This window comes from Streptomyces sp. NPDC008086 (assembly GCF_042957325.1).
In the GTDB taxonomy this organism is placed as follows: domain Bacteria; phylum Actinomycetota; class Actinomycetes; order Streptomycetales; family Streptomycetaceae; genus Streptomyces.
Genome location: NZ_JBIBIA010000015.1, coordinates 104,405 through 156,480 on the forward strand (window position 1 = coordinate 104,405; position 52,076 = coordinate 156,480).

Here is a 52,076-nt window from a genome sequence, read left to right on the forward strand (position 1 = left end):
CCGGTCTCGGCATCCTCCCCGGGCCTCGGCCTCCGGCTCCGGCCTCGGCATCGTCCCCGGCCCCGAAGTGCGAGTCGCGGAAACCCCGTCGGTCCCTGCCCGGGGCCCTGGTCTCGGCCTCCGGCCCCCGGCTCCGGCCCCGAGCCGCAGGCCGCGGAAAACCCCTCGGCCGGCACCCGGGGCTCGGGAGAGGATGCCAGCATGTCTGCCCGCCCGCTGCCCTCCAGCGACCCCGCCGCCCAGGGCGTCGACGCCTCCGGTGTCCTCGCCTTCCTCGATGCCCTCGACGCCGCACCCGACATCGAGCCGCACAGCCTGATGATCCTGCGGCACGACCGTGTCGTCGCGTCCGGCTGGTGGGCGCCGTACACGCCCGAGCGCCCTCATCTGCTGTACTCGATCAGCAAGAGCTTCACGGCGACCGCCGCCGGGATCGCCGCCGGCGAGGGGCTGATACGGCTCGACGACCCGGTGATCTCGTACTTCCCGGAGCTCGACGCCGACATCACCGATCCGCGCAGCCGCGCGATGCTCGTACGACATGTGGCGTCCATGGCCAGCGGACACGAGAGCGACACCCTCATGGAGGCGTACGGCCGCGATCGCGAGGACCTCGTCCGCGGCTTCCTCCTGATACCGCCGCCCCGCGATCCGGGGACCGTCTTCGCCTACAACCAGTCCGCCACGTTCACCCTGTCGGCGATCGTCCAGCGGGCGAGCGGTCAGTCGCTGACCGACTATCTGCGGCCGCGCCTGCTGGACCCGCTCGGCATCGGCGACATCGCGTGGCTGAGCGACCGCGGGGGCCGGGAGCTCGGCTTCAGCGGGCTGCACGCCACCACCGACGCGATCGCCCGGCTCGGCCTGCTGTATCTGCGCGACGGGGTGTGGGCGGGCGAGCGGCTGCTGCCCGAGTGGTGGGTGGCCGAGGCCACGCGCACCCAGATCCCGAACGTTGGCATCATGGGCGGGGAGGACTGGCAGCGCGGGTACGGCTTCAAGTTCTGGATGTCCCGGCACGGCTACCGCGGTGACGGCGCGTTCGGTCAGTTCTGTGTGGTGCTGCCCGAGCAGGACGCCGTGATCGCGACGACCGCGGACACCTGGAACATGCAGGGCCTGCTGAACCTGGTCTGGGAGCATCTGCTGCCCGCGTTCCGGCCCGCGGCCCTGACCGGCGCCGAGGAGGCGGACGCGGCCCTGGCGGAGCGGCTGACGGGCCTCGCGCTGCCGCCCGCCACCGGAGAGCCCGCACCGCCCGAGGACGCCGGCGCCTGGTCCGCGGCCGCGTTCAGCCCGGACGGCGGCGTCTGCGAGCACCTCCCGAAGCTGACCGCGATCGACCTCGCGCGGGACGAGAACGGCTGGGCCCTGACGCTCACCGAGGACGGGCACCCGCTGCGGCTGCCGCTCGGAGGCACCGGCTGGACCGTGGACGAGGGCCCGGTGCCCACCGCGGTGAGCGGCGGCTGGACCGACGCCGACACCCTCGTCGTGGACGTCGCCTTCCTGGAGACCCCGCACCACCTGGACGTGACCTGCTCGCTCAAGGACCGTACGTTCACGGCGCGTTGGCGCACCGACCCGTTGCACAGCCAGCCGCTGCGGGCGATGTGCGCACCGCGCGCGACGGTGTGATCAGCCCTCGGAGACCTTGAAGGTCCGCAGGACGACGTCGAGGGCCTCGCGGTTGTCGGCGTCGTCCCAGTCATCCGCCGGGGTCGTCCAGCGCAGCGAGTAGCCCCGGTGGTCCGCGATGAGGAAGCCGCGTCCGAAGGTACGCAGTCGGGTGCCGTCCCTCTCGGAGAGCCACTGCATGTCGGCGGCCTTGTACCCCTGGTACGTGGTCGCCTCGATGTCACCGATCCGCTCGAACTCGGCCTGCTCCGCCAGACCGGGCTGGACGTCGTCGCGCCAGACGGCGACGGGGTCCGGACCGAGGGCCTCGCTGTAGGTGACCGCCAGTCGGCGCGGATCGTCGTCGGCGCTGAAAGTCACCCGGTACGCCACGTCCCCGGCCCGCTGGGTGCGCACCGGGGTCCAGCCCTCGGGCAGGGCGACGGAGAAACCGTCCGGTGAGGTGTACGTCGTGTATCCCGGAGGCAGATCCGCCGCGCCCGAAGGCGACGCGGCCGTGCCCGACGGCGACGCGGTGGGCGTCCCCGGCTCCGTCGCCTCCTGGGTGGGGGACGCGCTCGGCGTGGGCGTCGGGGACGGCCCGGTCGGCGACCCCGCGGAGGTGGACGGGCCCGGCGCCGTGTCCGCCGCCGAGGAACCCGAGTCGTCGGGCCGTCCGCTGGTCACCACGAGGACCGCGGCGGCGACCGTGACGACGGCCAGGGCGGTGCCGAGGACCATGGCGCGTCTGCTCCAGCCGGGCGCCACGACGCGCCGGCCCCGCAGCCGGGGCGCCGAGTGGAGCGGGGTCTCGGGGTCCTCGTTGAGGACGCGGACGAACGCGTCCCGGACCACGGGCCGGCTCAGCCGCTCCCGGGAGTCCTTGCGCAGCAGCCCCTGCACGGCCTGGGTGAGCGGCCCGGACCGCACCGGGGCACGCAGTGGAAGCCGGTCCACGCCCTTCAACGTGGCCTCAGGCCGGTCACGTTCACGGTACGGCGGCCGCCCCTCGACCATCGTGTAGAGGATCGCGCCGAGCGCCCACAGGTCGGACGCGGGGCCGATGCGCTCGTCACGGGCCTGTTCCGGCGAGGCGTACGACGGTGCGGCGACCCTCGGGGCGAGGGTCGCGCCGGCCAGCCCGAAGCCGGTGACCACGACCGAGCCCTCGTCACGCACGAACACCTGGCCCGGACTCAGCTCGCCGTGGGTGATGCCCGCGACATGCGCGGCCTCCAGCACGTCGAGCAGTTCGAGGCCGATGCGGGCCGCCCGCACGTAATTGAACGTGCCCTGCTGGGCGAGGAGTTCGCCGAGTGGGACGCCGTCGATCCACTCGGTGACGGTCCACAGGCTCCCGGCCTCCTCGACCGCGTCCACGACCGTGGCGACCGAGCCCGGGCGCAGCAGCCCGATCCGCTCGGACGTGCGCAGGATGCGCGAGGTGGCCCGGCGCCCGTCGTCGGCGCCCGGGTCGTCGGGGAGCCCGATCTGGGTGAGGAGACACGGGCGCTCGGTCTGCGTGTCCTCGCCGTAGTAGCTGACGCGATTCGTCTCGCGATGGACGACATCGACGAGCCGATACCTTCCGGCGACCAACTCGGCTGTGGAGACGCGCGCCTTGACCATGGCCATCCCTCGTTGAACCCCTGGCTCTCATTTCTCACAGGAAGTACGGGAGGCGTGACGGGAAGCGTTCAACGAAATCCCCAACCAAAGGGCGTTTCTTTTCATTTGTTCCTGACGCACGAGTAAGCTGACGAAAAGTTAAGGGAATTGCGCCAGAACGCTTCAGCGGAGATCTTCAGCGGAGACCGAAATCCGCCGCCCAGCGCAGCACGTCCCCGGTCGTCGCGTTGCCCCCGCACACGACAAGGCCGAGCCGGGCACCGCCCCCGACCCGCGCCAGGACCTGCCGGGCCGCGGGCAGCAGACAGCCGGCGGCCGGCTCGGTCCATACCTTGGCGTGCTCGGCGAGATCGAGCACGCCTTGCACCGCCTCCCGGTCCGGCACCACGAGCACCTCGTCGACCAGGGCGGACACATGGTCGTACGTCAGCCGGGACACGGCCGGCGCGCTCAGCGTGGACACGATCGACGACAGCGCCACCGGCACCGGCCCGCCCGCAGCCAGCGCCTCGGACATGGCCTGCGCGCCCTCGGTCTCCACACCCCAGATCCGTACGTCCGGACGGCGGGCCCGCAGGGCGACCGCGACGCCCGCGACGAGCCCGCCGCCCCCGACGCTGACGATCACGTCCGTGAGCTCACCGGCGTCGTCGGCGAGCTCCAGCCCGACGGTGCCCTGCCCGGCGATCACCAAGGGGTCGTCGAAGGGATGGACGAGCGTCAGGCCCTCGTCCCGCAGCCGGGTGACGAGCGAGAACGCCCCGTCCATGTCGTCGGTCAGCCGCACCGACGCCCCGGCGCCCCGGGCGATCTCGACGGCACGGGCCGGCGCCGAACGCGGCATCACCACGGTGGCCTTCACATCGAGGGTGGCGGCCGTCATCGCGAGGGCGATCCCGTGGTTGCCCCCGCTGACCGCGACCACCCCCGCCGCCCGCTGGGCGTCGCTCAGCGACAGCAGCGTGGCCGTCGCGCCGCGCGCCTTGAACGAGCCGGTGCGCTGGAGGAGTTCGAGCTTCGCCGTCACCGGCGCACCGAGCAGTGCCGACAGGCCGGGGCTGGGCACGGTCGGGGTGTGTACGACGTGGCCGGCGATGAGGTCGGCCGCGGCCTCGACGTCCGAGATCCCGATCATGGCAGTCACCTTTCCGGCGTGGGGCGGGGTCCACGCCGTCTGGCACCCTGACTCGGGAGGTCGCCGCGGTCAACTCGGTTTCGCCGAGGGCGCCCGGACGACACGACGGTCACGTCGCCGGCCTGTGAACTGTGCTTTCACAGATCACTTCACAGATCGCGCCGGACCAGGAAGTCGAGCAGTGACCGCAGCTCCTCGATTGGCCCCGCCTCCAACGGCACATGCGCCAGAGCCGCCTCCACGGCGGTCACCTGGCGCCGTGCCTCCGCGAGCGCCGCCGAGCGCCCGCCCGCCTCCTCGACCAGCGCGGCCACCTCGCCGGGATCCGCGGCAGCCGACTCCAGCAACCCGGAGAGGCGACCCCCGGCGGTCGAGTCGAGCGCCGCCAGCACGGGGAACGTCTTCTTGCGCTCGCGCAGATCGCCGTACACCGGTTTCCCGGTGATGTCGGGATCGCCCCAGATCCCCAGCAGATCGTCCACCACCTGGAAGGCGACGCCCAGATGCCGTCCGGCGCGGTCGAGGGCGGTGACGGTCGCGGGCGGCGCTCCGCCGAGCAGGGCGCCCAGCGCGGCGGCGCAGCCCAGCAGGGCGCCCGTCTTGTGCTCGGCCGTCGCCCGGTACTCGTCCGGCCGCACACGCTCCGGGCCCGTCCAGGGCCGGGTGGCGAACAGCAGGTCGTCGGCCTGCCCGCGCACCAGGTCCTGCAGGGCCACGGACAGCAGCCGTACCGCCCGCGCGCCCGCCGGTGCCGTCGCGAGCGTCTCGACGGCCAGCGCGAACAGCGCGTCACCCGCGAGCACGGCCGGCCCCGTGCCGTACGCCTGCCACACGGTGGGGCGGCCGCGCCGGTACGTGTCGCCGTCCATGATGTCGTCGTGCAGTAGGGAGAAGACGTGCACCAGCTCCACCGCGACCGCCCCGGGCACCGCGACCCGCCCGGGCGCACCGGCCGCCTCGGCACCGAGCACGGCGAGGGCCTGCCGGATGCCCTTCCCGCCGGAGGCCACGGCCGGTGCGCCGCCCACCTCGCACCAGCCGAAGGAGTACGCGGCCATCTCACCGACCCACGGATGCGTCCGCCCCACGGCCTCCCGCAGCGCCGGCCGCACCAGGGCGCGGCAGCGGTCGAGGACGTGTCGGGCGTCGGCCGGCGCCTGGACCGCGGAGGGGAACGTCGTCACCGTACGACCACCGCCCCGGCACCCGCGCCGGCTCGCTCGCCGGCGCCTTCCGCGGCAGCGTCCGCGACCCCCGCCACGGCGCCGAACTCCTCCTGCGCCCGCGCCACCATCTCCCGCGCGTGCCGAAGCCCGATCCGCTCCAACACCACGGCCAACTCGGCCAGTTCAGCCGCGGTCTCGGCACGGTCGCGGCCCAGCCGGGCCCGTGACTTGACCAGCCCCAGCCGGGACAGCGCCTCCCCGCGCGGCTCGCTCATGGCACGGAACTCCGCCAGCGCCTGCTCGTACAGACCCCGGGCCTCGGCGTAACGCCCCGCCCGGTACAGGACGTTGCCGCGCATCTTGTGGTTGTAGGCCAGCGCGCTGGACAGCTTCATCGCACGGCAGCCGGCCTCCGCCTCGGACAGCAGCTCCAGCGCCCGCTCCGTGTCGCCGTCGCGTACGGACACGATGTCGGCGAGCCCGCGCAGCGCCCAGGCGTGGCCACGCCGGTCCTCGGCGCGCGCGGCGATCTCGGCCGCCTCCTCGAACAGGGCGTACGCCGTGTCGTACGAGCCGGTGTTGCGATGGATCTGGGCGATACCCTCCAGCGCCCACACGGTATGCCGCGCCTCGCCCCGCCGCCGGGCCTCGGCCAGCAGCTGCTCGTGCAGCCGGTGGACGGCCTCGTAGTCGCCCTGGATGCGGCCGGTCTCGGCGAGACCGGCGAGCGAGTAGCCGCGTACGACGACGTCGCCGCCGCGCTCACCGAGGTCCGCCGCGAGCTGGAGCAGCCGCCTGGCCAGCGGGAACGCGCCGCGCTGTCGGGCCAGCGTACCGCCGCTCCACAGGGCCCAGGCCATCGCCGCGGTGTCGCCGGCCTCCCGGGCGGCGCGGTAGCTCGCCTTCCACGCCCGCTCCGCGTCCCCGACCTGTCCGAGGCGGCGGTGCGCCTCGGCGACCGCGAGCCCCGAACGCGCGGCCTCGCCGTGCTGCCCGGCCCGCTCGGCCGCTCTCAACTGCTCGGTCCCGGCGGCCAGAACGTCCGTCAGCGAGGAGTTCACGGACAGCTTGGTCAGGGAGCCCTGGTACTCCGGGGCGAATGCCTTGCCGTACATCGATGCCTCTCGATCGATATACACGACGTATCTACCCTGTGTGTATAGATGGTGCGTATACATCACGGGTATACATGGCGTGTATAGAGCGTGGGAAACCAGCCCTGGCCGGAAAGGGCGGCCAGGGCTTCACCTGTTGTCGATCAAGACGTCGGCAGGGTGGACAGGGTTGCTCGTGAGGCGCAGATCACCTCACGGGGCGGCATCAGTGCTGCTGGGCCTTCTGTGGCGTCGCCTCGCTCGGCCGTACGACGACATGGCCCTGGCCCTCCAGCTTCAGCTGCACGGCCTCCCCGGAACCGCCGCGCAGCATCGAGCCGAGGGACTGCGAACGGTGCAGCGAGGTGTGCAGACCGGCGGTCCAGCCGACCACCGCGTCCGTGTCGACGTACACCGGGTACTGCGGCGAGACCGGGATGACGAGGGGGTTGCCCTCACACACCAGCCCGAGCTTGCCGTGGCCCGAGAAGACGCTGTTGAACAGGCCGCCGCCGGTGATGCCCGCACCCTTCACCGTCGCTATCCGGTACGACAGCGAGGCGTCGAAACACAGGACGTTGCGGCCGTTGACCGTGAACTCGTCGCCGGGGTCGACGTCGACGACGAAACAGTTCTGCGCCTCGTGCGCGAACCAGGCCTCACCCTGTCCGCGCACCGCCATCAGCGGCAGTCCCTCACCGGTCACGGCCCGCTTGAGCATGCCGCCCACGCCCTGGCCCTTGCGCTCGAACTGGAGGTTGCCGCGGTAGGCGACCATCGCGCCCTGACGGGCGTGCATCTCGCCGTTCACTGCGTACTTGATGCACTTGGCGTTCTCGATCGTCATGCCCGGCGCCGTGGCGGGCTGGACCATGTGCTCGCTGGAAAAGAGGTCACCCTTCATGCAGGCATCCTGTCCCGGACCGTTCCCTTCCGCCTAGAACGCGGCGTGCCGCGGTCCACCGGCGGTCAGCCGCCGAAGAGTTGGGTCCAGTAGGTGCCGGCCGGCCCGCCGCCCGCGAAGCCGATCCCTATGTGGGTGAAGTCGCGCTTGAGGATGTTGGCGCGATGGCCCGGGCTGTTCATCCAGCCCTCCACGACCTCGCCGGGGGAGCGTTGGCCGCACGCGATGTTCTCGCCGATCGCGCGCATCCGGGAGCCCGCGGCGGCGGCCCGGTCCCAGGGCTGGGTGCCCTCGGGCGAGGTGTGGGAGTAGAAGGCGCGGGCCGCCATGTCGGCGCTGTAGGCCTGAGCGGCGGTGGTCAGCGTGTGGTCGACCGACAGGGGACGCAGCCCGGCCCGGGCCCGCTCCCGGTTGGTGAGGTCGACCACCTCGGCCGCGGTGCGCGGCAGGTCGCCCGGCCCGAGCGGTCTGGCCCACAGCGCCGTCCAGTACGTGTCGCCCGAGCGGCCGCCGCTGACGTACGCCACGGCGGCGTGGATGAAGGCCGGGTCGTGCAGGGTGCGGCTGGGCTGGTCGCTGCGCAGGCAGTAGGCGATGAACTCGGCGGGAGTGCGGGGTCCGGAGACCAGGTGTTCGCCGACGGTGAGATACGCGTACCCGGCGCCGGTGACGCGCTGGTACACGGAGACACCGTCACGGCCCTCGACACCGAGCCGGCCTGCCGCGGCCATGGCGGCGACGTGGGCCTGAGCGGCGGAGGCGAGGCGGGCGTCGAGCGTGACGGGCGGTGAACCAGCGGCGGCACGGGCGGAGTTGGCCAGGCCGAGGAAGCCGTCGCGGTCGGGGAGCGGGGGGTGCGGCGCGTGCGGGGCGGTGACGGCGGACAGGGTCTGCACCGAGGGCCGCGCGGTGGGCATCGGCGGGGCGCCGGGCGGGCGGGCGGCAGTGGGTGCGGAGGAACCGGTGGGTGGGGGAGGGGCGGGTGTCCGCCGGGCCGGGGACGGCGTCGCGTCCTCGACGACGTCCACCCCGAAGTCGCGCGCGAGCCCCGCCAGCCCGTCCGCGTACCCCTGCCCGAGGGCCCGCAGCTTCCAGCCGCCGCCACGCCGGTAGAACTCCGCGAGCAGCAGCACCGTCTCCTGCCGTGGGCGCGGCGGGGCGAACCGGGCGACAGGGCGGCCCCCGGAGTCGGTGACCTGGAGCGCGGGGACGGGCAGCCGGCCCAGGGGAGTGCCGGGGTCGGCGGGACTGACGACCACCGTGACCCGCGTCGCTCCCGGGCGCAGGCGGGGCGGGTCGACGGTCAACGTGTCGCCGTGCAACCGGGCGCCCGGCGCGGACGGCTGGTTGTAGAACACGAAGTCGGCGTCGCCGAGGACCTTGCCGCTGTCGTCGGTGACGAGCGCCGACACGTCGAAGGGGCCGGGCACCCGGACGGTCACGCTGCCGCCCGGGAGGGGCAGATTGCCCCCGGGAACCAACTCGCTCATCGGGCCGTCCTGCTGGGTGGTTCGAGATCCGGTGGGGATGTCCGCACAACGCACACCGGATCTCGAGGGTTCCCGGCCGACCCGCTCCCTCAGTCCTCGTCAGGGTCCAGGGAGTCCTCGTCAGCGTCCAGCGGGTTTCCCGGAGCGATGTCCTCGCGCCGACTCGACGGGCGTGGCGGTCCGCCCCGACTTCTTCGCCTGCTTGCCGCAGAACGCCGACTCCAGCGTGGTCAGCATCGTGTTGTGCAGCGCGCCGTTGTTGGAGGCGTTGGCGAGCGCGGACAGAGCGCGCTTGCCGTCCTTCGACGCGAACGCGTACGTGTAGTACCCCTGCACGGCGCCCGTGTGGCCGTACACGGAGACCCCGCACGACAGGTCCCGGCGCCGCAGCCCGAGCCCGTACGCCTGCGTGCCGCCCGCCGGCACCCACCGCTGCATCTGGGCCAGCTGTGCCTTGGAGGTCAGCCGGCCGCCGAGCAGCGCCGACAGGAACGTGTTGAGGTCCCGCGTGCTGGAGATGACGGCACCCGCGCTCTGCGCCCAGGACACCGTCTGCTCGGTGGCGTCGACGAGCGCCGCGCCCGCCGCGTCCGGAGTGAGATAGCCACGGGTGTGCCGGCCGGGGATCTTCTTGCCGGGGTGCACATAGAACGTGTCCGCCAGCTTCAGCGGCTTGATGATCCGGTTCTGGTACTCGGTCCGCACCGAGTGCCCGGTCAGCTTCTCGATGAGCATCCCGGCGACCACGAAATTGGTGTTGGAGTAGGAGTACGCGCCGCCGGGCCCCGTGGTCCGGGGCTTGCTCAGGGAACGGTTCACCAGCTGCCGGTAGGTGAAGACCTTGCCGCGGACCGCCTCGAAGCCGGGAACCGTCCGCGCGAACATGTCGTTGGTGTAGTCGTACAGGCCGCTGCGGTGGCTGAGGACATGCCGCACCGTGATGCGGTCGTCGGGCAGCAGCCCCGGCAGATAGCGGTTGACCGGGGCGTCGAGCCTCAGCTTCTTCTCGTCGGCGAGTTGCAGCAGGACGACGGCCGAGAAGACCTTGGTGACACTGCCGATGCGGAACCGGTCGGCGTTGCTGATGGCGCGCCGCGCCCTGCGATCGGCGACACCGACGGCGGCCCAGTGGACCGAGCCGCGGTCGTCCAGGCGGGCGATGGCGCCGGGCGCGCCCTGCCGCTGCGCCGTGCGCAGGACGTTCCAGACCCCGGTGACGTCCGGGGCGGGCAGGGCACCCGCCTCGGCGGCGGCCTTGGCGGCTCCCCTGGCGTCGATCGCGGCGGCGCCGGGCTTCCCGGCCCCGGACACGGCGTGTGCGGGCACCGCCAGGAGCGACACCAGGGCCGTCGCCATCGCCGTACCCCTGACCACCGTTGCTGAGACCATCCGGCTTCCTCCGGTTCCTGTCGAGGTGTCGCCCATACGAGAACGATCACCTTCGTGCGGGGCAACCTTCTCGCATCCCGTCACATCGCCACAGACGACGCACAGTTGGACGGGCACGGATCACCGGGTAGGAGTCCTGGACCGCCGATCGGAACCCCTGTGAACGAATCCTGCTTCTTTTATTGACGGCGGAAAATAAGAGCCCTAGGTTCCGGGCATGTCCTCGACCCGACGCGCCGAGACGTTCCCGGCGAACACGCCGGCCGCCTCGCAGATCTTCACCACGGTCCTGTCCCACGGGCCGCTGACCCGACTCGAGGTGGCCCGGCGGGCCGGACTGTCCCCGGCCGCCGTCACCAAGGCGGTACGGCCGCTGATCGAGGCCGGCTATCTGGTGGAGGACGCGGACGAACCGGCCCGCCCGGCCCTCGGCCGCCCCGCCAACCCGGTACGGGTCGACGGGGCACGGGCACTGTTCATCGGCGTCAAGGTGACCGGCGACGAGATCATCGGCGTGCTCACCGACCTGTGCTGCCGCATCCGCCTCGCCCGGCACGCCCCGCTCCCGGACCGCGAGCCGAAGCAGGTCCTGGGCTCGGTCGCCGAGCTGACCGGCGAACTGCTCGCCGAGGCGGCCGACTCGGGCGTACCGGTCCTCGGCCTCGGCATCGCCGTCTCCGGTGACGTGGACCGCGGCGCCGGCGTCGTGCGCTACTCACCCTTCCTGGAGTGGCGGGACGTGCCCCTCGCCGAACTCGCGGCCGCGACCACCGGGTTGCCGGTCACCGTCGACAACGACGTACGGGCCCTCACCGTCGCCGAGCAGTGGTTCGGCGCCGGCGTGGGACTGTCCGACTTCGCCGTGGTGACGGTCGGCGCCGGCATCGGCTGCGGGCTGGTGGTGCACGGCCGGGTGGTCGCCGGCGCGCAGGGCGTGGCCGGGGAGATCGGCCATGTGACCGTCGACCCGGCCGGCCCGCCCTGTCACTGCGGCAACCGGGGCTGCGTGGAGGCCATCGCGGGGGACGCGGCGATCCTGCGCCGGATCCGCGAGGCCACGGGCGTGGACGTCGCCGACACCGCCGCCGCCGTGGAGCTGGCCCACCAGGGTGACACCGCTGCCCGCGAGGCCTACGCGCGCGCGGGCGAGGCGATCGGCCGCGGCATCGCCACCGTGGCCAACCTGCTCGGCCCCGAGCGGGTGATCATCTCCGGCGAGGGCCTCGCCGCCTACGACCTGTTCGCCGAACAGATCCGCGACGCGTTCACCGCGGCCGCGTTCGGCTCCGCCGCCCAGTGCGACCTGCGGACCCGCCCGCTGCCCTTCGAGGAGTGGGCGCGCGGGGCCGCGGCCACCGCGATCCAGTCCTTCATCAGAGCCGACCAGCAGCGGTAGAGCCGCTGCACCACACCCTGGAGGCACGGCCCATGCGGTCATCCTCGTACTCCGCCCTGCCCGCACGCACCCTGAGAGCCGTGGTGGTCCTGGCCCTCGCCGCCGGTGTCACCGCCGCCGTCCCCACCGCCCGCGCCGAGACCACCGCGCCCCCGGCCGCCACCTCGGTGGCCGCCAAGCCCTACATGGGGTGGACGAGTTGGACCATGCAGTCGTCGAAGTACCCGGGCCTCAACCCGAGAGGCGACTACAGCTACCTGTCCGAGGCGAACGTCCTCAAGCAGACCGACGCGATGGCCGCCAAGCTGAAGAAGTTCGGCTACGAGTACGTCAACATCGACGCCGGCTGGTGGATGGACTGGTCCTGGAAGCCGCGGTTCGACCGGTACGGCCGGCAGCAGGCCGACCCCGAGCGCTTCCCCAGCGGCATGAAGGCAGTCGCCGACCGCATCCACGCCAAGGGCCTCAAGGCCGGAATCTACCTCCCGGTCGGCCTGGAGAAGGGGGCGTACAACGACGGCAAGAACCCGATCTGGAACGCCGAGGGCTGCACCACCGGCGACATCGTCCATGACGACCTGCGCACCACCAACGGCTGGGACAGCGCCTACAAGATCGACTTCTCCGACCCCTGCGCCCAGAAGTACATCGACTCCCAGGCGCGGATGTTCGCCGACTGGGGCTACGACTTCCTCAAGCTCGACGGCGTCGGCCCCGGCTCGTCCAAGAGCGGCGACAACTACGACAACGTCCCCGACGTCGCCGCCTGGCAGCAGGCCATCAGGACCGCCGGCCGCCCGATCCACCTGGAACTGTCCTGGTCGCTGGAGTACGGGCACGTCGAGGACTGGAAGAAGTACTCCAACGGCTGGCGCATCGACACCGATGTCGAGTGCTACTGCAACACCCTGGTCAGCTGGGAGAACTCGGTCGACGACCGCTGGGACGACGCCCCCGCCTGGACCGACCACGCCGGCCCCGGCGGCTGGAACGACCTCGACTCCCTCAACGTCGGCAACGGCGAGATGGACGGACTCACCAAGGCCGAACGGCAGAGCTACGCCACCCTCTGGGCGATAGCCAAGTCCCCGCTGTTCACCGGCGACGACCTCACCAGGCTCGACTCCTACGGCCTGAAGCTGCTCACCGACCGCGAGGTCATCGCGATCAACCAGAGCAGCGCCCCGCCCGCCGAACCCGTCACCCCCTCCGACCCGCAGCAGGTGTGGGCCGCGAAGAACCCGAACGGCACCTACACCGTCGCCCTGTTCAACCTCTCCGACACGCCGGCCGCCGTGACCGCGCACTGGTCCACCCTAGGCTTCCAGGGCAGGGCCACGGTGCGCGACGTGTGGAACAAGGAGAACCTCGGCAGCCGCGCCGACAGGATCACCGAGGCGCTCCCCGCCCACGGCTCCCGCCTGTTCACCGTCACCCCGCGCGGCACGGCCCTCGCCTGGACCGCCCACGAGGCCGAGGCGGGCACCCTGAGCGGCAACGCCTCCGTCGCCGACTGCTCCGCCTGCTCCGACGACCGCAAGGTCGGCAACCTCTACACCGGCGGCAAGGTCACCATCCACGACGTCGTGGTGCCCAGGGCAGGCACCTACCAGATCAAGGTCGCCTACGTCAGCGGAGACTCCCGGTCGATCCTGGTGTCCGCCAACGGAGGCGGCGCCACCTCGCACAAGTTCGCGTCCACGGGCGACTGGGCCACGGTGAACAGCGTCCACGTGCCGGTCAGGCTGAAGGCCGGGGCCAACACGATCACCTTCGACAGCGGCAGCGGCTACGCGCCCGACATCGACCGGATCGACGTACCGAAGTCGTCCTGAACGCACCCACGGCGCCCGCCCACGACCGCCAGGAGCCCGCCATGGACACCACCCCCACCCCCCGCCTGCCCAGACGCGGCCTGCTCGCCCTCGCCGCCGCGAGCGGAGCCCTCACCGGCCTGCCCGCCTTCACAGCCTCGGCCGCACCGATGCGTCCCGCGAACACGCCCGCCAGTGAAGGGAGTTCACGCCACCTGCTGTGGTGGTCGGCCCCCGCCGACGAGCACTCCATGATCGAGCAGGGCCTGCCCGTCGGCAACGGCCGTCTCGGGGCCCTGGTCGCGGGCGACCCCGGCCGCGAACTCCTGCTGATCACCGACGCCACGATGTGGACCGGCGGCCTCAACGACACGCTCGACGCCGACGGCCAGTTCCCCTACGGCCGCGACGACTTCGGCTCCTTCACACTGCTCGCCCGCCTCACCGTCGACCTCCCCGACCACGACCTGTCCGCCGTCCACGGCTACCGCCGCACCCTCGACCTGGCACAGGGACTGCTGACCACGTCGTACACGCGCTCCGGCGTGAGGTACCGGAGGGAGATCTTCGCCAGCCGGCCCGACGACGTGATCGTCCTGCGCTTCACGCAGAGCGGCGGCGGCCGCCACACCGGCACCGTCGTGCTGGAGGGCACGCACGGGGAGGGTGCCGCGGTGTCGTTCGGCGCGGCCCTGCCGAACGGGCTGCGCTACGGGGCGGCCGTCACCGCGTACGGCTCCGGCGGCCGGGTCACCGTCAGCGGCTCGCGGATCGACTTCGCCGGGTGCCGGGAGCTCACCGTGGTGGTGAGCGGCGGCACGAACTACGCGCCGGTCGCGGCGAGGGACTACCGAGATCCGTCCCTCGACCCGCACCGCCTCGCCCGCACCAAGGTCCGAGACGCCGCCACCCACTCGGCCGGCACCCTTCTGCGCACCCATGTCGCCGACCACCAGGCCCTGTTCGGGCGCATGGACCTCGCGCTCGGCACCTCGTCCGCCGAACAGCGCTCCCTGGACACCTGGGAACGGCTCCGGGCACGCGCCCGGGACGGCGTACCCGACCCCGAACTCGAGGCGGCCTATGTGCACTTCGGCCGCTATCTGATGATCTCCGGGTCGCGCGGCAGCCTGCCCCTCGCCCTGCAAGGGCTGTGGCTCGACGGCAACGATCCCGACTGGATGGGCGACTACCACACCGACATCAACCTCCAGATGAACTACTGGATGGCCGACCGGACCGGTCTGTCCCCGTGCTTCGACGCCCTCACCGACTACTGCCTCGCCCAGCTGCCGTCCTGGACCGACACCACCCGCCGCCTGTTCAACGACCCGCGCAACCGCTACCGCAACTCCACCGGCCGCAACGCCGGCTGGACCGTCGCCATCTCCACCAACCCCCATGGCGGAGGCGGCTGGTGGTGGCATCCGGCGGGCAACGCCTGGCTGTGCGCCACCCTGTGGGAGCACTACGAGTACACCGGCTCGCGCGAGCACCTGGAGAAGATCTATCCGCTCCTGAAGGGCGCCTGCGAGTTCTGGGAGGCCCGGCTGCTCACCACCACCCTCCCCGGCACCTCGAAGGAGGTGCTCATCGCCGACAGCGACTGGTCCCCGGAGCACGGCCCGCTCGACGCCAAGGGCATCACCTACGCTCAGGAACTGGTGTGGGCGCTCTTCGGCAGCTACAGCACCGCGGCGGCCGAGCTGCGGACCGACCCGGGCCACGCGGCCACGATCGCCGCACTGCGCGGAAAGCTGTACCTGCCCAAGGTCAGCGAGACCACCGGCTGGCTGGAGGAGTGGATGTCCCCCGACAACCTGGGCGAGACCACGCACCGGCACCTGTCCCCGCTCGTCGGCCTGTTCCCCGGCGACCGCATCCGCCCCGACGGCTCGACCCCCGCCGACATCGTCGCCGGCGCCACCGCCCTGCTCACCGCCCGCGGCATGGAGAGCTTCGGCTGGGCCAACGCCTGGCGCGGCCTGTGCTGGGCCCGTCTGAAGAACGCGGAGAACGCCTACCGGCTGGTCGTCGACAACCTCCGCCCCTCGACCGGTGGCAGCAACGGGACGGCACCCAACCTCTTCGACATCTACGAGGCCGAACGCGGCCGGGGCATCTTCCAGATCGACGCCAACTTCGGTACCCCGGCCGCGATGATGGAGATGCTCCTGTACTCCCGGCCAGGACACATCGAACTCCTCCCGGCGCTCCCCGACGCCTGGGCCGGCTCGGGCTTCGTCGAGGGGGCCGCCGCGCGCGGCGGCTTCGAGGTCGACCTGCGCTGGCGCGACGGGAAACCGACCGAGGCCCGGATCCGCAGCGTCGGCGGCCGCACCACGACGGTGGCCTACGGCGAGGTGTCCCGCACGGTCACCCTGCGGCCCGGCGCCTCCGTCACGCTGTGGGACCTCGCCCGGTGAGGGCCGCGCTTGCGCCGGTGCTTCCGCTGGCGCTCGTCCTGCCGGCCGTCGTCGCCTGCCAGCCCCAGGCCGCCGAGGCGCCGGCCGAGGCCACCGCCGCGCCGAGCGGTGTCGTCACCTGGGCCGCGAGCGCCGACCGGATGGCCGACGGCGTCGCCGGCCGCAGCTACCGGCTCGTCGTGCACACCAGCGTCGGCGGCACCGGCGTCCGGGTCCGGCTCTCCAACGCCTTCGGGGACCGGCCGCTCACCCTCGACAGCGTCTACGCCGGCATCCAGAAGCAGGGCGCCGAACTGCGGCCCGGCAGCAACCGGCGCCTGACCTTCGGCGGCGCGCGCACGGTCACCGTGCCGGCGGGCCGCACCGTGTGGAGCGACCCGCTGCCCGGCAGGCTGCCCGCCGCCACCGACCTCGTCGTCAGCCTGCACAGCCCCGACGCGAGCGGCCCGTCCAGCGGCCACTGGATGGCACTGCAGTCGTCCTACGCGACCCAGGGCGACCACACCGCCGAGGAGAGCGGCGCCGCCTGGACCATCCCGACCGGCTCCTGGTTCTACCTCGACGCCGTCTCCGTACGCGCCCCCGAGGGCACCGGAGCGGTGGCCGCCCTCGGCGACTCCATCACCGACGGCTGGCAGTCCACCGCCGACCTGAACCGCCGCTGGCCCGACTACCTCGCCCGCCGCCTGCAGCGCACGGACACGGCCGTGAAAGGTGTCGCCAACGAAGGGATCTCCGGCAACAAGGTCCTCGCCGACGGCCCCGGCCAGAGCGCCCTGAACCGGCTGGAGCGCGACGTCCTGACCCAGCCCGGCGTACGGACCGTGTTCCTCTTCCAGGGCGTCAACGACATCAAGGCCCACACGGGCGTCACGGCCGACGAGCTGATCGACGGCTACCGCGAGATCGTCGAACGGGCGCACGCGGCCGGCAAGTGCGTAGTCGGTGCGACCATCGGCCCCTTCAAGGGCTGGCACGAATGGGACCCGGCCGCCGAAGCCGTACGCCAGAACGTCAACACGTTCATCCGCACCGGCGGCCTGTTCGACGCCGTCACCGACTTCGACCGCGTCCTGCGCAGCCCCTACGACCCCGCACGCATGCTCCCCGCCCTCGACGGCGGCGACCACATCCACCCCAACGACAAGGGAATGCAGGCGATGGCCGACGCCGTCGACCTGACCGCCCTCGACTGCGACAGCGACCGCTGAAGCCGCGCGGCCGGAACCTCAGCCGCGCAACGTCTTCGCCCAGTCCGCCGGCACCCGCCCCGCGGGCCCCGGTGCCGGCTGCTCGGCCGGATGGCTCACCGGCGCGGCCAGCTCCGGCCCCGACTCGTACAACTCGTTCGACGCGTAGTCCCAGTACCAGCTCTCACCCGGCTCGAAGCTCTGCACGAACGGATGCCCGGTCTCCCGGAAATGCGCCGTCGCGTGCTTCGCGGGCGAACTGTCACAACACCCCACGTGCCCGCACTGCGCACACCGCCGCAGATGGAACCACCATCCGCCGACCTCGTCGCACTCCACGCACCCGCTGCCGCTCGGCGGCACGCTCGGGTCGATGCCCTTGCCGCCCTGGTCGCTGGTCATGCGGACTCCTCCTCGGCCGACGTGAGCGGAAGCAGCACCTGGAAACGCGTGTCGCCCGGCTCCGACTCCACCTGAATGGTCCCGTGGTGCTTGTTGACGACGATCCGCCACGAGATGTCGAGACCGAGCCCGGTCCCCTCGCCCACCGGCTTCGTCGTGAAGAACGGATCGAAGATCCGCCCCCGGTGCTCCGCCGGAATCCCCACACCCGTGTCCCGGAACTCCACCAGCAGCCGGTCGTGGTCGAGGGCCGTCCGCACGGTCAACGTCCCTTCGCCGCCCGCGCTGCCGATGGCTGAGACCGCGTTGTCGATGAGGTTCGTCCACACCTGGTTGAGCTCCGCCGGGTAGGCCGGGATCTTCGGCAGCGTACGGTCGTACTCCTTGACGACCTTGATCTGCGGGCCGATCTTCGCCGACAGCATCATCAGGGTGCTGTCGAGGAGTTCGTGCACGTCGGCGTTGCGGAAGGGTGCGCGGTCCAGCTGGGAGTACTGCTTGGCGGCGTCCACCAGATGGGAGATGCGGGTCGTCGAGTCGTTGATCTCGTCCATCAACAGCTCGGTCTCCACGGTGTAGTTGAGCCAGCCGATCGCACTCGGCAGGATCTCCTCGTCCACCGCCGCCGCGACCTGGTCCAGCCAGTCCTCGTCGAGACCCGCCTGCACGAAGGTGGGCGCGATTCGCCAGCCTTCCTGGATGTCGTGGTCGTCCAGCCAGTCCGTGACGGCGTCCTCCCGGTCCGAGGCCTCCAGCGGGCTCAACGTCGGCGCCTTCGCGACCCGTTCGGCCGTGCGCTCCTGGATCTCTATCAGGTTGGCCATGACCTCCGGGGAGTACGAACCCTGCGCGATGATCGCCAGCTTGTGCCGCATCTTGCCGACGCGTTCCCGCAGCGTCGCGGTGGCCCGGACGGCCGCCGCCGCGGGGTTGTTGAGCTCGTGCGTCAGCCCCGCGGACAATGAGCCGAGCGCGAGCAGCCGTTCGCGCTGGTTGACGGCCAACTCGGTGCTCTTCTGGCCGAAGAAGAGACCTTCCAGCAGATGCAGGGCCATCGGGAACCACTCGCGGATCACCTCCGCGAACGTCTCGGCGGGCAGCACGAAGAACCGCGTCGGCTCCGTGACCCGCATCGAGCTGTTGTAGACCTGTGGCACCCGGTCCCCGAGATAGGCCTGCCACGCCCCGGAGTACACCCCGCGCTGGGAGGTCCGGTTGACCTCCACGTCGTCGCCGCCGACCCGCCGGGACAGCACGACGGTGCCCTCGACCATCACATAGAAGCAGGTCGCGGGATCACCCTCGGTGTACACCGGACCGGGCTCGAACCGCTCCACCCGCCCCGCGCTGCACAGCCTGCCGAGCTGCTCCGGCGTGAGCTTCTCGAACAGGAACAGCGCCCCGATCTCCTGCGGGTTGCACGGCATCAACTGCCCGCTCATGACTGCTCCAGATACCGGTGTACGAGCATCACGGCCATGGCTCCCTCTCCGACGGCGGACGCGACGCGCTTCGCGGACTCCGCGCGCGCGTCACCCGCCACGAACACCCCGGGCACATTGGTCTCCAGGTGGTACGGCGGCCGGTCCAGCTCCCAGCCGGCCGGCGGCCGCCCGTCGGCGGTCAGGTCGGGCCCGGCCAGGATGAACCCGCGCTCGTCCCGCAGCACCGTCGCGTCCAGCCAGTCGGTCAGCGGGGCCGCGCCGATGAACACGAACATCCACTGGGCGTCGACCAGTTCGGTCCGCCCGCTGTCCACGTCGCGCAGCGTCAGCCGCTCCAGATGGCCGGAGCCGTGCGCGGACTCCACGACCGTGCGGGTGCGCACCGAGATGTTCGGCGCCTCCTCGATCTGCTGGATCAGATAGTGCGACATGGACGCCGCCAGCGACTCGCCGCGCACCAGCAGCGTCACCGACTTCGCGCCCCGCGACAGGTACATCGCCGCCTGCCCCGCCGAGTTGGCACCGCCGACGATGTACACGTCCTGCCCCTGGCAGGCGGGCGCCTCCGTCAGCGCCGACCCGTAGTACACCCCGCAGCCGGTCAGGTCGTCGCAGCCGGGCGCGGCCAGCTGCCGGTAGGACACGCCGGTCGCCAGGATCACGCTGTGCGCGGCGACCGCCGAGCCGTCCGAGAACCGTACGATCCGGGCGGCGCCGCTGACCTCCAGCGCCGTCACCTCCCGCGCGGTGAGGATCTCGGCGCCGAACTTCGCCGCCTGCCGCCGGGCCCGGTCGGTGAGCTGGGCGCCCGAAACGCCGTCCGGGAAGCCGAGGTAGTTCTCGATCCGGGAGCTCTGCCCGGCCTGCCCGCCCGTCGCCGACCGCTCCACCAGCACGGTCCGCAACCCCTCCGACGCCCCGTACACCGCCGCGCCGAGCCCCGCGGGGCCACCGCCGATGACGACGAGGTCGTAGAACTCCGCCGTCGGCGTCGTGGCCAGCCCGACCTGCGCGGCCAGCTCGGGTGCCTCGGGCGCCACCAGGGGCGTGCCGTCCGGCGTGATCACCAGCGGCAGCCGCTCTCCGTCCTGCTCGGCGGCGGCCAGCAGCCGCCGCCCCTCGGGTTCGTCGGCCGAGTACCAGCGGTACGGGACCTGGTTGCGGGCCAGGAACTCCCGCACCTCCGACGACCGCGCCGACCACCGGTGCCCGACCACCTTGGTGCTGGGCACCGGCCGGTAGTCGCTGCGCCGCCACGCCTCCAGGAGATCGTCCAGGACCGGATACAGCTTCTCCTCCGGCGGATCCCACGGCTTGAGCAGGTAATGATCGAGGTCGACGACGTTGATCGCGTCGATCGCCGCGCTCGTGTCCGTGTACGCGGTCAGCAGCACCCGCCGCGCGCCCGGGTAGACGTCCAGGGCCTGTTCCAGGAACTCGATGCCGTTCATCTGCGGCATGCGGTAGTCGGCCAGGATCACCGCCACGAGATCGCCGCGCAGCTTCAGCTCGCGCAGCGCCTCCAGCGCGGACTCGCCGGACTCCGCCCGCACGATCCGGTACGACGCGCCGTAGCGCCGCCGCAGATCGCGGGCGACCGCCCGGGACACGCCCGGGTCGTCGTCCACGGTCAGGATGACGGTCCGCGCTGCGTCGGCGGCCTGTGCCATACGTCTCCCACCCCGGGGTCGGAACCAGGGCACGGCGTCTCCACGGCGCCGCGCCGACTCCGGCCCATCGTATGTTCGATCCGCCCGCTCTGCTCGGGCATGCGGGAGACGACGCTTCTCAGCCGCGCCGCGGGGCGAGCACGCAGAACTCGTTGCCCTCCGGATCCGCCAGCGTCACCCACGGCTCGTCGCCGCTCTGCCCGATGTCGGCGTGGCGTGCGCCGAGCGCGAGAAGGCGGGTGACCTCGGCGTCCTGGTCGTCGGGGCGGAAGTCGAGGTGCAGGCGGTTCTTCACCGTCTTGCCCTCCGGGACCGGCCCGAAGATCAGCCCCGGCATGCGGTCCCGTTCGGGCCGGATCTCGAACTCCTCGGCCGAGTCGTTCAGCACGACCCAGCCCAGCGCCTTCGCCCACCAGCGGCCGAGAGCCGCGGGGTCGGCCGAGTCGACGACCACCTGTTCCCACTCCAGAGCCATGGCCGCAGCGTAGTGAAGACTGGGCCCGGACGACGTGACCACGACACGAGGAGGCAGCCGGAATGACGCGCCCGATCACGGCAGGGGTGGACGGCTCGGAGGAGAGCCTCGCCGCTCTCGGCTGGGCGGCCCGGGAGGCGGTCCGCCGGGGGCTGGCCCTGCGGGTGGTGCACGCCTGGCGGTTCCAGTCCCACGAGGCGATCGACGCGGGGGACCCGGACACCCAGGTCCAGTGGGTGCGGGAGGGCCTGGCGGAGGTCACCCGCTCCGTCACCGAGCGGCACCCGGGCCTGGAGGTGACGACCGACGTCATCGACGACGGCTCCGTGGACACGCTGGTCGCGGCCGGGGCGGACGCCGAGCTGCTGGTGCTGGGCTCGCGGGGCCAGGCCGCGGTCGTCGGGTTCCTGCTGGGCTCCGTCGGACAGCAGGTGATCGCCGGGGCCAAGAGCCCCGTGGTGCTCGTGCGCGCCGGTGACGAGGCCTCCGCGGAGGCCGCCGGACGCGAGATCGTCGTGGGCCAGCACGGGGACGCCGAGGACAGCGCCGCCGCGCTGCGGTTCGCGTTCGAGACGGCGGCGGCACGCGGCGCGACGGTGCGCGCCGTACGGGCCTGGACGCTGCCGCCGCTGTTCGCCTACAGCCCGGCCTCCCTGAAGCTCCTCGACGAGGCCGGCGGGCTGGAGCCGTACGAGAAGCGGTCCCTGGGCGAGGCGCTGCGGCCGTGGCGGGAGCGCTTCCCCGACGTCCCGGTGGTCGAGCACGTCGAGATGGGCAGTGCCGGGCAGGTGCTGCTGTCGGTCGTCGGACGGGCCCAGCTGATGGTCGTCGGGCGCCGCGCCCGCCGTACGGCCGTCGGCGCCCGGATCGGCTCGGTCGCGCACGGCGTCCTGCACCACGCGCCCTGCCCGGTGGCGGTCGTACCGCCCGTCTGATCCCGTGCGGCCGAGCCGGCCCGCCGGCTCAGTCGGCCGTCGGCTGCAGTGTCTCCCGGGCCTTGGGCAGGATGTTCTCGATGTAGTCCTCGACCACCGTGTCCAGGCCGATGTCGTGCTGTGCCCGCTCGGACAGGTACCAGCGGTGTTCGAGCAGCTCGTGGTAGATCTCGGCCGCGTCCATCGAACCGCGCAGCTCCAGCGGCACGGCCCGCACCGTGGGCCGGAAGACGTCCCGCACCCAGCGGTGGGCGAGGACCTCGGGGCGGGCGCCGAGGGGGTCGCCCGGGGCGTAGTCGTCCTGGGTGGCCATCCAGCTCTCCAGGTCGTTCAGCAGCCGTCGGGCCTGGTTCTCCTCGGTGTCCAGGCCCGTCAGGCGCAGCAGTTGACGCTGGTGGTGCCCGGCGTCCACGACCTTGGGCACGAAGGTGACCGTGTCGCCGTTGGTGGCGTGCTCGATCTGCATCTCGGCCACGTCGAACCCGAGGTCGTTCAACCGGCGGATCCGGCGCTCGATGTAGTGGTACTTGCCCGCCGGGTACACCGAGGTGCGGGTCAGCTCCTCCCACAGGCTGCGGTAGCGGGCGCAGATCTCGGTGCCGAACTCGATCGGGTCCACCGAGGGGTGCAGCGCCCCGGACGCCTCCAGGTCCAGCAGCTCGCCGCTGATGTTGACCCGGGCGAGGTCCAGGTCGTAGTCGCGCTGGCCGTTGCTGAGCTGCGGGTGCAGATCGCCCGTCTCGGCGTCCACGAGGTACGCGGCGTAGGCGCCCGCGTCGCGCCGGAACAGCGTGTTGGACAGCGAGCAGTCGCCCCACGCGAACCCGGCGAGGTGGAGGCGGACCAGCAGCACGGCCAGCGCGTCCATCAGCCGGTGCATGGTCGCCGGGCGCATCGTCGTCTCGAACATCGAGCGGTACGGCATGGAGCCGCCCAGGTGCCGGGTCACCAGGACCGACTCCAGCGGGCCGCCGTCGCCGTCGGCGCGTCCGGTGACCACGGCCAGCGGGTCCACCGCCGGGATGCCGATGCGGTCCAGGTCGCGCAGGAGCTCGTACTCGCGCAGTGCCGGGCGCTCGGCGAGCTCCTTGACCGCGATCACCTCGTCGCCGGCCCGCGCGTAGCGCACGACGTGCCGGGATATACCGCGCGGCAGCGGGACGAGGACGTCGTCCGGCCACTGCTCCAGCGGCAGATGCCAGGGCAGCTCCAGCAGGAGCGCGGGGTGCTCCGGGTTCGTCGCGCTGATCTGCAGTGCCATGCGCCGTTCGTCCTCGCCTCGCCGGTGATCGTCACCTCACCCTAAAGCGCTCGCTCCCGCGCCTGAAGAGCAGCTTCCTGCACGGACCCCCGGTGCAGCGGCCCGTGGCCGGGCAGCAGCACCTCGCCCTTGAGTCCTTCGAGGACCTCCAGCGAGGCCACGGCCTGTGCCCGCTCGCGGTGGAACATGTCGGGCAGCAGTTGCGGTCCCTTGATCCGCGAGGTGGGATGCCCGCTCACCAGGGCGTCGCCCGCGATCAGCACGCCGGCGTCGGGCAGGTGGTAGGCGCAGTGCCCGTCGGTGTGACCGGGCGTGTGCACGGGGACGGGGCGGCCGGGCAGGTCCAGCGGGCCCGTCGAAGGGAACGGCTCGGGTGCGGTGACCGGGACGTGCGCGGTGCCGCCGGAGCGGATCGCGTGGATCGCCCAGGGCAGGACGCCGGGCCGCCAGCCGTTCTTCAGCACCGTCCCCACGTTCACCTGGTGGAGGAACTCCCGGCGCGCGTGCGGCACTTCGGCCTCGTGCAGGTATATCGGCGTGCCGTGCGTGGCGTTGAGGTACTCGGCGTTGCCCAGGTGGTCCGTGTGCGCGTGCGTGATCAGCACGGCCGTGACGGCCTCCGGTGAACCGCCCAGCTCGGCGAGCGAGGCGAGGAGCTTCGGTCGGTCCCCGGGGTAGCCGGTGTCGATCAGCGTGAACGCGTCCCCCTCGGTCAGGATCACCCAGTTGGTGTTGCTGCCGTGCACCAGATAGGTGCCGTCGGCGACTTGCTGCACATCTGCCCGCATGATCGTCCCCAGTGGTGAGGTCCCTGCCCGACGGACACAGCAAAGCAGATCAGGAGGGGGGCGTGACCGGCGGGTCGGGACGCATCCCGAACAGCAACCGCGTCAGCCGCGTCCTGCGCACCAGGCACTCGTACAGGACGACTATCACCGCAAGCGAACCGGCCACGATCGCGGCGTACTTGATCACGATCGGCGCAGGCCGGCCGACGACGCCGTACGCGAGAGCGACCACCACCGGCTGGTGCAGCACGTACACGGGCAGGGCGGCGATCCCCAGGTACACCATGGCGCGCGACGGCGGCCGTCCCTCGCCCGGCTGGTCCTTTCGCGCCCGCCCCGCGCGCGGCCGGTCCAGCAACCCCAGGATCGCCACGACCCAGCACCAGCCCGCCGCCCCGAACACCGCTCGCGTCAGCAGACCCTGCGGACTCCCGTCGGTGAACGGGTCGTCCAGTGACATGAACCCGGGCGCGGCCCCCGCGAACAGGACCAGCCCGGCCACGGCCACGGGAACGGCGACCCGGCGCAGCGCGCCTCGGACACGGACGTCGTCGGCGAGGACGTACCCGAAGACGAAGAACACCAGATACGCCCAGCGGTTCCAGCCCGCGAAGCCCTCCTCCATGCCCAGGAACGCGTTGATCGCGGCCAGCGGCACGAGGGGTACGAGGAGCAGGGCAGGCCGCCTCTCCACCACCTGCCCCAGTCGCTCCGACGTGGCCGCGAGCGGCGCCGCGACCGGGGCGAGCAGCAGGCTGAAGGTGAGCAGCAGTACGACGAACCACAGATGGCCGGTCTCGAAGTGCTCCCCGTCCAGGACGAACGGGAAGTCGGCCGGGTCCGGACGGACGGTGAGGAAGCGGAGCCAGAAACGCCCGTACGACTCGTCGTAGGCGGGGTCGGCGGACCGCAGCCGCAGCCACTGGGGGAGCGGGCACAGGACGACGGTCGCGAAGACCAGCGGAACGCCGAGGCGCAGCAGCCGTTCACGGGTGAAGCGGGCGGGGCCGCGGCGGCGGATCGAGTACCGGGAACCCAGCCCGGCGACGAGGAACAGCATCGGCATCGCCCACACCACCCCGAACCCGGCGAGCACGGTGACGGCCTCGGTCGTCTGCGCGTTCTTGACGTAGAAGTCGTCGTCCGGCGAGAAGACCAGGGCGGAGTGGAAGAAGACCAGCCCCAGGACGACGAAGACCCGCAGCGCGTCCAGTTCGCCACGCCGGGGAGCGGTGGCCGATGCCTGCGTCTCGACGCTCACGCCCACAGTCTGTCCGCCCGGCAGGGCTCCGCCCAGAGGAAGGGCTGCCTCCGGCACCGTCCACCGGAGACAGCCCCCTCGCGCGCCCCGAAGCGGCCGCCTCTCCGCCTCAGTGCACGCCGTGCGGGCGGAACTGCACGCTGATGCGCGGTCCCGTGGCGCGTGTGGTCTTCGGGATCGAGTGCTCCCAGGTCCGTTGGCAGGAGCCGCCCATCACGATGAGGTCGCCGTGGCCCAGCGGGCGGCGCACCGTCCCGCCGCCGCCCCGCGCCGGGCGCAGCAGCAGATCCCGGGGCGCGCCCACGGAGAGGATGGCGACCATCGTGTCCTCGCGCGCGCCCCGCCCGATCCGGTCCCCGTGCCAGGCGACACTGTCCCGGCCGTCGCGGTAGTAGCAGAGCCCGGCCGTCGTGAACGGCTCCCCGAGCTCCTCGGCGTAGTACGCGGACAGCGCGTCGCGGGCGTCGGCGAGGACGGGGTGCGGGAGCGCGTCGCCGGACCCGTAGAAGGAGAGCAGTCGAGGTACGTCGACGACGTGGTCGTACATCGTGCGCCGCTCGGCACGCCAGGGCACCTCGGCGGCGAGCTGTTCGAACAGGGCGTCGGCTCCGCTCAGCCAGCCGGGCAGCACGTCGATCCAGGCGCCGTGGGTCAGCCGTGTGCGGCGGACCCCGGCGAGGTCGCCGAGCCGCAGCTCGTCGGTCTGGTCGAACAGGGAGCCCTGGAGGTGCGTGGCCATGGTTCCAGCGTACCCCTGATTCGAAAATCTGTTCCTATTCATTTCTCGACCGGCATCTCGCCGGTTTCCGGCCGGCTCTTTGGATACATTCCTGTATCGGATACATTCACGTATCGAACGGAGGCGGGACATGGCGGTGAAGGAAACGACCGGGCGCGTCACCAAGCGCCGCGTCCGCACCCGTGCCAACCTGCTCGACGCCGCGTTCGCCGTGTTCGCCGCCAAGGGGTTCGGCCGGGTCTCCATCGAGGAGGTCTGCGAGGCCGCCGGCTACAGCAGGGGCGCCTTCTACTCCAACTTCGACAGCCTGGACGAGCTGTTCTTCGCCCTCTACCGGCAGCGCGCCGACCTGATCGCGGAGCAGGTGTCCGGCGCCCTCGCCCTCGACGGACCGGACCTGGACGTGCCCGCCGCCGTGGACCGGGTCACCGAGGTGCTGCTGCTGGACCGGGACTGGCTGCTGGTGAAGACGGACTTCCTGGTGCACGCCGCGCGCGACCCGGCCGTCGCACAGGCCCTGCTGGAACACCGCGCCCGGCTGCGCGGCGCCATCGCGGACCGGCTGGCCAGGGCGCGCGGACACACCGCGCTGCCCGCCGTGCTCGGCGACATCGACGGCGCCGCCCGCGCCGTGGTCGCCGCCTACGACGGCGTCACCACCCAACTGCTGCTGGACCGGGACGGCGAGCACGCCCGGGCCTGGCTGGGGCAACTGCTCACCGCGCTGCTCACCGACGGCAGCGACACCACCCGATGAGGACATGAGGAAGGGACGGTCGCCATGGATGCCGACGTCATCGTCGTCGGAGCGGGACTCGCGGGCCTGGTCGCCGCGAGCGAACTGACCAGCCGGGGCCGCAGGGTCGCACTGGTCGACCAGGAGAACGCGGCCAACCTCGGCGGGCAGGCGTTCTGGTCCTTCGGCGGGCTCTTCCTCGTCGACTCCCCGGAGCAACGGCGCCTGGGCATCAAGGACTCCCTCGACCTGGCCTGGAACGACTGGCAGGGCAGCGCGGGCTTCGACCGCATCGACGACGAGGACTCCTGGGCGGTGCGCTGGGCGCGCGCGTACGTCGAGTTCGCGGCCGGCGAGAAGCGGACCTGGCTGGACGGCCACGGCATCAAGTTCCTGCCCACGGTCGGCTGGGCCGAGCGCGGCGACCTGCGCGCCCACGGCCACGGCAACTCCGTGCCCCGCTTCCACATCGCCTGGGGCACCGGCACGGGCGTCGTGGAGCCGTTCGTGCGGTACGCCAAGGAGGCCGCGCGCGACGGGCTGCTCACCTTCTACCACCGGCACCAGGTGGACGAGCTCGTCATCGAGGAGGGCGCGGCACGCGGTGTGCGCGGCACGGTCCTGGCCGACGACCACTCGGCCCGCGGCGTCGCCTCCAACCGCGACCGCGTCGGCGAGTTCGAACTGACCGCCCAGGCCGTCGTCGTCACCACCGGCGGCATCGGGGCCAACCACGACATCGTCCGCCGCTACTGGCCCGAGCGGCTCGGCACCCCGCCCACCGAGATGGTCACCGGCGTCCCCGCCTACGTCGACGGCCGCATGCTCGACATCAGCGCGGAGGCGGGCGTACGCCTGGTCAACCGCGACCGCATGTGGCACTACACCGAGGGCCTGCAGAACTGGGACCCGATCTGGCCCGGCCACGGCATCCGCATCCTGCCCGGCCCGTCCGCCATGTGGTTCGACGCCCTCGGCCGCCGACTGCCCGACCCCTGCCTGCCCGGCTACGACACCCTGGGCACCCTCAAGCACCTGCGCACCGACGCCGACATCGCCGGGTACGACCACTCCTGGTTCGTCCTCAGCCAGAAGATCATCGAGAAGGAGTTCGCGCTGTCGGGCTCCGAGCAGAACCCCGACATCACCGCCAAGGACCGGACCGGCTTCCTCAAGGAGCGGGTGCTCGGCAAGGGCGCACCGGGACCGGTGGCGGCGTTCCTGCGCAACGGCGCCGACTTCGTGACCGCCCCGAACCTGGAGCAACTGGTCGAGCGGATGAACCAGCTGACGGACAAGCCGCTCCTCGACGCCGGGACCGTCCGACGCCAGATCGAGGCCCGCGACCTCCAGATCGCCAACCCCTACAGCAAGGACGCCCAGGTCCAGGGCATCCGCAACGCCCGCCGCTACATCGGCGACCGCCTCGGCCGCGTCGCCACCCCGCACCGCATCCTCGACCCCGCGGCCGGCCCCCTCATCGGTGTCAAGCTGCACATCCTGACCCGCAAGACCCTCGGCGGCATCCAGACCGACCTCGACTCCCGCGCGCTCGGCGCCGACGGCACGCCGATCGACGGCCTGTACGCGGCCGGCGAGGTCGCCGGCTTCGGCGGCGGCGGTGTCCACGGCTACAACGCCCTGGAGGGAACCTTCCTCGGCGGCTGCCTCTTCTCCGGCCGCGCGGCGGGGCGGGCGGCGGCGCAGCAGGTCGGCTAGGGGGTGTTTCGGAAGTCCTGGACGCCGTGGGTGCCGTGCGGGACCTTCGAAACACCCCCCTAGGACTCCAGCAGGCGCACCAGTACGGTGGCGTGACTCTGCTCCGGCGTCTTCGACGCGGTCAGCAGGGTCACGTCGCCCTTGTTTGCCAACTCCCGCACCCGGTCCAGGAGCTCGGTGGCCTCGGGATCGGCCAGCTCCGCCTCGTACCGCTCGGCGAACTCCTCGTACGAGCCCTCGCCCGCGTGGTACCAGCGGCGCAGTTCGGTCGACGGGGTGAGCGCCTTCGGCCACTCGTCGACGCGGGCCGCCTCCTTCGACAGGCCGCGCGGCCACAGCCGGTCGACCAGGACGCGGACGCCGTCCGCGGGCTCGGGCGGATCGTAGACACGGCGGATGCGCACGCTCACGGGCGGCCTCTCGACAAAGGGGTGAGTGCGTCGGAGCGTACTGCTCAGCCCGCGGGGACTTGACCTGATCAAGGGCGAGTTGCGGGGGAGGGGGCCTTTAGTGTGAAGCCGTTGTCCACCCCCCGAACCGTAGGAGAGCACGTGCCGAAGGCCGTCAGACGCACCTTCGTCCTCGTCACCACCCCTCTCGCCCTCGCCGCTCTGCTAGGGGCCGCCGCGCCCTCGCCGACGGGCTCGTCCGGAGTCGGTGACCCCTACTTCCCGCTCGCCGGAAACGGCGGATACCACGTCGGCCACTACGACCTGACACTCCGTTACGACCCCGGCAGTCGTCGCCTCGACGGCAGGGCGGTCCTCACCGCCCGCGCCACCCAGCGTCTGAGCCGCTTCGACCTCGACTTCAAGGGGCTGACCGTCACCGGCCTGACGGTCGGTCACACCAAGGCCGGATTCCGGCGCGACGGACAGGAACTCGTCGTCACCCCGCAGCGCGCCCTGCGCAAGGGGGAACGATTCACCATCACCGTGACCTACAAGGGGAAGCCCGCCCCCGTCACCGACCCGGACGGCTCGCTCGACGGCTGGATCCCCACCGACGACGGAGCCTTCGTCGCCGGGGAACCGCAGGGTGCGATGACCTGGTTCCCGGCCAACAACCACCCCACGGACAAGTCGTCGTACGACTTCACGATCACCGTCCCCCAGGGGCGCACCGCGGTCGCCAACGGCGTCCTGCTCTCCCAGCGGACCACCCACGGCAAGACCACGTTCCGCTGGCGGCAGAGCGAGCCCATGGCCGCCTACCTGGCCACCGCGACCGTCGGGAAGTTCAAGGTGGAGCAGTTCACCACCAGGAACGGCATCCGCGTCTACAACGCCGTCGACCCGCGCGAGGCCGCCGCCGCGGCACCCGTGCTCAAGAAGCTGCCCTCCGTCCTGGAGTGGGAGAGCAAGCTGTTCGGGCCCTACCCGTTCCGTGCCGCCGGATCGATCGTGGACCACGCCCCGGACGTGGGCTACGCGCTGGAGACGCAGAGCCGTCCGGTCTACGACCGCGCGCCCGACCTGAGCACCCTCGTCCACGAGAGCGCCCACCAGTGGTTCGGCGACTCCGTCTCGCTCACCTCCTGGAAGGACATCTGGCTCAACGAGGGGTTCGCGACCTACGCGGAGTGGCTCTACGCCGAACAGCACGGCGGCGCGAGCGCGCAGAAGACCTTCGACGAGCTCTACGCGAAACCCGCGAGCGACGACCTGTGGGAGTTCCCGCCCGGCGACCCCGGCAGCGGCGCCAACATCTTCGGCACCCCCGTCTACGCCCGTGGCGCGATGACCCTGCACGCCCTGCGCACCGCCGTCGGCGACCGGGCGTTCCTGCTGATCCTGCGCGCCTGGGCGTCCGGACACCGCTACGGCCACGGCACCACCGCGCAGTTCGAGCGCCTGGCCGAACTGGTGTCCGGGAAGGACCTGGACGGCCTGTTCCGGACCTGGCTGGACACGCCGGGCAAGCCGAACCGGGCCTAGGGGGTTTCGAAAGTCCCGCACAGCACCCACGGTGTCCGGCACGCACCCTCGCCGCACCGGCCAAAGGCCCGAGTACGTCCAGTACGAGGGCCTTCGTCCGGCGCGCCGAGGGCACGCACCGGCTGCGACACCAGCCGCTGTCGCGGCGGGCGCGGGCACCGCACGGGACTTTCGAAACCCCCCAGAACCTGACAGGTTCCTCAAAAGTGTCGGCCAGAGTCGCACCATGATCACACGCGGAACCCACGTCACCCTGCTCGCCGCGTCCCTGCTTCTCACGGGATGCGGCGGCGGTGCCGTGGCCGGCACGCAGGGCGCGCCCACGCCGTCCCGGGAGCCTGCCAGGACCACTCCCTCGCCGGAGATCTCCGCCGAGGCCGCGCCCCGGCGGATACCCGGCCTCGGCCCGAAGACGCGGGCGAGAATTCCGGCCGACACCCGGCAGGCCGTCGTGGTCACCGGGCGCGGCCGCGACTCGCCGCTCTCCACCGTGGTGCTCCACGAGCGCACGGCGACCGGCTGGCGGGCCGGCGCGAGCTGGCCCGCGCACAACGCCCTCAAGGGCTGGAGCGACCACCACATGGCAGGCGACCTGCGCTCACCGATCGGCGTGTACACCCTCACGGACGCCGGAGGACTGCTGAAGGACCCCGGCACCAAGCTGCCGTACGACCACGGTGCCGGTTTCACCGCACGTGGCACCGGCTTCGAGGGCGAGCCGCTGGCCGGGTCCTTCGACTATGTGATCGCCATCGACTACAACCGCCGGTCCGGCACTTCACCGCTGGACTGGACACGACCGCTGGGCGCCGGGCGCGGCGGCGGGATATGGCTGCACGTCGACCACGGCGGCCCCACCCACGGCTGTGTGAGCATCGCCGAGAAGCACATGAAGGAGCTGCTCCGCACCCTGGACCCGGACCTGCACCCCGTCGTCGTCATGGGCGACGCCGGCTCCCTGAACAGCTGAGCGCCTAGGATCCGCCGGGTGTGCGCACATGTGCTGGTCGCCGAGGACGACGAGATGCAGGCCGAACTCATACGGCGGTCCCTGCTCGCGGAGGGCCACACCGCCACCGTGGTCCACGACGGGCGGGCCGCCCTGGACGCGGCCCGGCGACTCGCCCCCGACCTCGTGGTCCTGGACCTGATGCTGCCGGTGATCGACGGCTTCGGGGTGTGCCGGGTGCTGCGCCGGGACGACGACATCCCGGTGCTGATGCTCACGGCCCGCTCGGCGGAGGACGACGTCCTGCTCGGCCTCGAACTCGGCGCCGACGACTACATGACCAAGCCGTACAGCCCACGCGAGCTGATGGCCCGCATCCGTACCGTGCTGCGACGCGGCGGACGGGCCGGCGACCGGCGGGAGGAGTCCGTCATACGCGCCGCCGGGATCGCCGTCGACCCCGTACGGCACGAGGTGCGGTGCGACGGGGCGACGGTGGAGTGCACGCCGGCCGAGTTCGAGATCCTGCTGGCGATGGCCGCCGAACCCGAACGGGTCTTCTCCCGACGGCAGTTGCTGGAGTGCACCCGGGGCATCGACCGGGCCTCCACCGAGCGGGCCGTCGACGTCCACATCATGAACCTGCGCCGGAAGATCGAGCCCGACCCGCGCCGGCCGGTACGGCTGCTGACCGTGTTCGGCGTCGGCTACAAGCTCAGCGGCGGCCGCGCGTGAGCCGGCGGGTACCGCTGCGCAAGCGCCTGTCGGTACGGCTGCTCATCGCCTCGGTGCTGATCGCCGTGTGCTCGGTGGCGGCGACGGCCTGGCTGGCGGTGGAGACGACCACCCGGGCGCTGCGGGAGGAGCAGGGGCAGGTCCTCGCGGAGGACATGGACGTGCTCGCCCGGCTCAGCGGCCACGCCGCGACCCACCCGGACTGGAAGGGCGTGGAGAAGACGGTCCGCGAGCTGTCCGCCCGCACCGGCCGCCGTATCGCCCTCACCACCACGGACCGCCGGACCCTCGCCGACTCGGCGCCGCCCGGCACTCCTCTGCCGCCGCGCGCCGCCGCCACCGTCGACCCGCTGCACGTCGACACCTACACCGAGCGCGGCGCGCAGCGCGGCGGTGTCGACCCGCGGGTCGTGGGCCCGTACCGGGTGACCGACGAGGAGCGGGCCAGGCTGGAGAAGCTCGCCGTGGTGCGGCAGTGGTGCTTCGCCCGCAACGGCTACGACACCACCGTCGTGCGGACGCCGAGCGGCCGGCCGGTCGTCACCGACCACGACGGGCCCGTCGCGGGCGGGGTCGTGCCCGAGGCGTGCGCCGACGGGCTGCTCAACACGCCGACACCGACCGAGACCAAGGCCCTGGCCGACCTGTCCGAGCGCGCACGGAAGTGTCTCGACCGGCGTGGACTGAACCCTGGTACGCAGGCGTTCGTCACGGTCGACGTGACCGAACAGCGGCTCGGCACCCGCTACCTCCTGGGGAAGACCAAGGGGACCGACGACCGTACGGCCGTGCGGGAGGCGGACCACTGCGTCGACGCGGCACGCCACGCCCAACTGGACCCGTACGTCGCCCCCGTGGCCGAACTGTTCCTCGGCGTCGGCGACACCACCGCCGTCCGGTTCGACATGTCCCCGGCGAACAAGGCCAAGGTCGTCGGTGTCGCGGGCCTCGTGCTGGCCGTCACCGTGGCCGTGACCGCCGTGGTCGCCACCCGGCTGGTACGGCCGCTGCGGGCGCTGACGGAGGCGGCCCAGCAGCCGCCCGAGCTGCATGCCCGGGTCCCCGTCACCACCCGGGACGAGACCGGCATCCTCGCCCTCGCCTTCAACGACCTCACCGAACGCCGCGAGCGTCTGGAAGCCCAGCGCAAGGCGATGGTCAGTGACGTGGCCCACGAACTGCGCAGCCCGCTCACCAACATCCGCGGCTGGCTGGAGGTCACCCGCGACGGCGTCGTCGACCCGGACCCGGCCCTGCTGGGCGCCCTGCACGAGGAGGCACTCGTCCTCCAGCGCGTCATCGACGACCTCCAGGACCTCGCCGCCGCCGACGCGGGCACACTGCGTCTGCACCGCGAGCCCGTCCGCGCCGACGAACTCCTCGACCAGGTCGCCGCCGCCCACCGCGTCGCCGCCGACACCGCCGGCGTCACCCTCGACACCGCCGCGGACGACACCTGCTGGCTCGACGCCGACCCCGTCCGGATGCGCCAGGCGCTCGGCAACCTCGTCTCCAACGCCCTGCGGCACACCCCGGCCGACGGCACCGTGACGCTCGCCGCCCGACGGGACGGCGACGACGTCGTCCTGGAGGTCACCGACACCGGGAGCGGGGTCGCCGCCGACGAACTGCCGTACGTCTTCGAGCGGTTCTGGCGTGCCGAGAAGTCCCGCAGCCGGCGTACCGGAGGCAGCGGGCTCGGGCTGCCGATCGTCCGGCACCTGGTCGCCGCGCACGGGGGAACGGTGGACGCGGCGAGCGAGCCCGGTGCCGGTGCCGTGTTCACGCTGCGGTTGCCGGCCGGCGTGGCGCCCGAGTGACGGGGCCCGCGCCGAGCCCGGCCGCTCATCCGGCGCGCTGTCGCAGCGCCCTTCGCTCGGTCTCGCTCGTGCCGCCCCAGATCCCGATGAACTGGTCCATGTCCAGCGCCCAGCGCAGACACTGCTCCCGCACCGAGCAGCGCCGGCAGACGGCCTTCGCCTGCTCCGTCTGCAACACGGTCGGTCCGGACGTGCCGATCGGGTAGAAGAGGTCGGGGTCCTCATGGCGGCAGGCGGCGTGGTCTCGCCAGTCGTCCATCAAAGTCACCTGCGATCGTCGAATGTGCCCTCGGTGGATGCATTACTCGTTTTCGAGTCGCCTGTCGATGCGCAAGTGAAACCCCGTCGGACACCGGCGAATCCGGTCACTGCTCGCGCATGCCCCACGGGGAGCCGTACGCCGTCAGCAGATCCAGGAACGGCCGGGCCGGGAAGGCCTCCGGGCCCAGCACGCCCGCGCCCGACCAGGCGCCGCCGGCGAGGAGTTCGAGGGCGACGACGGGGTTGACGGCCGTCTGCCACACCACGGCCTGGGAGCCGTACTCCTTCATCGACCACTGGTTGTCGACCACGTGGTACAGGTACACCTCGCGCGCCTTGCCGTCCTTGACGCCCCGCACCCAGGTGCCCGCACAGGTCTTGCCGTGCATCCGCTCGCCCAGCGTCGCCGGGTCCGGCAGACAGGCGGCGACGACGTCCCGGGGAGACACCCGCACCGGTCCGTCGGCGCCCGGCACGGTCACCGGCTCGGTGCGGTCCAGGCCCAGCAGGTGCAGCGTCTTCAGCGTCCCGATGAACTCCTCGCCCAGGCCGTACTTGAACGTCACCCGGCGTGCGTCGACCCAGCGCGGGACGAGCAGCACCTCCTCGTGCTCCACGTTCACACACTCCACCGGCCCGATGCCCTCGGGGAAGTCGAACACCTCGGGCTCGCTGAACGGCTCGGTGGTGAACCAGCCGCGGCCCTCCTCGTAGACGACCGGCGGGTTGAGGCACTCCTCGATCGTGGTCCAGATGCTGAAGGACGGCGCGAAGTCATAGCCGTCCACGGTCAGGTTCGCGCCGTCGCGGACGCCGATCTCCTCGATCTCGTCGAAGAGTTCGTCGGCCGCGTACCGGGCGAACACGTCCGACAGCCCCGGCTCTACGCCCATCCCGACGAGCGCCAGCGCGCCGGCTTTCTCCCAGTCGGCGGCCCGCTCGAACTGGGCGTCGCCCAGTTTGACCCCGCACTCCTCGTACGGGCGCTGCGGGTGCGGCCGGGACAGCGACATCGCCATGTCGACATAGGTGGCCTCGGCGGCGCGTGCCGCCTGGAACAGCGGCAGCACGAACCGCGGGTCGGTGGCGTTGAGCAGCACGTCGCACGCGTGCCGCTCCAGCAGCGCGGTCACCGCCGACTCGTCGCCCGCGTCGACGCGCTCGGCCCGGAAGCGGGCGTCGCCGCCGAGCGCCGCCACGGCCGCCTCGGCACGCGCCAGGTCGTAGTCGGCGACCACCATCGCCTCGAAGAACGGACGCCGGGCCGCGATCCGGGTGATGGCGGTACCCACTCCACCGGCACCCACGAGCAGTACACGCATGACAAGACTCCCTCGGCTTTGAAGGTCCACGGGCTTGAAGGTCTACGACGAGGTGGGGCCCCGCCCGAGATACAACGTGGTCCGTCCACGTAAGGTCAATGGCGTTGGCATAAGGATCGAGAGGACGGGAAGGACGGAGGTCATCGTGCCGAAACCGGTCGTTCCGGAGGAGAAGCGGCGCCGACGCCGTCCCACGAAAAGCGGCACCGTGCTGTCGGAGCGGCTGATCGTCGAGACGGCGCTGCGCATGCTGCGCGAACACGGCAGCGCCGGCCTCACCGCCCGCCGCCTGGGCCTCGCCCTCGACGCGGACCCGAGCACCCTGTACCGGTACTTCCGCGGCATGGACGACCTGACCCTCGCCATCGGCGACGCCCTCATGGGCCAGGCGCTGGACGGCTGGGAACGGACGGGGGAGTGGCGGGCGGACCTGCGCGCCGTGGGGCTGCGCGTCCACGCCGCGTACGTCGCCCATCCGCAGGCCGCCGCGCTCACGACCAGCCGCGTCACCGGGCGGCCCAACGAACTCGCCGCCGACGAGACGGTGCTGGACGTGCTGCGCACCGCCGGGTTCCCGCTGCCGGACACCGTGCGGATCTACCACGCCTTCATCGACCAGGCGCTCGCCTTCGCGGCACTGGACGCGGCGGCGCTGGCCCTGCCGAGCGAGGCGCTCCGCGCTGACGAGGGGATGTGGCGGTCGACGTATGCACGGCTCCCGCGGGCCGACTACCCCCGGATCGCCGAGGCGGCGCCGTTACTGGCGGCGCGGATGGTGGACAGCGCGTATCCGACGGCGTTGGAGATGTTGCTGGACAGTGCCGCCGCGCAGTTGGCGGCGGGGTAGCTCCGCGGCGGGGCCGGGCCAGGTTGTTCCGCGGGTGACTGAGACGCGGGTCCGAACACCTGGCCGGTGCTGCGATAGTGATCCCCGACCGGAAAGATGTAACGAGCATCCAGGAAGCGCGTGGACACCAGCGAGAGCAGTGCCGAACCACAGGATCCACTGGAGAAGGACCCCTCCGCGGTGCCGCCCCGGCGGCGCGGCCCGCGCCGCTGGGCCATGGACACCCGGCCGCTGGGCCGCCCGGCGTACCGGCGGCTGTGGTCCTCGACCATCGTCACGGCCGTCGGCAGCCAGCTCACCGCGGTCGCGGTGCCCAAGCAGATCTACGACATCACGCACTCCTCGGCGTGGGTCGGCGCCGCGAGCCTCGCCGGGCTGCTGCCGCTGGTGGTCTTCGCGCTGTGGGGCGGGGCCGTCGCGGACAGCATGGACCGGCGCAAGCTGCTGCTGATCACCAACAGCGGCATCGCGGTCACCTCGGTGCTGTTCTGGCTCCAGGCCGTCACCGGCCTCGCGTCGGTGGCCGTGCTGATGGTGCTGCTCGCCGTGCAGCAGGCGTTCTGGGGGCTCAACGCCCCGGCCCGCAACGCCTCCATCGCCCGTCTGGTGCCGGCCGAGGAGCTGACCGCGGCGAACGCCCTCGGCTCCACCGTCATGCAGACCGGCCAGGTCGTCGGACCGCTGCTGGCCGGTGTCCTCATACCCGTGATCGGCCTGGCGGAGCTGTACCTCATCGACGCGCTGGCCCTGTGCGTCACGGTCTGGGCGGTCCTGCGGCTGCCCGCGCTGCCACCCCTCGCGGCCCCGGGCGGCAGCGTCAAACGCCGGGCGGGCGTACGGGAGATCGCGGACGGCTTCCGCTACATCGCCCTGCACAAGGTGCTGTTGCTGTCCTTCCTGGCCGACATCATCGCGATGGTCTTCGGCATGCCCCGCGCCCTGTTCCCGCAACTCGCCGGCGAGACCTACGGGTCGTACGGCGAAGGGCTCGCCCTCGGGCTGCTGTTCGCGGCGATCCCGATCGGCGCGGTGGCCGGCGGGCTGTTCTCCGGCACGTTCTCCCGGGCCCGCCGGCACGGCTGGATGGTGATCGGCGCGGTCGTCGCCTGGGGCGCCGCCATCACCGGCTTCGGACTGAGTGGCAGCCTGTGGCTCGCGGTGGCGTTCCTCGCCCTCGCCGGGGTCGCCGACATGGTCTCGATGGTCTTCCGCGGGGCGATCCTGCTGTCCGCCGCCAGCGACGAGATGCGCGGCCGGATGCAGGGCGTCTTCACGGTGGTCGTGGCGGGTGGGCCGCGCCTCGCCGACGTGCTGCACGGCACGGCGGGTTCGGCGTTCGGGGCGCGCACGGCGGTCGTGGGCGGCGGACTGCTGGTCGTCGCCCTCATGGTCGGCCTGGCTCTGCTGGTGCCGGCGTTGCGCCGCTATCGCGTGTGAACCTCAGAGCGCGCCGCGCCGCTGGTGGCCGTACTGCTCCATCAGCCTGCCGCGCGTCAACTCCAGCCGGTGCGCGAGGATTTCGGCGACATGGCGGACCAGTGACATGCCGAGACCCGGGTCCTCCTCGCACAGCCGCAGCACCGCCGCCGCGTCGAACTCGTAGGCGCGCACCGGGCTGAATGCCTCCGCGCCGAAGTCCCACTGGTACGGCGGGAACAGCCACGACCAGCCCAGCAGGTCGCCGGAGCCGAGGCTGGCGACGGTCACCCGCTGGATCGAGGTCACCTGCTGGTCGAGGGAGACGGCGCCCGAGCGGATGACCCAGAAGCGGTCGGCCGTGCCGCCCGCCTCGAAGATCCGGGTGTCCTCCGGGAAGGAGACCTCCCGGGCGAGGGCCATCAGACGCTGGCGCTGAGGTGGCGGAAGGGCGGTCAGCAGTTTGATCGCTTTGGTCATGACACGGGGCTCCTCGCCGACGACTGAGGTACCGGTGCTTCCCTGCGTCCATTTCAGCCGCTACCGCCGGGGTGAGCACCTCGGCGGCGGACGGTTTCGTGCCGGGAGCGCGCGAGGGCGTTAAAAAGCCCTGGCTGGACGGGGGAGACCAGCCAGGGCCGTAAATGGTGGTGCGGGGGACGAGACTGTCTACCCCGTGACCACGTATGTATGAACCGTAAACCATCTTGGTGGATTCTGCGTACTCAGGACCCGGTTACGTGACCTGTTTCACTCGGATCGATGTTTCAGGGCCGTTCCGGATGCCTGCCCGGGGTCAGGATCTCCTCCAGTACCGTGATCACGGTCTCGTAGGCCACCGTGCGTACGGCGGCCTCGCGGGCCGCGTCGGGGTCGGTCGACCTGAGCTGCTCGCTCCGTGCCCGCCACGTCCGCTCCTCCTGCCGGGCACAGGCCCTGGCGCGCTGCATGCGCCGCAGCAGTTCGTCTGAGTCCACGACATCGGTCATGTCATCCGCGTACCCCGGTATCGCCTCGATGAGCCCTCCTTGCGCCGATGCCTTCACACGCCGTCGTCCGACGCCTTCACGGGCACGCCCAGGGGGCGGGCCAGACCGGCCACGCCCTCGTCGAGGCGTTGCAGATGCCGCAGGACGCGGTCGGTGACCCGGCCGTAGCGGGGTGCGCCGGGGGCGCTGCGGCCCAGGAGCGAGGCGATGCTCGGGCCGGTCTCGATCCCGGCCGTGGCGTGTTCGTCGGTGACGTGCTGGGTGATCGTCTCGATGTTGTGCGCGATACGCCCCGCGGCCCGGCGCAGCCGGGGATCGGCCGCGATCGAGGGGTGGGTGGGCAGCAGCTCGGCGGTCGCGGCCAGGGAACGCGCGTGATAGGCGCACGTCTCCAGCAGCGCGACGACATGGCGCGCGGTCTCCCGCCGGGCCCGCAGCGGCGTCACCGGATGGGTGAGCGGCTTGGTCGCGGCCCGCAGGTCGGCCAGCGCCTGGTCCAGGTCCCGCGCCTGGTCGAGCAGCTCGACGGGCGGCCCGCCGCTGAGCTGCTCGACGGCGCTGCGGGTGACCTCGCCGAGCCGCTCCAGCACGGTGGCCAGCAGCTCGTTCGTACGGCGGTCCGTCCGCACCGGCAGCACCAGCGCGGCCGCGATCACCCCGCAGGCCGCGCCCAGCGCCGTCTCCTCGATGCGCAGCACCAGTACCGAGAGGCTGTAGGTGTGCAGCAGCGTGTAGAGCAGGCCCAGGGCGGCGGTGACGAAGAAGGAGGACAGCGTGTAGGACAGCGGGGCCGAGTAGAACATCGCGAACACGAACAGCAGCACCAGCGCGAACGCCGTCCAGGTGTGCTGCCCGACCGCGCCCGCCAGCACGATGCCGGCCAGCACGCCCAGTACGGTGCCGAGCAGCCGGCGGTAGCCCTTGACCAGGATCTCGCCCGTGGACGCGGTGTTGAGGAACACGATCCAGCAGGTCAGCACCGCCCAGTACCAGCGGTCGCGGGACAGCAGCTCGCCGCCGACCATCGCCAGTGTCGACCCGACGGCCACCTGCACGGCGGCACGCGTGGTGGGCCGGCGCAGCCCCGACGCCTCTTCCGAGGGCGCTTCCTCGTCGGCGTCCAGCACGGCGTCCTCCGCGTCGAGCTCCTCACGCGAGCGCGCCGTGGCCGGGCTGTCGTCGGACTCGTCCTGGGGTCCGCCGAGGGCGATCCGCAGCCCGAGGACCGCGCGGGCGGTCTCGCCGACGGCCCGGAAGGCGTCCTGCACGGCGGGTGAGGCGTCGGGCAGGCTCTCCTCGTCGCGGTAGCCGAGGAGCCGGTTGCGGACGTGGGACAGAGCGGTTCCGGAGGTCTCGCCGACGGGATGCAGGACGAGCAGACGCAGGGCCTCCAGGTCCCGGCGCAGCGTGACCGTCGCCTCCTCGCGGACCGGCTGCCGCCCGCCCGACGGGATCGGCGCGCCCGGCAGATGCAGGGCCAGGGTGTCCGCCCGCTCGGCGCCGCGCGCCGCGAGCAGCGACAGCCCCAGGCGCTCGGCCGCGATCTCGGCGTCCGCGACCCGCCGCTGCACCAGCCGCGCCACGGCCTCGTCCGTCGTCCCCTCCGCCAGCCGGCCCTGGATCAGCAGGGCCGTCTCGTGCAGACGCGCCGTGCCCTCAGGCACCCGCTCCAGCGCCCGGTCCGCCTCCTCCGGGCCGGCGCCGAGCAGTTCGAGCTGTGCCGACAGCAGCTGGGCCAGCCGGGCGCGGAAAGCCTCGCGCAGCCGCTCCAGCACTCCCGTCGGTGTCTCGGGGACGAGAGCGAACCGCACCAGCGCGCTGCACCCGAAGGCCAGGGCGACCGCACCGTACAGCTCGGGCAGGCCGGAGACCGTGGCGCCGACGAACAGGGACACGAAGTAGATCTGGAAGCCGATCAGACCGAGCGCGGTGCCGCGGTCGCCGAACCTGCGGCCGTAGACGGCACAGAAGATGAGCAGGACGAAGCACACGTCCCCGGCCACGACGTCGCCGTGCAGAGCCGCCGCGAGCGTCATGGACGCCAGCGCCACCGGCAGGCCCAGGGCGAGCGTGACCGCCTGCTGCCCGCGCTGCTTCTCCCGGATCGCGAAGGTGGCCACCATCGCCGCCAGGGCCCCGGCGACCAGGTGCGGCACATCGGTGCCGAGCAGGGCGAGCGCGGCCACCGCGAGGGCGATCGCGCCCGCCGTACGCAACCCGGCGGTCAGCCGCAGCAGCCCGGGGTCGGACGCCGCGAAACGGTCCCGCAGTCGTGCCCGGACCGGCCCTCCCGCTGCCCTCACGTCGCCGTACTCTCTCCCGCTCTCTCCCCGTCCCCGCCGCGAGCGGCGGCTCGCGGCGCGGCCCTCACGTCAGTCAGCCGTCCCTTCGATCGCGTCGTCCCCGTCCGTCCCGTCGAGGCGCGCCCGCAGCTGCTCCGGCGTCAGATACGCGTGGACGAACTCGAAGTCCTTCAGCTTGGCCGGGCTGCGGGACTGGAACCCGGTGCGTACGAAATCGTCCCCGGCGACGGCGTTGAGCAGCCAGTTCGTCATGACGCGCGTCTTGGCGACGTTGGTGCGCAGCGCCGACCAGTGGTAGCCGCGGGCGACGGCCATCGCGGGCAGGCCCTTCAGCTCGATGCCGAGCGGCTTGGAGACGGCGTCCCGGCCGCCGAGGTCGACGACCAGACCGAGGTCCTTGTGCTCGTACGGCCGCAGCGGCTGCCCGCGCAGGGCCGCGATGACGTTGTCGGCGACGACCTTGCCCTGGCGCATGGCGTGCTGGGCGGTGGGCGGGCAGACGGCGCCCTCCTCGCCCTTGGCCACGTCGGGTACGGCGGCCGCGTCGCCGAGCGCGAACACGCCGTCGTGGCCCGGCAGATTCATCTCGGCGTTCACCGCGAGGCGGCCCCGCACCGTCTCGGCGCCCAGCGTGCCGATCAGCGGGCTGGCGACGACACCGGCGGTCCAGATCAGCGTGCGCGTCGGGATCACCCGGCCGTCGGTGAAGGTGACCTCCTCGGGGCCCGCCTTGGCGATGGACACGCCCAGGGAGATCTCGACGCCGCGCTTGCGCAGGATCTCCTGGGCCGCGCTGCCCAGCTTCTCGCCGAGCTCGGGCATCAGCCTCGGCGCGATGTCGATCAGATGCCACTTGATCAGCTTCGGGTCGAGCCGCGGATAGCGCTTGACCGCGTTGTGGGTCAGCTGTTGCAGACAGGCGGCGGTCTCGGTGCCCGCGTAGCCGCCGCCGACCACCACGAACTGCAGCCGGGCCGCGCGCTCGGCCGGGTCCTGGCTGGCGTCGGCGAGGTCCAGTTGGGAGATGACGTGGTCGCGGATGTACGCGGCCTCCGCCAGGGTCTTCATGCCGTACGCGTTGTCGGTGAGCCCGGGAATGTCGAAGGTGCGGGTGATGCTGCCGGGAGCCAGCACGATGTAGTCGTACGGCTCGTTGACGGTCACGTCGGTGATCGTGCGGATGACGCAGACCTTGGACGCGAGGTCCACGCCGATGGCGCCGCCCGGGATGATCCGGGTGCGGTAGCGGCGGCTGCGGCGCAGGGACACGGCGATCGACTGGGGCGTCAGGACGCCGGAGGCGACCTGGGGCAGCAGGGGGAGGTAGAGCTGGTAGGAGGACGGCGTCACCAAGGTGATCTCGGCCTCGTCGGGGGAGAGTTTGCGTTCCAGCCGGCGAACGCATCCGACTCCGGCGAAGCCTGCGCCAACCACCAGGATCCTGGGTCGTGTCACGGTGATCATCCCTTCTGCGGCTCCAGGCGGGGTGCCTGACCTCGTTCGCCTGCCCCCGGATCGCGGCGTCGCACGCCTCGATCCCACCGCGCCACCGGCCGTTCCGCCAGCCGGGCGCGGCAGGCAGATGAACTCGTCGACAGCCACCTTGCCCCAGTCGGCGCGGGGGCACACCGGTTCGGTGGTGAAAGACGTGTACGCGCGATCTCTTGACGGCTGATTGGTCCGGACCTAGCCTCCCCTTCGCTTGTCCAAGTCAGGAGCCGCAGTTCATGTACGTGACCAAGATGTGTGAAGTGCGGCCCACCCCCCACACCCGACCGGAGGCAGCATGCCCATACGCCTGCGTACCCTCACCGTCACCACGGCGCTGTGCGCCACGTCCCTGCTCGCCGCCCCGGACGCCTTCGCCGAAGTCGAGCCCGGCGGCTGGCAGTCGGTGTCACCGACCTTCACCGTGCAGGAGCGCGGCTGCGGCCAGGTCGACGGCCTGACGTTCCGCCTCACCTGCTCCACCGCCAGCGGCGACCAACGGGCTGAACGACGCTACGCCACCTACACCGGAGGAACCCGTCAGTTCGAAGGCTACTTCCGCATCACCAGCCTCAGCGGCACCCGGATCAGCCTCAAGCAGACGTTCCACGAGTCCGGCTCCGGCCCCTACTTCATGCTCGCCGTCGAACGCGGCGGTCGGCTCTACGCGGTGCACGGCGGCACCACGCTCTCGAACGCCGGGACCGTCGGCGCGACCGTCCGCGTCAACACCGTCCACCAGGTCGGCTCCGAGCACCGCACCTACATCAACGGCTCGCTCAAGCACAGCTACGCGAGCCCCGGCGGCAGCTTCTACGACAAGTTCGGCGCCTACCGCACCAACAGCGGCAGCGGACAGGCCACCGTGGAGTGGAGCAACGTCCGCTTCTGGCGCAAGTAGCGGCCGCCGTATGCGAGGAAAGGTACCCGTCGCGGCGTCGGCAGCGCTGATCCTGGCGCTGCCGGCCTGCTCGGCCGACGCCGCCGACCCGGAGCGGCCACTGCGCGGTGTCCTCACGACACCCACCGACATCGACCTGCGCTGGCAGGACACCCGACCCGGAATCGCCGGCCACGTCCTGGAGTTCGCGACCGAGGAGAGCGGCCCCTACACGGTCCTGCGGTACCTCGCGCCCGAGGTGACGAGCTACCGCCACCCCGACCTCCTGCCGCACACCACCTTCCACTACCGGCTGAGGTCCTACCGCGGTCCCACGGTCCGGCCCGTCCGCACCGACCTCGCGGACGCCCTCCGCTTCACCTGGACCGACGACTCCCCGGACGAGGACGGCTTCCTCCTGGAGATCCGCAAGAAGGACAGTCACCGCTACGACCCCGTCGCCGTCGTCCCTCCGGACACCGAGACCACCGACCTCGTCCCCCTGCCCGGCGAACGCGACGCCACCTACCGCGTCCGCGCCTTCGTCCTCGGCGAGCAGTCCAATGTCGTACGGCTGACCACGGGCGAGTAGGCGCGGGCGGCGGGCAGGGGCAGTACGGCCGGCAGGTCGAGCCGTGGCGCGCTCAGCCGAAGACGTTGTCCGCGTCGTCCCAGTGCGCCAGCTCGTCCGCCATGTGCTCCCGGGGCGCACGCGAGCGCGCCTGGTACATCGCGTCGATCTGGAGCGCGTAGTGTCGCACGATCGCGTCCCGGCGCAGCTTCATCGACGGTGTCAGCAGGCCGCTGGCCACGTCGAACGGCGCGGGCAGCACCCGGAACACCCGGATGGACTCCGAGCGCGACACCGCGCTGTTGGCGGCGGCCACCGCCCGCGAGAGCTCCTCCCGCAGCGCGTTCTCCTCCCGCGCCTCCTTCACGCGGGCGTCGCTGCGCACCGCGAGGGAATCCCGCCAGTACGCCAGGAAGTCCGGGTCCAGCGTGATCAGGGCCCCGACGCAGGGCCGGTTGTCACCGACCACCACCGCCTGGTGGACCAGCGGATGCATCCTCAGGCGCTGCTCCAGGAGCGCCGGGGAGACGCTCTTGCCGCTGCTCGTGACGATGACGTCCTTCTTGCGGCCGGTGATCGTCAGATAGCCGTCGGAGTCCAGCCGCCCCAGGTCCCCGGTGGCCAGCCAGCCGCCACGCAACGCTGCCCGCGTCGCGGCCTCGTCATGGACGTAGCCCTGGAACACCGACGGCCCGCGCACCAGGATCTCCCCGTCGTCGGCCACCCGGATGTCCGTGCCCGGCAACGCCTGCCCGACCGTCCCCGACATCTCCCGGCCCAGCGGCTGCGCGGTGATCCCGCCACTGGTCTCGGTGAGGCCGTAGCCGTCGTTCACATAGATGCCGATGCCCTCGTAGAACAAGGAGATCTCACGGTTCAGGGACGAGCCGCCCGAGGTCGCCAGCAGCACCCGGCCGCCCAGCGCGGCACGCAGCTTGCGGTACACCATCCGCTCGTACAGGGCGTGCTGCAGCCGCAGATCGAAACCGGGCCCCGGTCCGCCGCCCAGCCGTTGCCGTTCCAGGGCCGCCGCGAAGTCCCGTGCGGTGTCGGCGGCCCGCTCGAACAGCGCGCCCCGGCCCGCCTGTTGCGCCACACGCAGGAAGTTCTTGTAGATCTTCTCGAAGATCGACGGGACCCCGCAGAAATACGTCGGCCTGAACGAACGCAGCGCCGCCGACAGCGCCTCCTCGTGCAGTTCGGGCTCGTGGCCCATCATCATGCCGCCGCGGATGCACAGGGTCTGCACCAGCAGGCCGTACACGTGGGAGAACGGCAGGAAGGCGAGCACGGACGCCTGCCCGCCAGGCGGCACCACCTTGTGTCCCCAGCCCGCGAGCAGGGTGTCGCAGGTGCTCGCCAGGTTGCGGTGGCTGAGCGCGCAGCCCACGGGCCGGCCCGTCGTACCGGAGGTGTAGGCGACGACCGCGGTGGAGTCCGGCAGCACGATCCGGCGCATCGACTCCACCGTCGCGAGCGGCACGAACTCGCCCCGCTCCACCAGCTGCCGCAGCGCACCGGCGTCCAGCTGCCAGACGTGGCGCAGCTGCGGCAGTGCCCCGCACACCGACCCGACCGTCATGACCGCCTGCTCGTCCTCGACCACCACGGCCACACAGCCGGAGTGCCGCAGGATCCACTCGACCTGGTCGCGCGACGACGTCGGATAGATCGGGACCACCTCGGCGCCCACCGCCCACAGCGCGTGGCTGAGCACCGTCCACTCGTACCGCGTACGCGCCATGATGGCCACGCGATGGCCCGGTGAGATTCCGGAAGCGATCAAACCCTTGGCCAGATCGGTCACTTCGTCGCGCACCTCTACGGCCGTCACCTCCTCCCAGGTGGGCGAGGAGGGGTCCGGGCGGCGCGCGAGCAACGGCAAGGTGGGATCGAGGGCCGCCGTCTCGAAGACGCTGTCGGCGAGCCCGCCGGTCAGGGACGTGACGGTGGGGGGAGCGAGGCCGAGGTCGCGCATGCGCTGCTCCTGTTGTGTACCGGGTGTGACATCACCGATGAGTACTGTTATCGGCGGTGCCCGAATCTAGCCCAGCTGAGAGCGCGTGGTGTCGAGAACTGACAATTGACCTCGTTCGGTGATCTCCCCTCGATCAGGGCGACAGCCACACCGTGGCGAGCGGAGGCAACGTCAGCCGAATGTGCCCGTCCTCCGGCTTGAGCGGTCCCGGGTTGGTGACGTCGCTCCCGCCGTAGTGCGCGGCATCGGTGTTGAGGGTCTCGTGCCAGGCGTCGACGCGGTCCGGCACCCACAGCCGGTAGTCGTGCCGGACGACGGGGGAGAAGTTGGAGACGGCGAGCAGGATGTCACCGTCCGACCCGAAGCGGAGGAACGCGAACACGTTGTCGTCCGCGGCGTCCCCGACCACCCACTGGAATCCGGACGGGTCGGTGTCCCGCTCCCACAGCGCCGGGGTCGCCCGGTACAGCGTGTTGAGGTCCCGGACCAGGTCCCGCACGCCCCGGTGGTCACCCGCGGACGCGTACCCGGGATCCAGCAGCCACCACTCGGGACCGTGCGCCTCCGACCACTCCGCGCCCTGCGCGAACTCCTGCCCCATGAACAGGAGCTGCTTGCCCGGATGGGCCCACATGAAGCCCAGGTAGGCGCGGTGGTTGGCGCGCCGCTGCCACCAGTCGCCGGGCATCTTGGAGACCAGCGCCTGCTTGCCGTGCACGACCTCGTCGTGGGAGATCGGGAGCACGTAGTTCTCGCTGTAGGCGTACACCATCGAGAAGGTCATCTCATTGTGGTGGTACTTGCGGTGCACCGGCTCCTTGGCGATGTACTGGAGCGAGTCGTGCATCCAGCCCATGTTCCACTTCAGCCCGAAGCCGAGGCCGCCGCTGTCGGTCGGCCGGGTCACCCCGCCCCAGGCGGTCGACTCCTCCGCGATCGTGACCACGCCCGGGTTGCGCCGGTACACGGTCGCGTTCATCTCCTGGAGGAACGCCATCGCGTCCAGGTCCTCGCGCCCGCCGTAGGCGTTCGGCGTCCACTGCCCGGACTCCCGCGAGTAGTCGAGATAGAGCATCGAGGCGACGGCGTCCACCCGCAGCCCGTCGATGTGGAACTCCTCGCACCAGTACGTGGCGTTGGCGACCAGGAAGTTGCGCACCTCGGTACGGCCGTAGTCGAACTCGAACGTCCCCCAGTCCGGGTGCTCGGCCCGCCGCGCGTCCCCGGGTTCGTACAGCGGGTCCCCGTCGAACCGGCTCAGCGCCCAGTCGTCCTTCGGGAAGTGGGCCGGCACCCAGTCCACGATGACCCCGATGCCCGCCTGGTGCAGGGCGTCCACCAGGTACTTGAAGTCGTCCGGCGTACCTAGCCGGGAGGCCGGCGCGTAGAAGCCGGTGACCTGGTAGCCCCACGACCCGGCGAAGGGATGCTGGGCGACCGGCATGAACTCGACATGGGTGAAGCCGAGCTCCTCGACATACGCGGGCAGCTCCTCGGCCAGCTCCCGGTACGTCAGTCCCGGCCGCCAGGACGGCAGGTGCACCTCGTAGACCGAGAACGGGGCCTGGTGCACCGGGACGTCACCACGGTGCGCCATCCAGTGCTCGTCGCCCCACTCGTAGTGCGAGGCGTGCACGATCGACGCCGTGTCCGGCGGCACCTCCGCACGGCGGGCCATCGGGTCGGCTTTGAGGAACCGGCCGCCGTACCGGGACGTGATCTCGAACTTGTACCGCGTGCCCTCGCCGATCCCCGGCAGGAACAGCTCCCACACCCCGGACGCCCCGAGGGAGCGCATCGGGAACGCCGTACCGTCCCAGCAGGTGAAGTCCCCGGCGACCCGGACCCCCCGGGCGTTCGGCGCCCACACGGTGAACCGGGTGCCGCTCACCCCCTGATGGGTCATCGGCTCGGCGCCGAGCGCCTTCCACAGCTCCTCGTGCCGGCCCTCGCGGATCAGGTGCAGGTCGAGCTCGCCGAGGGCCGGCAGGAAACGGTACGGATCGTGGACCTCGTGCTCGTCGGACCCGTCCTCGGCGTACGACACCAGCAGCGTGTACCCCGGCACCGCGTCCAGTGGCAGCACACCGGAGAACAGCCCGCCGCCCTCCGAGACCAGCCCCGTGCGCTCGCCGTCGACCACGACGCTCACCGCACGCGCGAACGGACGCAACGCCCGGAAGGCGATCCCGCCCGGGACCGGATGGGCCCCGAGCAGCGCGTGCGGATCGTGGTGCGCGCCCGACAGCAGGCGCTCACGGTCGGCGGGGTCCAGGTCGGGCGCGGCGGCGCGCCGGTCCGGTCCGGCCGATTCGGGGCGCGAGGTCTCGTGCAGGGCCATGGGTCAGGCTCCTCTCACGGCGAGGCGTTCGATCGCCGCCATCGGTACGGGCAACCAGTCGGGTCGGTGCCGGGCCTCGTACAGGACCTCGTACACGGCGCGGTCGGTCTCATACGCACGCAGCAAGCCGTGCTTCTTGCGCGGGTCCCATCCGGCGAGGCCGGCGTAGCCCGCGCAGTACGCCTCCCGGCAGCGGCGCGCCCACTCCGGTCGCCACGGCCGGCGCTGCCGAGCCGCGTAGTCGAAGGAGCGCAGCATGCCGGCGATGTCCCGCACCGGCGAGTGGACGCCGCGCCGCTCGGCGAGCGGGCGGGACGGCTCCCCCTCGAAGTCGATGACGAACCACTCCCGGCCCGCCCGCAGCACCTGACCCAGGTGCAGGTCACCGTGGATCCGCTGTGCGGGCGGCCCGGGATCGCAGCCGGCCAGGGCACCAAACGCGGTGCGCAGACCGGGGACATAGGGCTGGAGCGCGGGGACGAAGTGCGCGGCGAGCTCCAGGCGTTCGGTCATCGCCGCCGCCATCCGGTCGTTCTCGCCCAGTGCCAGGGACGGGAAGGCCGCCGCCAGCGCCATATGCACCTCCGCCGTGGCCCGGCCCAGCTGACGGGCCTCGGCCGTGAAGTCGCCGCCCGAGGCCAGCGCCTCCAGCGCCAGCGTCCAGCCGTCGGAGGCGTCCCGCAGGAACGGCTGCAGCACGCCGAGCGTCGCCTCCCAGGGGTACGTCGTCCGGAACCAGGCCACCGGGGCCGGAACCCGGCCACAGCCCTGCCCGGCCAGCGCGCCGGACAGCTCCAGGTCGGGGTTGACGCCGGGCTGGATGCGCCGGAACAGCTTGAGGATGAACGTATCGCCGTACACCAGCGACGAGTTCGACTGCTCGGCGTCCAGCACCCGGGGCACCAGACCGGCGGGCACGGACACGGACGGGTCGGCCTCGAAGCACAGCGGGCCCGATGTGCCGGGATGCCGCAGCCGCTCCAGCAGCAGCTGGGCCGAACGGGGGTCCTGCAACGCGTCGAAGACCGTGAGCCCGGCCAGCGGGCCCTCCTCCGCACGCCCGATGAGCGCCCGGCCGAGCCGCGGCGACAGATGCTGGCGTACGCCGAGCAGCAGCTGGTAGCAGTCGCCGGCCGGGGGAGCGCCGCCGGGCGCGGGCACCGCCGAGTGACCGGCGTGCACCAGCAGATGCAGACAGCCCGGGAACAGCTCTGTCATCGACAGCAGCGCGAGGTCCGTGACGGGCCGGTCCTTGCCCGCGAACCAGCGCTGCCGTGGCAGCCATTCGCGCAGCAGTCCGGCGAGCGAGGCCATGGGGCTCGCGTCGACCGTACGGCCCGATCGGGGAGATGCGGTCTTCTGCATGGTGACCCGTCCTTTCCTCGGCACGGACTCGGAGCACACGCTCAGAGCCGTCGACCGATGCGGGATGCGACTCGGGAGAGCCGGAACCAGTAGAAGCCGTGGCCCCCGAGGGTCAGCAGATACGGCAGCTCGCCGATCGCCGGGAAACGGACCCCGCCGAACAGCTCCACCGGATGACGTCCGCTGAACTCACGCAGGTCGAGTTCCGTGGGCTGTGCGAAGCGCGCGAAGTTGTTCACGCACAGCACCAGGTCGTCCTCGTATTCGCGGAGGAACGCGAGTACCGCGGGGTTGGAGGACTGGAGTTCCGTGTAGGAGCCGAGCCCGAAGGCCGGGTTCTGCTTGCGGATCTCGATCATCCGGCGCGTCCAGTGCAGCAGCGACGACGGGGAGGCCATGGATGCCTCGACGTTCGTCACCTGGTAGCCGTAGACCGGGTCCATGATCGTGGGGAGACAGAGCCGCCCGGGGTCGCAGGACGAGAAGCCGGCGTTGCGGTCCGGGGTCCACTGCATGGGCGTGCGGACGGCGTCGCGGTCGCCGAGCCAGATGTTGTCGCCCATGCCGATCTCGTCGCCGTAGTAGAGGATCGGGCTGCCCGGCAGGGCGAGCAGCAGGGCGGTGAACAGCTCGATCGAGTGCCGGTCGTTGTCGAGGAGCGGGGCGAGCCGCCTGCGGATGCCGATGTTGGCCCGCATCCGGGGGTCCTTGGCGTACTCCGCCCACATGTAGTCGCGCTCTTCGTCGGTGACCATTTCGAGGGTCAGCTCGTCGTGGTTGCGCAGGAAGATGCCCCACTGGCAGCCGGACGGAATGGCCGGGGTCTTGGCGAGGATTTCCGATACCGGGTACCTCGACTCCCTTCGCACGGCCATGAAGATGCGCGGCATGACCGGGAAGTGGAAGGCCATGTGGCACTCGTCGCCACCGTTCTGGTAATCACCGAAATAGTCGACGACGTCCTCCGGCCACTGGTTCGCTTCGGCCAGCAGCACGGTGTCCGGATACATCGCGTCGATCTCACGGCGGACACGCTTGAGGAATTCATGGGTGGCGGGAAGGTTCTCGCAGTTCGTGTCCTCCTCCGCGTACAGATAGGGCACCGCGTCCAGCCGGAACCCGTCGATTCCCAGGTCCAGCCAGAAACGGAGAGCGGCCAGGATCTCCTCCTGGACGGCCGGGTTCTCGTAGTTCAGGTCCGGCTGGTGGGAGAAGAAGCGGTGGAAGAAGTACTGGCCCCGGACCGGGTCGTGCGTCCAGTTGGAGGCCTCGGTGTCGACGAAGATGATGCGGGCGTCGGCGTACTGCTTGTCGTCGTCGGCCCACATGTAGTAGTCGCCGTAAGGCCCGTCGGGGTCCTTGCGCGATTCCTGGAACCACGGGTGCTGGTCGCTGGTGTGGTTCATGACGAAGTCGATGATGACCCGCATACCGCGCTGGTGGGCCGAGTCGACGAATTCCACGAAGTCGGCGAGATCACCGAATTCAGGAAGGACCGCGGTGTAGTCGGAGACGTCGTAGCCACCGTCACGCAGGGGCGATTTGAAGAAGGGCGGCAGCCACAGGCAGTCGACGCCGAGCCATTGCAGGTAGTCGAGTTTGGAGGTCAGCCCCTTGAGGTCGCCGACACCGTCGCCGTTGCTGTCCTGGAAGGAGCGGACCAGGACCTCGTAGAAGACGGCGCGCTTGAACCAGTCGGGGTCACGGTCCTTGGCAGGCGTGTCCTCGAAGGTGTCCAGCACGGGCTCGTTGACGGTCATGACGCGGGGGACCCTCCGATCTGCGGCGGCGATGCCTGGACGTGGAGCACGTGCGCGGGGGCCCTGCCGGGCTCGAGGCGCACATAGTTGGTCCGGCCCCAGCGGTAGGTCTCACCCGTCAGTTCGTCGTGCACGGACAGGGAGGCGTCCCAGTCCAGGCCGAGTTGCGGCATGTCCAACGAGACGGTGGCCTCCTGGGTGTGGTGAGGATCGAGGTTGGCGACCACCAGAACCGCGTCCGGACCCGTGCGTTTGCTGTACGCGAGGAGCGCGTCGTTGTCGGTGTGGTGGAAGCGGAGGTTCCTGAGCCGGTGGAGGGCGGGGTGGCTCCTCCGGATGGCGTTGAGCTGGGTGATCAGGGGGGTGATGGTGCGGCCCTCGCGTTCGGCGGCGGCCCAGTCGCGGGGGCGTAGCTGGTACTTCTCGGAGTGGA

At 71.8% G+C, this 52,076-nt stretch carries 43 protein-coding genes; 16 read left to right on the top strand and 27 right to left on the bottom strand.

Features of this window, described 5'->3' with window-relative positions; genetic code table 11:
- Positions 1-201 precede the first annotated feature (201 nt).
- Positions 202-1,638 carry a serine hydrolase gene (locus ACFZBP_RS38565; RefSeq protein WP_391420573.1) on the top strand — a complete coding sequence of 479 codons (1,437 nt, stop codon included), beginning with the start codon at positions 202-204 and terminating at the stop codon, positions 1,636-1,638.
- Here the strand turns inward: ACFZBP_RS38565 and ACFZBP_RS38570 are convergent, their stop codons facing one another.
- The 7 genes from ACFZBP_RS38570 to ACFZBP_RS38600 all read right to left on the bottom strand — a co-directional run bounded on the left by ACFZBP_RS38570 (position 1,639) and on the right by ACFZBP_RS38600 (position 10,424).
- Entirely contained in the window at positions 1,639-3,252 is a 1,614-nt protein-coding gene (locus tag ACFZBP_RS38570; protein ID WP_391420575.1) for a protein kinase, read from the bottom strand.
- A gap of 169 nt (positions 3,253-3,421) precedes the next feature.
- Complete coding sequence (locus tag ACFZBP_RS38575) at positions 3,422-4,381, bottom strand: pyridoxal-phosphate dependent enzyme (RefSeq protein ID WP_391420576.1); 960 nt, start codon at positions 4,379-4,381, stop codon at positions 3,422-3,424.
- Between the two features lie 149 nt (positions 4,382-4,530).
- Positions 4,531-5,565, bottom strand: coding sequence for a polyprenyl synthetase family protein (locus ACFZBP_RS38580; RefSeq protein WP_391420578.1), 1,035 nt, complete (start codon positions 5,563-5,565; stop codon positions 4,531-4,533).
- Positions 5,562-6,662 (bottom strand): tetratricopeptide repeat protein, encoded by a 1,101-nt coding sequence (locus tag ACFZBP_RS38585; RefSeq protein WP_391420652.1) that lies wholly within the window; start codon positions 6,660-6,662, stop codon positions 5,562-5,564. Before ACFZBP_RS38585 ends, ACFZBP_RS38580 begins: the two co-directional genes overlap by 4 nt.
- A gap of 205 nt (positions 6,663-6,867) precedes the next feature.
- Entirely contained in the window at positions 6,868-7,545 is a 678-nt protein-coding gene (locus tag ACFZBP_RS38590; RefSeq protein WP_383452670.1) for an AIM24 family protein, read from the bottom strand.
- Between the two features lie 65 nt (positions 7,546-7,610).
- On the bottom strand, positions 7,611-9,035 hold the full coding sequence (locus ACFZBP_RS38595; protein ID WP_391420580.1) for a CAP domain-containing protein: 1,425 nt from the start codon (positions 9,033-9,035) through the stop codon (positions 7,611-7,613).
- Between the two features lie 120 nt (positions 9,036-9,155).
- Entirely contained in the window at positions 9,156-10,424 is a 1,269-nt protein-coding gene (locus ACFZBP_RS38600; RefSeq protein ID WP_391420583.1) for a serine hydrolase, read from the bottom strand.
- A 217-nt stretch (positions 10,425-10,641) separates the two neighbouring features.
- Between ACFZBP_RS38600 and ACFZBP_RS38605 the strand changes: the two genes are divergently transcribed.
- Genes ACFZBP_RS38605 through ACFZBP_RS38620 form a run of 4 tightly spaced genes read left to right on the top strand, consistent with a single transcriptional unit; the run spans position 10,642 to position 17,271 of the window.
- Entirely contained in the window at positions 10,642-11,820 is a 1,179-nt protein-coding gene (locus ACFZBP_RS38605) for an ROK family protein (RefSeq protein ID WP_391420585.1), read from the top strand.
- Positions 11,821-11,852: 32 nt separating this feature from the next.
- Positions 11,853-13,655 carry a CBM35 domain-containing protein gene (locus ACFZBP_RS38610; RefSeq protein WP_391420587.1) on the top strand — a complete coding sequence of 601 codons (1,803 nt, stop codon included), beginning with the start codon at positions 11,853-11,855 and terminating at the stop codon, positions 13,653-13,655.
- 41 nt (positions 13,656-13,696) lie between these two features.
- Positions 13,697-16,060: a glycoside hydrolase N-terminal domain-containing protein gene (locus tag ACFZBP_RS38615; protein WP_391420589.1), complete on the top strand. Its 2,364-nt coding sequence runs from the start codon at positions 13,697-13,699 to the stop codon at positions 16,058-16,060.
- Complete coding sequence (locus ACFZBP_RS38620; RefSeq protein ID WP_391420591.1) at positions 16,057-17,271, top strand: GDSL-type esterase/lipase family protein; 1,215 nt, start codon at positions 16,057-16,059, stop codon at positions 17,269-17,271. The genes ACFZBP_RS38615 and ACFZBP_RS38620 overlap by 4 nt, the downstream gene beginning before the upstream one ends.
- 18 nt (positions 17,272-17,289) lie before the next feature.
- Here ACFZBP_RS38620 and ACFZBP_RS38625 read toward each other — a convergent pair whose 3' ends face one another.
- From ACFZBP_RS38625 to ACFZBP_RS38640, 4 genes are all read right to left on the bottom strand, one after another.
- Positions 17,290-17,652, bottom strand: coding sequence for a UBP-type zinc finger domain-containing protein (locus tag ACFZBP_RS38625; protein WP_383452681.1), 363 nt, complete (start codon positions 17,650-17,652; stop codon positions 17,290-17,292).
- Positions 17,649-19,094 carry an ATP-binding protein gene (locus tag ACFZBP_RS38630; RefSeq protein WP_391420594.1) on the bottom strand — a complete coding sequence of 482 codons (1,446 nt, stop codon included), beginning with the start codon at positions 19,092-19,094 and terminating at the stop codon, positions 17,649-17,651. Before ACFZBP_RS38630 ends, ACFZBP_RS38625 begins: the two co-directional genes overlap by 4 nt.
- Positions 19,091-20,767 carry an FAD-dependent oxidoreductase gene (locus ACFZBP_RS38635; RefSeq protein ID WP_391420596.1) on the bottom strand — a complete coding sequence of 559 codons (1,677 nt, stop codon included), beginning with the start codon at positions 20,765-20,767 and terminating at the stop codon, positions 19,091-19,093. Before ACFZBP_RS38635 ends, ACFZBP_RS38630 begins: the two co-directional genes overlap by 4 nt.
- Positions 20,768-20,885: 118 nt before the next feature.
- Positions 20,886-21,242, bottom strand: a complete 357-nt coding sequence (locus ACFZBP_RS38640; RefSeq protein WP_383452687.1) for a VOC family protein — start codon at positions 21,240-21,242, stop codon at positions 20,886-20,888.
- 62 nt (positions 21,243-21,304) lie between these two features.
- Here ACFZBP_RS38640 and ACFZBP_RS38645 point away from each other — a divergent pair, with 62 nt between their 5' ends.
- Positions 21,305-22,177, top strand: coding sequence for a universal stress protein (locus ACFZBP_RS38645; RefSeq protein WP_391420599.1), 873 nt, complete (start codon positions 21,305-21,307; stop codon positions 22,175-22,177).
- Positions 22,178-22,205: 28 nt separating this feature from the next.
- Here the strand turns inward: ACFZBP_RS38645 and ACFZBP_RS38650 are convergent, their stop codons facing one another.
- The 4 genes from ACFZBP_RS38650 to ACFZBP_RS38665 all read right to left on the bottom strand — a co-directional run bounded on the left by ACFZBP_RS38650 (position 22,206) and on the right by ACFZBP_RS38665 (position 26,226).
- Positions 22,206-23,438 carry a DUF4032 domain-containing protein gene (locus ACFZBP_RS38650; protein WP_383452691.1) on the bottom strand — a complete coding sequence of 411 codons (1,233 nt, stop codon included), beginning with the start codon at positions 23,436-23,438 and terminating at the stop codon, positions 22,206-22,208.
- 41 nt (positions 23,439-23,479) lie between these two features.
- Positions 23,480-24,226, bottom strand: a complete 747-nt coding sequence (locus ACFZBP_RS38655; RefSeq protein WP_391420602.1) for an MBL fold metallo-hydrolase — start codon at positions 24,224-24,226, stop codon at positions 23,480-23,482.
- A gap of 49 nt (positions 24,227-24,275) precedes the next feature.
- Positions 24,276-25,487, bottom strand: a complete 1,212-nt coding sequence (locus ACFZBP_RS38660) for an acyltransferase family protein (protein WP_391420604.1) — start codon at positions 25,485-25,487, stop codon at positions 24,276-24,278.
- A gap of 109 nt (positions 25,488-25,596) precedes the next feature.
- Entirely contained in the window at positions 25,597-26,226 is a 630-nt protein-coding gene (locus ACFZBP_RS38665) for an alpha-ketoglutarate-dependent dioxygenase AlkB (protein ID WP_391420606.1), read from the bottom strand.
- A gap of 130 nt (positions 26,227-26,356) precedes the next feature.
- Here ACFZBP_RS38665 and ACFZBP_RS38670 point away from each other — a divergent pair, with 130 nt between their 5' ends.
- Both ACFZBP_RS38670 and ACFZBP_RS38675 read left to right on the top strand, forming a co-directional pair.
- Positions 26,357-26,983, top strand: coding sequence for a TetR/AcrR family transcriptional regulator (locus tag ACFZBP_RS38670; RefSeq protein WP_383452699.1), 627 nt, complete (start codon positions 26,357-26,359; stop codon positions 26,981-26,983).
- A gap of 24 nt (positions 26,984-27,007) precedes the next feature.
- Positions 27,008-28,681, top strand: coding sequence for an FAD-binding dehydrogenase (locus ACFZBP_RS38675; protein ID WP_383452701.1), 1,674 nt, complete (start codon positions 27,008-27,010; stop codon positions 28,679-28,681).
- A gap of 59 nt (positions 28,682-28,740) precedes the next feature.
- Here ACFZBP_RS38675 and ACFZBP_RS38680 read toward each other — a convergent pair whose 3' ends face one another.
- A complete protein-coding gene (locus tag ACFZBP_RS38680; protein ID WP_383452703.1) occupies positions 28,741-29,091 on the bottom strand; it encodes a DUF488 domain-containing protein in 351 nt (116 codons plus the stop codon).
- A gap of 141 nt (positions 29,092-29,232) precedes the next feature.
- Here ACFZBP_RS38680 and ACFZBP_RS38685 point away from each other — a divergent pair, with 141 nt between their 5' ends.
- The 4 genes from ACFZBP_RS38685 to ACFZBP_RS38700 all read left to right on the top strand — a co-directional run bounded on the left by ACFZBP_RS38685 (position 29,233) and on the right by ACFZBP_RS38700 (position 34,122).
- Complete coding sequence (locus ACFZBP_RS38685; RefSeq protein WP_391420610.1) at positions 29,233-30,618, top strand: M1 family aminopeptidase; 1,386 nt, start codon at positions 29,233-29,235, stop codon at positions 30,616-30,618.
- A 226-nt stretch (positions 30,619-30,844) separates the two neighbouring features.
- Positions 30,845-31,588, top strand: coding sequence for a L,D-transpeptidase family protein (locus ACFZBP_RS38690; protein ID WP_391420612.1), 744 nt, complete (start codon positions 30,845-30,847; stop codon positions 31,586-31,588).
- 18 nt (positions 31,589-31,606) lie between these two features.
- On the top strand, positions 31,607-32,302 hold the full coding sequence (locus ACFZBP_RS38695) for a response regulator (RefSeq protein WP_383452709.1): 696 nt from the start codon (positions 31,607-31,609) through the stop codon (positions 32,300-32,302).
- Positions 32,299-34,122 carry an ATP-binding protein gene (locus tag ACFZBP_RS38700; RefSeq protein WP_391420614.1) on the top strand — a complete coding sequence of 608 codons (1,824 nt, stop codon included), beginning with the start codon at positions 32,299-32,301 and terminating at the stop codon, positions 34,120-34,122. The genes ACFZBP_RS38695 and ACFZBP_RS38700 overlap by 4 nt, the downstream gene beginning before the upstream one ends.
- 25 nt (positions 34,123-34,147) lie before the next feature.
- Here the strand turns inward: ACFZBP_RS38700 and ACFZBP_RS38705 are convergent, their stop codons facing one another.
- Positions 34,148-34,381, bottom strand: coding sequence for a WhiB family transcriptional regulator (locus tag ACFZBP_RS38705; RefSeq protein ID WP_062717002.1), 234 nt, complete (start codon positions 34,379-34,381; stop codon positions 34,148-34,150).
- A 106-nt stretch (positions 34,382-34,487) separates the two neighbouring features.
- Positions 34,488-35,705, bottom strand: coding sequence for a saccharopine dehydrogenase C-terminal domain-containing protein (locus tag ACFZBP_RS38710; RefSeq protein WP_391420617.1), 1,218 nt, complete (start codon positions 35,703-35,705; stop codon positions 34,488-34,490).
- 145 nt (positions 35,706-35,850) lie between these two features.
- On the opposite strand from ACFZBP_RS38710, the gene ACFZBP_RS38715 reads away from it, so the two are divergent.
- Together ACFZBP_RS38715 and ACFZBP_RS38720 are read left to right on the top strand one after the other, a co-directional pair.
- Positions 35,851-36,552, top strand: coding sequence for a TetR/AcrR family transcriptional regulator (locus ACFZBP_RS38715; RefSeq protein ID WP_383452715.1), 702 nt, complete (start codon positions 35,851-35,853; stop codon positions 36,550-36,552).
- A 120-nt stretch (positions 36,553-36,672) separates the two neighbouring features.
- The gene (locus ACFZBP_RS38720) at positions 36,673-37,989 is read left to right on the top strand and encodes an MFS transporter (RefSeq protein WP_391420620.1); all 1,317 of its coding nucleotides are present in this window, start codon (positions 36,673-36,675) and stop codon (positions 37,987-37,989) included.
- Between the two features lie 3 nt (positions 37,990-37,992).
- Here ACFZBP_RS38720 and ACFZBP_RS38725 read toward each other — a convergent pair whose 3' ends face one another.
- The 4 genes from ACFZBP_RS38725 to ACFZBP_RS38740 form a co-directional block, all read right to left on the bottom strand.
- Positions 37,993-38,448, bottom strand: coding sequence for a cyclic nucleotide-binding domain-containing protein (locus ACFZBP_RS38725; protein ID WP_383452719.1), 456 nt, complete (start codon positions 38,446-38,448; stop codon positions 37,993-37,995).
- A 287-nt stretch (positions 38,449-38,735) separates the two neighbouring features.
- Positions 38,736-38,957: a hypothetical protein gene (locus ACFZBP_RS38730; protein ID WP_062716997.1), complete on the bottom strand. Its 222-nt coding sequence runs from the start codon at positions 38,955-38,957 to the stop codon at positions 38,736-38,738.
- Between the two features lie 53 nt (positions 38,958-39,010).
- Complete coding sequence (locus ACFZBP_RS38735; RefSeq protein WP_391420623.1) at positions 39,011-41,260, bottom strand: FUSC family protein; 2,250 nt, start codon at positions 41,258-41,260, stop codon at positions 39,011-39,013.
- Positions 41,261-41,329: 69 nt separating this feature from the next.
- Positions 41,330-42,724, bottom strand: a complete 1,395-nt coding sequence (locus ACFZBP_RS38740; protein WP_391420625.1) for an FAD-dependent oxidoreductase — start codon at positions 42,722-42,724, stop codon at positions 41,330-41,332.
- 322 nt (positions 42,725-43,046) lie between these two features.
- Here ACFZBP_RS38740 and ACFZBP_RS38745 point away from each other — a divergent pair, with 322 nt between their 5' ends.
- Together ACFZBP_RS38745 and ACFZBP_RS38750 are read left to right on the top strand one after the other, a co-directional pair.
- Positions 43,047-43,649, top strand: coding sequence for a hypothetical protein (locus ACFZBP_RS38745; RefSeq protein WP_391420627.1), 603 nt, complete (start codon positions 43,047-43,049; stop codon positions 43,647-43,649).
- A 10-nt stretch (positions 43,650-43,659) separates the two neighbouring features.
- A complete protein-coding gene (locus ACFZBP_RS38750) occupies positions 43,660-44,220 on the top strand; it encodes a hypothetical protein (protein ID WP_391420629.1) in 561 nt (186 codons plus the stop codon).
- Between the two features lie 52 nt (positions 44,221-44,272).
- Here ACFZBP_RS38750 and ACFZBP_RS38755 read toward each other — a convergent pair whose 3' ends face one another.
- From ACFZBP_RS38755 to ACFZBP_RS38775, 5 genes are all read right to left on the bottom strand, one after another.
- Positions 44,273-46,177 (bottom strand): AMP-binding protein, encoded by a 1,905-nt coding sequence (locus ACFZBP_RS38755; protein WP_391420631.1) that lies wholly within the window; start codon positions 46,175-46,177, stop codon positions 44,273-44,275.
- Between the two features lie 133 nt (positions 46,178-46,310).
- Positions 46,311-48,518 carry a 1,4-alpha-glucan branching enzyme gene (glgB, locus tag ACFZBP_RS38760; protein ID WP_391420633.1) on the bottom strand — a complete coding sequence of 736 codons (2,208 nt, stop codon included), beginning with the start codon at positions 48,516-48,518 and terminating at the stop codon, positions 46,311-46,313.
- 3 nt (positions 48,519-48,521) lie between these two features.
- Positions 48,522-49,883 carry a maltokinase gene (locus ACFZBP_RS38765; RefSeq protein ID WP_391420636.1) on the bottom strand — a complete coding sequence of 454 codons (1,362 nt, stop codon included), beginning with the start codon at positions 49,881-49,883 and terminating at the stop codon, positions 48,522-48,524.
- Between the two features lie 41 nt (positions 49,884-49,924).
- Positions 49,925-51,643 carry a maltose alpha-D-glucosyltransferase gene (gene treS, locus ACFZBP_RS38770; protein ID WP_391420638.1) on the bottom strand — a complete coding sequence of 573 codons (1,719 nt, stop codon included), beginning with the start codon at positions 51,641-51,643 and terminating at the stop codon, positions 49,925-49,927.
- Positions 51,640-52,076: DUF3459 domain-containing protein (locus ACFZBP_RS38775; protein WP_391420640.1), on the bottom strand; the 437-nt coding region annotated here is incomplete at its 5' end. The genes ACFZBP_RS38775 and treS, both read right to left, overlap by 4 nt.

What these genes read in the sequence shown, in the direction of transcription:
- ACFZBP_RS38565 (WP_391420573.1), top strand. Translation starts at nt 202, where the DNA reads ATGTCTGCCCGCCCGCTGCCCTCCAGCGACCCCGCCGCCCAGGGCGTC.
- ACFZBP_RS38570 (WP_391420575.1), bottom strand. Translation starts at nt 3,252, where the DNA reads ATGGCCATGGTCAAGGCGCGCGTCTCCACAGCCGAGTTGGTCGCCGGA.
- ACFZBP_RS38575 (WP_391420576.1), bottom strand. Translation starts at nt 4,381, where the DNA reads ATGATCGGGATCTCGGACGTCGAGGCCGCGGCCGACCTCATCGCCGGC.
- ACFZBP_RS38585 (WP_391420652.1), bottom strand. Translation starts at nt 6,662, where the DNA reads ATGTACGGCAAGGCATTCGCCCCGGAGTACCAGGGCTCCCTGACCAAG.
- ACFZBP_RS38590 (WP_383452670.1), bottom strand. Translation starts at nt 7,545, where the DNA reads ATGAAGGGTGACCTCTTTTCCAGCGAGCACATGGTCCAGCCCGCCACG.
- ACFZBP_RS38595 (WP_391420580.1), bottom strand. Translation starts at nt 9,035, where the DNA reads ATGAGCGAGTTGGTTCCCGGGGGCAATCTGCCCCTCCCGGGCGGCAGC.
- ACFZBP_RS38600 (WP_391420583.1), bottom strand. Translation starts at nt 10,424, where the DNA reads ATGGTCTCAGCAACGGTGGTCAGGGGTACGGCGATGGCGACGGCCCTG.
- ACFZBP_RS38605 (WP_391420585.1), top strand. Translation starts at nt 10,642, where the DNA reads ATGTCCTCGACCCGACGCGCCGAGACGTTCCCGGCGAACACGCCGGCC.
- ACFZBP_RS38610 (WP_391420587.1), top strand. Translation starts at nt 11,853, where the DNA reads ATGCGGTCATCCTCGTACTCCGCCCTGCCCGCACGCACCCTGAGAGCC.
- ACFZBP_RS38615 (WP_391420589.1), top strand. Translation starts at nt 13,697, where the DNA reads ATGGACACCACCCCCACCCCCCGCCTGCCCAGACGCGGCCTGCTCGCC.
- ACFZBP_RS38625 (WP_383452681.1), bottom strand. Translation starts at nt 17,652, where the DNA reads ATGACCAGCGACCAGGGCGGCAAGGGCATCGACCCGAGCGTGCCGCCG.
- ACFZBP_RS38630 (WP_391420594.1), bottom strand. Translation starts at nt 19,094, where the DNA reads ATGAGCGGGCAGTTGATGCCGTGCAACCCGCAGGAGATCGGGGCGCTG.
- ACFZBP_RS38635 (WP_391420596.1), bottom strand. Translation starts at nt 20,767, where the DNA reads ATGGCACAGGCCGCCGACGCAGCGCGGACCGTCATCCTGACCGTGGAC.
- ACFZBP_RS38640 (WP_383452687.1), bottom strand. Translation starts at nt 21,242, where the DNA reads ATGGCTCTGGAGTGGGAACAGGTGGTCGTCGACTCGGCCGACCCCGCG.
- ACFZBP_RS38645 (WP_391420599.1), top strand. Translation starts at nt 21,305, where the DNA reads ATGACGCGCCCGATCACGGCAGGGGTGGACGGCTCGGAGGAGAGCCTC.
- ACFZBP_RS38650 (WP_383452691.1), bottom strand. Translation starts at nt 23,438, where the DNA reads ATGGCACTGCAGATCAGCGCGACGAACCCGGAGCACCCCGCGCTCCTG.
- ACFZBP_RS38655 (WP_391420602.1), bottom strand. Translation starts at nt 24,226, where the DNA reads ATGCGGGCAGATGTGCAGCAAGTCGCCGACGGCACCTATCTGGTGCAC.
- ACFZBP_RS38665 (WP_391420606.1), bottom strand. Translation starts at nt 26,226, where the DNA reads ATGGCCACGCACCTCCAGGGCTCCCTGTTCGACCAGACCGACGAGCTG.
- ACFZBP_RS38670 (WP_383452699.1), top strand. Translation starts at nt 26,357, where the DNA reads ATGGCGGTGAAGGAAACGACCGGGCGCGTCACCAAGCGCCGCGTCCGC.
- ACFZBP_RS38675 (WP_383452701.1), top strand. Translation starts at nt 27,008, where the DNA reads ATGGATGCCGACGTCATCGTCGTCGGAGCGGGACTCGCGGGCCTGGTC.
- ACFZBP_RS38690 (WP_391420612.1), top strand. Translation starts at nt 30,845, where the DNA reads ATGATCACACGCGGAACCCACGTCACCCTGCTCGCCGCGTCCCTGCTT.
- ACFZBP_RS38705 (WP_062717002.1), bottom strand. Translation starts at nt 34,381, where the DNA reads ATGGACGACTGGCGAGACCACGCCGCCTGCCGCCATGAGGACCCCGAC.
- ACFZBP_RS38710 (WP_391420617.1), bottom strand. Translation starts at nt 35,705, where the DNA reads ATGCGTGTACTGCTCGTGGGTGCCGGTGGAGTGGGTACCGCCATCACC.
- ACFZBP_RS38725 (WP_383452719.1), bottom strand. Translation starts at nt 38,448, where the DNA reads ATGACCAAAGCGATCAAACTGCTGACCGCCCTTCCGCCACCTCAGCGC.
- ACFZBP_RS38730 (WP_062716997.1), bottom strand. Translation starts at nt 38,957, where the DNA reads ATGACCGATGTCGTGGACTCAGACGAACTGCTGCGGCGCATGCAGCGC.
- ACFZBP_RS38740 (WP_391420625.1), bottom strand. Translation starts at nt 42,724, where the DNA reads ATGATCACCGTGACACGACCCAGGATCCTGGTGGTTGGCGCAGGCTTC.
- ACFZBP_RS38745 (WP_391420627.1), top strand. Translation starts at nt 43,047, where the DNA reads ATGCCCATACGCCTGCGTACCCTCACCGTCACCACGGCGCTGTGCGCC.
- ACFZBP_RS38750 (WP_391420629.1), top strand. Translation starts at nt 43,660, where the DNA reads ATGCGAGGAAAGGTACCCGTCGCGGCGTCGGCAGCGCTGATCCTGGCG.
- ACFZBP_RS38755 (WP_391420631.1), bottom strand. Translation starts at nt 46,177, where the DNA reads ATGCGCGACCTCGGCCTCGCTCCCCCCACCGTCACGTCCCTGACCGGC.
- glgB (WP_391420633.1), bottom strand. Translation starts at nt 48,518, where the DNA reads ATGGCCCTGCACGAGACCTCGCGCCCCGAATCGGCCGGACCGGACCGG.
- ACFZBP_RS38765 (WP_391420636.1), bottom strand. Translation starts at nt 49,883, where the DNA reads ATGCAGAAGACCGCATCTCCCCGATCGGGCCGTACGGTCGACGCGAGC.
- treS (WP_391420638.1), bottom strand. Translation starts at nt 51,643, where the DNA reads ATGACCGTCAACGAGCCCGTGCTGGACACCTTCGAGGACACGCCTGCC.